Source organism: Mesorhizobium sp. B2-1-3A (assembly GCF_006442655.1).
GTDB lineage: Bacteria > Pseudomonadota > Alphaproteobacteria > Rhizobiales > Rhizobiaceae > Mesorhizobium.
Map to the genome: position 1 here is coordinate 1 of NZ_VFWK01000011.1, position 52,624 is coordinate 52,624.

Sequence of the window (52,624 nt, forward strand, 5' to 3'; positions counted from 1 at the left end):
GTATAATACATGAGGCTGGTTCTCCTTTGAGACCGCCAAACTGGGATTCTATTGCATTGTTCCAGGCACGGTGGGATTAAGAAGCAGTGGCTCTGTCACATCGCCGTTTCGGGTTGGCTTGGCGCAGGTAAAATTGTGTCGAAATCCGCTGCGTGGACGAGATCTGCCAATCAGGGCATCCATCCGGGCGCCTGATGTCGCAATCAGGCCCTTGCGGCGCAGCTCCTGCAGCATTCTGTTCACATGCACGGTGGACAGGCTCAGGGGGTCGCTAAGCGCCGCCTGCGTGATCGGAATTTGCGCCACGTGCACGCAGCCGGAAGATCAGCTCACACATGATGTGAGCCATGTGCTTGAAGGCCTCGCGCCGCCCGACACGAGAAGGTGCAGTCCATCACCGAAAGACGTAGTCCGTGCAGATCTGGAATGTCGCCGGCCACGAATGATGGTCTGCGGCTTACCCTCCCCGGTATACTTGGTGGGCCGATCGGGCCGCTGGCGAGGACAAACGAATGTGAAGGGGCCGGTCGCCCTCACGGACAAGGTCATGATTGGCCTGAGATTCCTTCTCCTGGACCGGGATTCCTCTCTGCCGCAGGGGATTGTAGACACCGTCGATCGGCTGATGCCATTTATCCAGCCCGAAGCGCGCGAGACAGTCAAAAGCCAGATTCCCGGGCTGACCCACGAATACAAGATCGAAGGTCCCGGCAGCGGGGCTGAGCAGGATCGCCCGGCCTGAATCACCGGTCTGAATTAACCGTTCTGGTCTATCGCGTGCGGCGCGGGCTGGCTCCCGTTATCATTGCTCGCCTTATGGCCGCCAAACCACAGCCATGCCGCGATGACCACGACTGCCGCGATCGCTATCCAGGCTATGACACGAGGCATTGTGGCTCCTCCGCGCAAGCAGTCCATTCGCATCGGTGCGGTTACCGGGGCGGATCGAATTCGGCTCGCCGCCTCCTTGTCCTCCTAATCCGGCAAGCGATCCTTTGTTCCGATTGCATTGCTTCCTGTCCTTGTCGGCCCGTAGCCGTCGCGGTCCATGTGCTTTCGCAATCCATGCCGGACCTTCCGTTGACCGGCACGCCTGTCGCTCTAGATCAACTCGTCGAACTCTGCTTCGTTGGCTCCGGGGAGACCGTTCTGTGGCGTACCAAACGGCGGCTTTGATCTTCAGTGGCCGTCATTTCAGGCTGGTTTGTTCGTGCCTGGTGTTGTTTTTGGGCGTCTCGGCGGGATGCTCATCATCTTCCGACCAGATCGAACAGCAATCACGAACGGCGGCGTCATCTGCACAGACCGTGTCGATGGCGCTTGATGCCTGGATGGCAGGGGCGGCGCCCTCCGCATACACGGCCAGTACCTTGCAATCGGTCGGCAAGACGCTGGCTGACGCCGAGGCGCAAATCCGATCGGCCGCGACGGCTGCACCCGCCGAGCAAGCCGACTTGACGGCAGCGGTCAACGATCTATCGGTCGCGGTGGCTCGCGCCGAGACCGGATTGCGGGCGGGCGACCGGCCGGAAGTCCAGAGCGCGCAGCAGAATGTTCGGATGGCGTTGCGTTCGCTGGTCGTCGCCTATGCCAAGTATTTCGCGCCGAAGCCATGAAGAAGCTCATGGAAATATCCCTCGGCGTCGTCACCAGCGTTGGCGGCTTCCTCGAAGTCGGATCGATGGCGACGGCGGCGCAGGCGGGCGCGACCTTCGGCTTCCAGCTTGTCTGGGCGGTGGTCCTCGGCACCATCTGCATCATCTTCCTGGTGGAGATGGCTGGCCGTTTCGCGGCCGTGAGCCATCACACGATCTCCGACGGCATCCGAGAGAGATTCGGCTTCAACGTCTTTCTGTGGCCGTTGCTTGTCACCCTCCTGGTCAATTTCTTGGTGTTGTCCGCCGAGATCGGCGGCGTAGCCATCGCACTGGAACTCGCCACCGGCATACGCTTTCAGTGGTGGGCGCTGCCGGTGGCTTTGCTGGCATGGCTGTTGCTCTGGAAAGCCACGTTCGGCTTCATCGAGAAAGGCGTATCGATCCTGGGTTTGGTGACGCTGTGCTTCGTCGTCGGAGCCGTGATGCTGAGACCCGATTGGACGGCAGTTGCAAGGGCCGCCGTGCCTTCGCTGCCAGCTCACGATGCCGCCAATTACTGGTTCATGGCGGTCAGCATTCTCGGCGCCTCGATCTCGCCCTACCTGTTCATGTTCTACTCCTCGGGGGCTATCGAGGACCAATGGGACAAAAGCTATCTCGGCACCAATCGGGCGATCGCCGGACTTGGCATGACCTTCGGCGGCACCATCTCGATTGGCGTCTTGATCGTGGCCGCTCTCGTGCTGGCGACGCACGGCGTCGACCAGGTGGACGACTATCACCAGTTACCATTGATGCTGATCCCGATATTCGGCTTGTGGGGCTTCGTGCTGTTTGTCGCCTCACTCGCCATTGCCTGCTTCGGCGCTGCACTCGAGGTCGGGCTGCAGCAGGCCTACCTTGTGGCCCAAGGGTTCGGCTGGAATTGGGGCGAGAATCGCAAGCCGCGCGACGACCCGGGTTTCAGCGCCGTCTACACGGTGTCGTTGCTTCTGGCCGCTATTCCTATCACGCTTGGTCTCGATCCGCTGAAGCTCACCATCTTTTCCATGGCGATGACGGCCGCCAGCCTCCCGCTGACGATCGTTCCGTTCCTGTTCCTGCTGAATGACAAGCGCTATGTCGGCGAGCACCGCAACGGCATTTTGTCAAACGCCGCGGTCATCTTCATCGTCGCGCTTGGCTTCGTACTGGCGGTGGTGACCATCCCGCTGCAGATATTCGGAGGCACATGATGAAGCTGCTGCGTGATCTCCTGGACAAGCAGGTGGTCGACCGCGAGCAGGTCAAGATCGGCAAGGTCGACGGGCTGGTGGCGGAGTTGCGGCCGGACAAGCCGCCCAGGATTGTGGCGATCGAGCTCGGCTCCATTGCTTTGGCGCGTCGCCTCGGCTCACGGCCCGGGCGACGGATGGCGCGGCTAGCGGCCAGCATGGGTGGTAAGCAGTATGGCGAGCCCCATCGGATCGCCTGGCACAAAGTGAAAGATATCGGCATCGACATTGAATTCGACATCGATGTGCGTGAGACTTCGATTTTCGCCTGGCAGGACTGGTTACGCGATCATGTCATCGGGCGCATTCCGGGAGCTTGATGATGACCACCGTCAATCTCGAGCATCTGGCGGGACGACGCGTACTCTCGCAGCGGGGCAAGAACATCGGTTACATCGAGGAGATCCGTGCCGAGCGGGATGGTGACGATTTCGTCGTGATCGAGTTCCATGTTGGCATCTACGCGGCTTTCGAGCGTCTTTCGGCCTCGGCCCTGGGCGTGGCGGTGCTGGATCTTTTCCGACTGCGCCGCCGCGACGGTCTATACCGCATCCCCTGGGACAAGCTGGACATCTCCGATCCCGCGCGGCCGCGGCTGGTGTGTCCGATGACCGACCTTCCAGCCATGAAGAGCGCACCGGATCTTCAGGAATAGGTGGTCGCGCCGTGTCGCCGAGAGCATTTTTCAGCGCAGCATGCCTGCCGCCAGAAAAACCGCAGCTGCCAGCAAAACGACAGCTGCAATCACCAATAGCGGCCAGTTGCCGCCGGGCCGCAGTGCCGGTTTGCCTTCGACCGGTCGCATCGCATTGGCAAAGCTGGCGTCGTTTTCGAATTTTGGGCGAGGGCGCGGCGGACCTGTTTCAGCGACCGGATTTTCGGTGCCCGCCGCCTCGGCGTCGGTCTCAAGCGGGGCGATGGCGGGATCAAATCCCGGCGTCTTGTCCTGCGTCGCTCCCGCCTGAAGGTCGCCTCTGGCCTGGGCAGGACTTGAAACCTTGGCCATGTTCTCTCTCTTTCAAGCCACTGTCTGGCAGACTGCACTCGTGAGGGCGGCGAGACCAAAAGCTAGCGTGCGCCGGGGAGGCTGCCCTGGTCAGATTTGCTCGTTGAGCAGGATCTTGGCGTCCTTGGCCGCAACGATGAACGCCTGTCGCGCAACCCTGGTAGGCTTCTCGCCTCGAATGACGGCAAGGCAGGCCTTGATCGCGGCAAGACGCCTTTCGGATGTGGGCTTCGGCCAGTCCCGCAGGAGCACTTCTGCTGCGTCAGACACCGAGACCACAACCCTGTCCCGGTCTATGCGGCCAGGTTGAATGACAATCGGCTTTCTAAAATGTCCCGTACGCACATGCCTCTCCTGCTTGCAAGAATTCCACACCGTGTGGGCGATGGTGAACATACAGGATCAGGAACGAATTCGGATTTTGGGAGTTCTCTTGAGCTAAGTCGGAGGGAGTTTGAGCGTTACCGGAAGCTGGAACTACGAAATACGGGAGACCGACTTGGGCTTGAAAGAGAAAAAGAGTTCAAGAACGCGCAGGGCGGATTTCGACTTCCAGGATTTTTTCGACAATGGTGGAATGGCGCTGCATGTGGTTGGCGCGGACGGAACAATCCTCTACGCCAACAAGGCCGAGCTTGAATTGCTCGGCTACCCGCAGGACCAATATGTCGGTCGCCACATTTCAGATTTTTATCCCGACCGCAATGCGATTGACGACATGCTCGTGCGCCTCGGAAAAGGCGAGAAGCTCAACAAGTACCCTGCACAATTGCGCACCTGTCAGGGCTCTATCAAACATGTGGAAATTACATCGAGCGCACGGTTCCGGGACGGGAAACTGACGAATACACGCTGCTTCACTGCCGATGTCACCGATCTGTATCAGGCCCGGCATGAGATCAGCCGCCGCGAGGATCAGTTCCACCAGATATTCGACAGCCTTCCCGTTGCTATCTACACGACCGACCGGCACGGCAAGATAAGCTATTACAATCGCGCCGCTGCGGAACTCGCCGGCCGGGAACCCGAGATCGGCAAGGATGAGTGGTGCGTAACGTTCCGACTGTTCACGCCAGACGGCAAACCGTTGCCGCATGACGAATGCCCGATGGCGATCGCGCTCAAAGAAAACCGCCCCGTCCGCAATCAGGAGGCTGTGGGGCAGCGCCCCGACGGCTCCTTCTTCCGGTTTCTTCCCTATCCGACACCGATCCGGGATGAAAATGGGCAATTGGTCGGCGCGGTTAATATGCTGTTCGACCTCACGGACCGGCAACGCGCGGACGAGGCGAGACAACATTTGTCCGCTATCGTCGAATCGTCTTTCGATGCGATCGTCGGCGAAGAGGAGCGTATCCTCGAGCGCATTCGTGCCGGAGAGCGGATCGAAAGCTACGAGACGATCAGGCGGCGCAAGGACGGTAGACTTGTCCCCGTGTCGCTCACCATTTCCCCGATACGAGACGCGACCGGGCAAGTCGTTGGTGCGTCGAAGATAGCGCGTGACACTTCAACCGCGAAAGAAAGCGAGCAGCGAATTCGCACGCTCATGCGCGAAGTCAACCATCGCGGGAAAAAACCAGTACGCTATCATAATGATACGCGAAACCAACAAACGGACCAAAAGCCCCGATGATTTCGAACGCCAGGTTCGCGAGAGGGTCATGGCTTTGTCTCGCTGACCTGCCACTGAACTGTCATCCAGCTGCGATTAGAGCCTCGAGCGTTTTTGTTACGCCTTTTGGCGCGGGTTGAGCAACCGGCGGAGGCGCGGAGCCTTCGATCACGCTCGGTCCGAACGCGGTCCAATATCTTGGCATCGCCTTCCATGAACTCGCGACGAACTCGGCCCGATATGGCGTCCTTTCCAGCACCGTGGGAAGGATTTCCGTCACCTGGAAGGTGGCTTTGGAAATGTGATGCTGACCCGGGTAACACCAGAGGCACTCGGCGGAAAGGCCGATCTCCAGCATTTCGAAGACGGGCTGAAATGGACGCTCGAAGCGCCAATGAAGTTCGTCGAAGCGGCGCTTTCGACCGAAGCGGATCCGGCGACATCTCGCTAGGAACGATCGGCTCAAGTGATGCCGGTGCCAATTGCCCGCGGAGCAAACCCGCCATGTGCCGTCACATGCCAAACATCCAAGATCCGCCGCGCCAACGATTTGACGCCCGGAAAAACGGTATCGTGACGCTTAACGCAGATCCTTGCGAAGGAAGATGCGGGCGTGCCCGGGGATTGCGAATTCGACCTTACCGAATTCCTCAAAACCGTGACGGACGTAGAATAGCGGCGCCTGGAAACTACTCGTCTCCACGACCGCCTTTTTACAGCCACGCCTGACGGCTTCTTCCTCGACCACCTTGAGAATCTGCGAGCCAAAGGATCGGCCACGCAACGGCTCAGGCAGGAAGAACATGTCGAGAAACAGGAGGCCGAGCTCGGTTCTGCCCCAAAGCCCGCCCCGGACCTCTCCTGAGTCGTCGCAAAGCTCCGCTCCGATAACAGCTCGGTCGGTCGATCCCGGTTTGCGCGACGTTGTGTCGATAGAGCGCTGCGGCGGCGAGTGCTCTTGCATCTCCACTGTGGGCCAAAGCGATTGTAAATCCCTCGAGTCGAGATGACATGCGTTCTCCTCCTGTGTCGGCATGGATACGAGATTCAAGAACTAAGACAGCATCACGGCCACGCTCCTGCCGCAGCTGGTACCTGTCATATTTACATCGTGCAGATTTCGCGCTGGAAAAGTCCGGCAGTACCGTGCCGCCAGGTTTTCAGGCGTGTCGTCCAGGCATCGGAACAAAGCGCATCTTGGCTTGTTAGGTCGCGTCGCAAATTTGCGCTCCGACAAGGACAAAGCCGATGAAAACACGACACCTTTCAGTATCGCTCGCCGCCGCGTGCATTGTTCTCACAATGCCTGCCTTCGCTGCCGACAACGCCCAGGACTTCGTCGACAAGGCAGCCGTCGGCGGCAAGTTCGAAGTCGACTCGAGCCAGATCGCCCTGAGCAAGACTCAGGATCAAAGCGTCAAGGACTTCGCCCAGATGATGATCCGCGATCATGGCGCGGCCAATTCCAAGCTGGAAACGGTCGCCGGCGAACAAAAGTTGAAAGTGCCGCCGGCGCTTGATGCCCAGCACCAGGGCGATCTGGACAAGCTCAAGTCCGCGCAGGCGCCGATCGATCCGGCCTACGTCGACATGCAACGCAAGGCACACGCCGACGCCGTCAAGCTGTTTGAAAGCTATGCCAGCAGCGGTGACAACGCCGCGCTCAAGACATTCGCCCAGCAAACGGTCGGCACGTTGAAGACGCACCAGCAGATGATCGAAAAGATCGCCGCCGGTCAAGACGCCGTTACGGGAGCGACAACACCGGCGGTGAAGACCGACAATACCCCCAATGCCGCCGCTCTCGTCCCTGGCGCAAACAGCTTCACCGAAGTCCAGGCCAAGAGTCGTATCGAAGACGCGGGCTACTCCAACGTGTCGAAGCTTACCAAAGACGACCAGGGCATCTGGCGCGGCCAGGCAAGCAAGGCAGGCGAAAACCTCGACGTTGGTCTCGACTATCAGGGCAACGTCGTTGCCACCGGCAAATGAGCATGGATCAGGAGAAATCAGATGAAAACGGTAACTGGACTGTTCGACAATTATGACGACGCGGCCGACGCGGTCGGCGAACTGGAAGCGCAGGGAATCCCCCGTTCGAATATCAGCATCGTCGCCAACAACTCGGATGACTGGTATGAGGCCGACCGTTCGGAGGCTGCCGAGGATGCTGGGGCCGGCGCGGGAATTGGAGCCGTGGTCGGCGGTGCCGGCGGATTGCTGACAGGGCTGGGTGTCATGGCCATTCCGGGCATCGGACCTGTGGTCGCGGCGGGGTGGCTCGCCGCCACGGCGGCCGGTATCGTTGCCGGGGCGGTGGCCGGCGGTGCGGTCGGAGGCATTGTCGGCGGCCTGACGGAGTCCGGCGTGCCCGAGAACGATGCGCACGTGTACGCAGAGGGCGTACGCCGTGGCGGTACGTTGGTGACGGCAAAGGTGGACGATGAACTCGTTGCCAATGCCGAGGAGATTCTGGGGCAATCCAGATCCGTCGATCTTGCCGACCGCCGTAGGACCTACGAGGCCGAAGGTTGGACGGGCTTCGATGCCAATGCCGGCGAATACATCCCTGGCGAGACCGATCGCGACAGCGCTCGAACAATCAATCGACCCTGATCGAACGTCGCCCGCGCCGAGGATAGGTTCACGAAATATTACGTGTGGGAACATTCGGCTGTGATTTCCTTAGAATTTCGAGGCGGTTGTCGCCTCGTCGTAAAGGAGAAGAAGAATGCCCAATCAAGGTGGTAGTCACGAGCATCATGTGAAGGCAGGCCAGCAGAGCCACAAGAACACGGGAAATAAAGGTCGCCAGCAACAGCAGGCAGGCGGCACCGGTCAGCGGCAGCAGGGCGACGATTCTGGCACACGCAGCGGTACGCACGAACAGCATGTCAAAGCTGGCGAACAGAGCCACAAGAACCGCTAGCCACATGGACCTTCCAGCAAGCCCACCTCAGACTCTCGGGGTGGGCTTGCTTGTACTTCGCAATGGCACCGGTTCAGCCCAATCGACAAGGCTTGGCGGACTTCGAAATGATTCCAGCGAAGCGGCGGCCACGCAAACTGAATCCCGGTAGCAATAGGCAAGCTGTCTGCGGTTGGGCGCGAAAGTCAGCTGTCTGCGGTTGGGCGCGAAAGTCGCCCCGGCGGTTTGGCGCCGGGGCGACTTCGAGTCAGGCAGCTTGTTCCAGAGCGCGTTCATTGACGCCGCCCTCGCCAAGTCCGGAAAGCGCTTCGTCCGTCGCGATCTCTTCTTTCAACGTATCCCTGAGGAGCTTGACCACGTCACTCTTGCCAAGCTGTTCAGCCCACGCCACCAACGTGCCGTAGCGCGCGATTTCATAATGCTCGACGGCCTGTGCCGCGCCGACCATTGGCATCGGTCTCTCCTCAGCAACCGGAAGCGGCAATAAAAGCACAGCGTCTGCCCGAGGCAAGCCGTCTCAATTCTCTTCCCAGTGGTCCAGCAGTCTCGCATGCCGCAACTTCTCTTCGCCCTTGAGCGTCTTCACGCGCCCGACCAGGCCAGGTTTCAGCCACTCGGCCTTTTCCTTCTTGTGTCCTTTGGGAACCGGACCGCCGACCTTGCCTTGCAAACGATCCCACAAGGTTGCCTCTTGTCGGCCCTGAAGCTCACAAGCGCGCCGCCTTTGTAGTGGGCCTTTTCAGCCATGATCACCTGGGCAGCTTTGCCGGGATCTCGCTGCACGCCAATGATGTCCATCTGCTTCTCTTCGATGCATTTGATCTTGCGCCAGGCCATCGTAGGGCCGCTGCGATAGGCGCTGTCCTTTAGCTTGGACACCACACCTTCAAGACCGGCCTTGTCGACGAGATGATAGACTGCATCGCCAGTCCCTGGCAGCGCCTCGCTGAACTGTATCCGCCCCCCTCCGGGATCATGCCTTGCAGGATCTCGCGTCGATCGGCCAGCGGCATGGCGCGCAAATCGTGACCATTGAGAAGCATCAGGTCGAACGCGACAAGGTAAAGGTCGGGCGAAGGCCGGCGGCGACCAATGATGCCTTGCAGCGCGTGGAAGTCCGACAGCCCGGCCTCGTTGATCATGATTGTTTCACCTTCGAAGATGAAGCTCTCAGCCTCGATCGCGGCGGCTCTTCGGCGAGGTAGCGATATCGAGCGGTCCAGTCGAAGCCGTTCTTGGTCAGCATCCGAATACCGTCTTCATCCTTGATGACCTGGGTACGGTAGCCGTCGAATTTTATTTCGTGACTCCAGTCGTCACCCTCGGGCGGGGTTTCGAAAAGCTCTGGCTCCATCGGCCTGACAAACTTCAAACGCATCCACTGATCCGCACAAATCGCGATTCAATCAGCTTGTGCTAAAATGGTTCCAAAAGCAGAAATGACGGCGAGGTGCAACAAATCAGCAGGGACGGCGTTGCGCTCGATCTGCGCGACTTCAAAGGGAGCCGATGCCAATTTATCAGGTAGAGAAACTATACGGCGACGAAGTTCTTTCTTCCGAAGCTGTGGAGGGAGAGGATGCGAGGAAGGCGGCCGAACAGATCGCTGGCCGACCGGTTTCGCCTAGATCCCTACAGCCATATTGGTACCGCGTCGTCGACGATCGCGAAGCGAAAGTGCACGAGTTTAGTGTCTCCGAATCTCATGAAGTCCGAAACTTTGCAAAATGACGAAGCTCTCTGACCTTGGCCCACCAATCCGCGGCAAGCTGCACGGCGGCCGGGACATTCCGGAAGAGCAGCATTTCTATCCATGCCCCTACTGCGGGCAGAAAGTAGATCAGAGAGACTTGCGCCAGGTCTTGTGGCACGAAGGCCCAGGCCACGAGCTGCTGGACCCGGATGACGGGGCAACAATCCTGATGTTCCCGAGCGTCCGAAAATGAAAAAGCCCGCCAGCCGAAGCCAGCGGGCCTTCCGAGCAGGAATTTGCTGTCTCAGCTTGGGCTTGGGACAATGATGATCACTGAAGGACCGGGGCCTGCAGTAACCCTCGAAAGTCGTTCGCGCTTGATGAGCGTAGGCTTTTCATATGACTTTTTCATGTGGTGTCCTCGCTTTTTTCCCTCGATGCGAAATGTGTTCGAGGCGCCCATCTTTGTCAATCGGGGGGCTCCTGCCACTGACGAGTCGCCACCACTGGAGAGCCCGCCACCGCGTTTAAGGCAGTGACGGGCCTGGCCCGCAGCCCGCGGAGCCCCGCGACAAGCACCTTCCGGGGTAGCCCGTCGCGCTATGCCAATTGGTCGGTGGTGCAATGGCGCAGTCGAATGGTTCAGGCTCTGGGAATGGCAACGGCGGCAACGGCAACGCAGCCAGTGGTGGCGCCAACGGCGGCGCCAGCGGCGGAGCCACGAACAGCGGCAACACCAATGCCGGCACCAACAATGCTACCAGCACTGATCAATCTGGTGCCCTGGATAAGTGCAAGAACGGTGCCGGCGGCACCGCCACGACGACGGAAGGCGCTACCACCAAGCAGGAAGCGCAGAACTGCAAGTGATCGAAATGCAGGTCGACACCCTCGAAGGCCCCGGCCACAGTGCTGGGGTCTTTGTGTGAAAAAGGCCCGCTACCGGGAAGGTGGCAGCGGGCAGGTTCTGGAGTCATGCTGGGATCATCCAGCATCGATCAACGAGCGGCGGCAGGGTTGGTTGCGACCACGGATACCGCCTGGTAACTATATCTCGTCAAACCGACCTTCGCGGGTCGGATGACGCGCGATGGCGGCCTCCTCTTCATCGTCAGGCAAGGCGTCGTCGTTATTCTGATCCGCGTTGTCATCGTCTTCCTCGGCAACTTCGCCATCCACTTGAATACCGGCATTGGTGTCGGCTGTTGCGAGATTCTCGTCGTTTTCGGATTCGATGCCGATGGTCTCGCCCTCACCGTGGACCTGATCACGATCCCAGTCGTTGGTCTTTTCGGGCGTTTGGACGACAGCTTCTCGGGTCTGCCTGTCTGTGTCCTTCCGGGGCTCGGGGCCGGGCATATCGCGCGATGATTTGGGGTGCATGGCGTGGTTCTCCTTTGAAGCCAAACCACTTCAGACATTCAAGGTTCCCTCACCCGCCCCGCAGCACGCGCCAAATGTCCGTCCAGTACGCCGTGATCAGCGATGCCAGCGCCGCCGCCGCCATGCCCGTTACCCCCAAGGCGCCAAGGCCCATCAGCTTCCAGCGCGTCACCTCGGCCGTGACTTCCTTGACGCTGGTCATGTCGGCATTGAGCTTGCTCACCGCGCTTTCGGTGGCGCTGACGCGCTCCACCAGCTCGTCGGTCTTCTGATACATTTTCGCGCGGCTGGCGGCGGCGCGTTGTTCCGACTGCTCGTAGCTCAGGGCAGCGCGGGTCGCTGTCCTTGATGTCGCGACGGATCTCGGTGATGTCGCGTTGCACGTTCTGCGTCGCCTCAATGAGCTCTTCGCCGTTGGAGGCAGCCGCGCTCCTACACACGACAGGGCGGTTTGACGAGACGAAGTTACTGAGGCTACCCGAACTGTGGACGCCCAGTTGCGTGCAACTGCTGCATCTTGATATAGAGGGCCTTGCGCTTGGCCTTGTACAGCGTCTCTAGGCCTTACCCTTTGAATTATAACGTATTTCTGACGTTCCATAAGATAGATTATAGAGATGCGACACTTGAGCAATTTAGAGATGCGACAGTCCCCGACTTTCACAGCTCATGCTCTGGCCAACTCGAAGCTGGAAAGGAAGGCTTGCGGCCTCAGCCTGGCGACAGACCGGGCTCCTTGGAGACCGTCATGCCTTGTCTCGTTACCTTGTCGCAGAACGAACTTCATCGCCTTGAAGCTGTACAGAAGATCCGTGAACGTCGGCTGAGCGTCGTCCAGGCGGCCGAGCTGTTGCGATTGAGCCGCGCACAGGTTCACCGGCTGTTGCAAGCTTACGATCGCGATGGCGCTGCTGGCCTTGCTTCGAAGAAGCGCGGCCAGCCGAGCAATCGTAGGCACACAGAGGATTTTCGTAACGAGGCACTCGACCTGGTACGCGAGCACTATGTCGACTTCGGACCGACATTGGCTGCCGAGAAGCTGCTCGAACGCCATCAGATAGGTATCAGCAAGGAGACGCTGCGGCAGTGGATGACAGAAGCCGGCATCTGGACATCACGGCGTGAGCGCAAACGCCAGCTCCATCAGCCGCGCGGCCGGCGCGACTGCCTCGGCGAGTTGGTGCAGATCGATGGCTCGCACCACTGGTGGTTCGAGAACCGCGGTCCCAAATGCGCCCTGCTCGTCTTTATCGACGATGCGACCGGCCAGCTGCTGCATCTGCGCTTTGCGGCATCGGAGAATACGTTCGACTATTTTCGTGCGGCCAAAGCGTATCTGAGCGACTGGGGCAAGCCGTTGGCCTTCTACAGCGACAAGCACGGCATTTTCCGCACGACACATGGTTCGGAGTTGGATCGGACCAGCGGCATGACGCAGTTCGGCCGCGCGCTCTATGAGCTCAACATCGACATCATCTGTGCCAACACGCCCCAGGCCAAAGGACGTGTCGAGCGCGCCAACCAGACCCTACAGGACCGACTTGTGAAGGAACTGCGCCTTCGCGGCATCAGCACGATCGAGGCGGCCAACGCCTTTGCGCCCGAGTTCATGGCGGATTTCAACACGCGTTTTGGCAAAGAGCCCCGCAATCCGAAGAACATGCATCGCCCCCTCGCCGATCACGAGCAGCTGGATGGCGCGATGTGCCATAAAGAGTTTCGCACCGTGTCGCAGGCTTTGACTCTACGGTACGACAAGGTCCTGTTCATCCTCGATCCGACCGCCTTGGCGAAGCGTCTTCCCGGCAAGAAGGTCGTGGTCTGCGACTATCCAGACGGCCGCCTCGAGGTAACTCATGACGGCATAGCGCTGCCCTACAGAACGTTCGACAAACTTCGCTCAGTGCACAGGACCGCGGTCATCGAGAACAAACGTCTCGATGCAGCGCTGCTGATGGTTGCCGAGATGCAGGAAGGTCGGGAACTCAAGCGTAGCCAGCACGCTCCGCGGCGCACCGGCCAGACAGACCATATGTTCGGTATACCCGACGGTAGCGTGGGCAACGGGTATGTGAAGCGCGGCCGCAAGCCTGGCCGAAGGACGGATTTCATGAACGATCCCGCCGTGATCGCCCGGCGGGAACAGGCGCTGGCGAGGCTGGAAGCTGCTGAGTGATGATCTCGCGTGGGCTCACCAGCAAGCGCGCTGGCAGAGGCTGTCGCCGCCCGACAGAGATTGGAATCTCTGGGCGTCGCTCTCAAAGCTAAAGCCGCGGAGATCTACTGGATCGCCCCCGATCGGGCTGCGCAACCCCGACCAGCGGCGCCCGATCGGGCGCTTTCGTCCGCGCCAAGACGGTGCGCTTTCACGTCGAAGCGACATTTCTACTTTGCTAGGAATCGAACGCCCCTACCCTATGAGTGTCGCATTTCTAACTTGCCAGCGCTGCCTCATCTCTAACTTGCTTTAACATCACAAGTGTAAGTTAATATTTCTTTGAACTTCAGAGTATTTATAGAATCCAAGTCGTTCCGATTGTCATCGACAGAAATACGATCAGCTTCCAACAGTCGATCCTGTTCATTTGTGCGGCATGCAATAGACGCCCTCGGATACCATCAGTACCGCGCCGCCCTTCAACTCGCTCAGCGCGCCGACCCACGCTTGCGAATAAGTGCGGCTGGCATCCACGGCCGTCAGCCAAAGAACGCGATTGTCGGCCAATTCAACTTTAACTTCCTGCTGCAAAGGACTCCCCTGCACGGTTTGTTGATAGTGGCGTTTGATCCTGACATTGCTGGCCGGAAACTCAGCTTCGTTGCTGCCGTAGTTCAGCACAAATCCAGTGTGGTCCTCAGCCCCCGAACAACTGCCATCGCGCTCGCACACGATTTTTGCTGCGGTCTTGCAGTCCCATTTCAGTGAAGCCGGCCACATAGGGTTGTCCACCTTTGATCGCGGCTTGTCGCTCTGACCAGCCACCGCCAACACTGTGCCTGTGTTCATAATCACAGCGGACAGGAGAAGCGCCTTGAACACTTAAAACCTCCCTGAAATTGTCACCGTCGTAGCACCTCGTCCTGCGTGATCGCCTGGCTCATGGGACGTTGAGAGTGAACCAGCTTTTCTGGCGCACGCCGTTCGCGTCATCATACTCGATGAACCAGGGCTTTCCGCGCATCGGTCGAGGGATGGTGTAGTAGGTGGAGCCATTACCAAGGGAATGCCCTCGATCGTTTCCCGCGGTCTGGATTGTTGCCGCAACCACCTTACCGTCGATTTCGATTTGGATCGGACGTGATCCGTCTCCATGATGCCCGCCGAGGGCGTTGTTTTTGAAAACAACGGGCAAGGAGAGCCTGTCGGCCGCGATGCGGCAGATGTTCCGTTCTTGACCTAAGCCCGGCCGGTCGGATTCGGAGCTGCCAACTGCTTGCCAGCCAGATGGACAATCCTCATACTTCTCAAATCTCGCCGCGCTGGAGTTGGCTTGCGGACAGGTCGGCCAATTAAAGCCCGGGGCTTTCATCGCCGCAATCAACTTGTAAATTGGCGGGTGGCACGAGGAGGTGCCTTGCCAGTCGCCGGAAAGACATAGGAGGACCTGACAGCCCCATTCCGACGCTTTCGATTGGGATGGAAGAGCTGCGGCGCCCGCGATGGCGACGGCACCCCCTAGTAGGAATTTGAGTATGGTCATAGCCTTTCCTCGCTACAGATTTGACAGTTTACTATGGATGATCCGCGCGAAAAAGGACAGGTCGAAAAGGCAGGTTTGTGCGACTACATCGATTTATGAAACGAGACGACGGAGGCGTGGTCGACAACCCGTTGCGCGCCAACATTGCACTGACGCTTGAGCGGGAGAGAGCCAGACGCGGCCTATCCCATATGCACATGGCCGAACTGTTTCGGACCGCCGAGGGCGAAAAACTGGCCTATCGAACCTACATTCAGACTGTGCGTCAGAAAAATAATGTCACATTGACGACCCTGCAGGTCATGGCAAACGGCTTGCAATTGTCTGTTGCAGGACTGCTCATTGGCGGTAAGAAAGTTCCGGAATGGGCGCATCGGTTGGACGACAATGCGATCCGCAAGCGGCTGGCGCACATCATCGATTTTGAGCGACAACGACGTACTTTGCACCGCTACGAGATGGCCACACTCATCGGCGTGGCGGAGGCGACATTCACGAAACTGGAGCGCGCGAGCGGCAACGTCAGCGTGGACACGATTGCCGCGATCGCCAAGGCGTTGAAACTTGATCCAGCGACCTTCCTGTTTTCCGAAAAAATCCCGCCAGCTGATCTACCTGTTTCCGATCAGCCGGGGAGGTAGGCTTCCACCGCGAGCCGATCGAGCATAGACCCAGCGAACCTCAATCGCACTGATGGCAATTTCACATGGAGCCCATAAAGCCCAGCTCAGTCAGCCCTTCGCATGCGGGACGCGGTTAGACTGCTCGTCGATAGGTCCAGAGCTGTGCCGGCGGTATGTTGCGGACGACGAAGTCATAGTGGGAAACCACGTAGCGGTCGGGCATCCTTATCACCGGTGACAGAGGTCCATAGGTGACCTGAATCACCGGCCGCGCGGCAGGAATGCGGGCAAGCAGATCCTCAATCAGGGCAACGCGCCGTTCCATAGACCGGTTGGAACGATTGGATAACTGACGGACGGCTTACCGACGCCGATTATTGACCCGCCAGAGCGAAACTGCTCGACAACGCGGGATTCTGCTATTGATGATAATGCACATTTGCATTATCTAATCGTATCGATGAATTGGAGCTGCAAGATGACGACATTGACGGTGACGGCACGGGGACAGGTGACCTTCCGCAAGGACGTTCTGCAGCATCTGGGAATCAGACCGGGCGAGAAGATTGAACTTGATCTGCTCCCCGACGGCCGGGCGGAATTGAAGGCCGCGCGGGCGAAGGGATCATTCAGGGAGCTCTACGGTTTTCTCAAGGGCAAGACGAATGGCCGCGTGTTGAGCATTGAAGAGATCAACGAGGCGATTGCGGAAGCCGGCACTGCAGCTGGATCGAGCAAGGAATGAAAGTCACGGCCGACACCAACGTTCTGCTGCGTGCCTATGTCGCCGACGATGAACGACAAGCGGAAGCAGCCGTCGATCTTCTGGCGAAGGCAGACATCGTGGCCGTCAGCCTTCAGGCCTTGTGCGAGTTCGCATGGGTTTTGGCCCGACAATATCAAACCGCACGCGTAGATATAGTGGCGGCAATCAGGGCCTTGTCAAACACCGCGAATGTCGTCGTCAACCGGCCAGCTGTCGAGGCAGGGCTTGCAGTGCTTGAGGCCGGCGGTGATTTTGCGGACGGCGTGATTGCCTTCGACGGCGACTGGCTGGGCGGGGAGACATTCGTCTCCTTCGACCGTAAGGCAGTTAAACTTCTGTCTGCGCAAGGACATCCTGTTCGACTTCTTTCGTAGCCGTCAGGGTTGTCGCATGACCGAAGTTAACCATTGCGCGCCGATGGTCGCGCGCCGCCATCGGGCTGCGCAAGCCGAACGCCTGGGCCGCCTCCATTTTGCGCAATGAACTCGACGCCTGCCTTCTCAAAGGCCGAGCGGATTGCCGCAACTGTTTTTGCTTTGAGGCGGTCACCTTTTTCGAGACGAGTGATCGTTTGCGTTGCGACCTGCGCCACTTCGGCCAGTTCCCGCACACCCCACCCAAGAGCTACCCGTGCCATCTTGCATTGCATCGCGCTAATTTCATCACTGTGTGATGATTCTTCTTGCCCACTCACATCCCGACCTATACTCTGCCAACCTGCAAAACGGCCGGACGATGTGGTGACTCACATCGCCCAGCCTAACCACAACCCAGGCTATAGGGAGCTCGGATCATGGGTGATTCCGACAATACACGAGTTCGTCCTTCGGTCACGCGCAGGATGTTGTTGACGGGTGCAGGAGCGGCCGCGGCCGCGGTGCAATTTCAGCAAAGCGCGTCGGCGGACGGAGCGCTCGCAGGCAACACTGCCTTCGATCCAGCACTGGCGCTGTGGCAAGAATGGCAGTCCGCATACACACGAACCGTCGCGCTCTGCCGCAAGCAGCAGCATCTTGAGAGCAGACTGGTCGACGCCATCGGCTTCCCGAAAGCGGAATTCGAATTGCCCGACGAGAATGTAACCGTCACCGTCTCCTGGCCGGGTGATATTGAAGACCTGTTTAGGGACATTCCAAGCCTTGCAGACCTGCGCGCTCGGGCGGAGGCGGATTTAGCTGCCCACCAGGCGCGTTGGGATGCGGAGGACCGGCGCATCGGCTATTCTGCCGCCAAGCGGGAGGAACTTGCCGCCGCCGACCGAGAGCAAGAGCTGGTGGAGACCCTGATGGCGGCGCCTGCCACGACACTCGCCGGCGTGGCCGCCAAGCTGGATGCGGTCCTGCGCGAGGGCGAAAGCGCCGAAGACTGTACAGAGTTCCCCTGGCCTCAGCTGCGTACCGCGCTCGGCGATCTGACGCGCATGGGCGAGGCGCTGCAGCCGGGCGCGTTCATGCCAGGCAGCGACCACGCTGAGCCATATCCGCGAAATCGCCGGGAGGACATCTGCATGTCGGTAATGATGTACCAGTGCGGAGATCGGGTGATATGAAAAGCCCATCGATGGCAACGCCGGTTCAGCGTGTCGCCGCGCGCGAAGCAAGAGCCGTCTCCCGCAGAACGCGCAATTCGGCTCTAGAGCATGTCTTGTGATCGATGAATCGATTGTGATGTGACGACAGCGTTCGCGGGTGATTCAACATCCACTTTCATGAGGTGGATGATGGGAAGAGCACTGAGCGAAGATCTTCGGTCCCGAGTTCTGAAGGCCCCGGAGGCCGGCATGTCGGCGCGGCAGGCTGCGGCGCGGTTCGGCGTCGGCATATCGAGCGCGATCCGTTGGATCGCCAGGGCAAAGATCGGCGAGCGGACGCCGCGCCCGCAAGGCCGCCAACGCGCATCCAGCCTTGATGCTCACGAAGCCTTCATCGTTGGGCTGATCGATAAGCGTAAGGACATCGCGCTGAACGAGATGGTGGAGCGGCTGAGGGGCGAGCGGTCGGTGCGGATCAGCCGCAGTGCCTTGAGCGCATGGCTTCGCGGCCACGGGTGGACGTTCAAAAAAGTCCGCACACGCATTGGAGCAGGACCGCCCCGACATCGTGAAGCGCCGTCGCGCTTGGTTCGACGGCCAGCTCGATCTCGATCCGGCGAAGCTCGTCTTCATCGATGAGACCGGGCTGTCGACCAAGATGGCCCGCCTGCGGGGACGTGCGCCGCGCGGTGAGCGCTGCCGGGCCGGGGTGCCGCACGGCCATTGGAAGACCACCACCTTCACTGGCGCGCTACGGCTGACGGGCATGACCGCTCCGTTCGTCTATGACGGCGCCATGAACGGTGCCGTGTTCCTGGCCTATGTCGAGCAGGTTCTGGTTCCGACCCTGTGGGAAGGCGACGTTGTCATCATGGACAACCTGCCTGCCCACAAGGCGGCCGGCGTCCGCGAAGCGATCGAGACGACCGGCGCGAGACTTATGTTCCTGCCGCCCTACAGCCCCGACTTCAATCCGATCGAAAACGCCTTCTCAAAACTCAAGGCTCTCATGCGTGCCAAAGTCGAGAGGACAATCACAGCCTTGTGGAACGCCGTCGGATCGCTTATCGACCTCTTCACCCCAGCCGAATGCCAGAACTACTTCAAGGCCGCCGGATATGATCCGGATTAAACGGGACGTGCTCTAGATCGAGGGGAACTAACACCTAGCCGCCCCACGAGTGTTCATTTGTTCGCCCATACTTGCGAAACGATTGCCAAAAACTGGCTGCGGCGGAGGCCAGCGGAATTCTGACCACTACGGTTGTACCGACGCCGGGAGCGCTGTTGATGGTGAGCTTTCCTCGTAGCGTCGAAACCATCTGCGAACATGCGGTCAGGCCAAGCCCAGTATGGCTCCCGGCTCGCGTTGAAAAGAAAGGGTTCGTTGCTTTTGCAGCGATCGAGGGCGGCATTCCTGAGCCCTTGTCGACCACTTCAAGCACTAGGTAGGTGCGCGGCAGGAATGGGTGTCGCTTGGCTGTCGCGGAGACAAGAACTCTGGCCTCTTTGATGCCAGACGAAGCGGCCAGAGCGTTCTCGATCAGCTCGTTCACCACCAACCCGAATGACGCCGAGGGCACGGGGTGTAGACGCGCTTTGGAACCGATCCTGACCTGCACCAAACCGCTGCGCTCTCCCTTTATATCTTCTAGCAGTCGGCCGAGCGGCACACTGCTTGATTCTTGTGGCGCATAGACGATTTGGAGCGCGCTATTAGTGATCGATTCCAGCTCCGTTGCGGCACTGCGCGCAGCCTCAAGCATTTCGCTGCTCGGCTGCTTGTCCGGCTGGGCATGCTCAAGAAACAGCCGCAGGGCTGTAACACGCGATCGGGTCGTATGCGCAAAGAGCGACGTGAACGAGCGCATATGCTGGTCGCGGCGGTTGGCTGAGGAATAGCGCTGATGGATAACAATACAGAAGGTGGCACCGAGGCCGAGCGCGATGGCGAAGATGAACCAGTTGCGCGTGGCGGCAATGTCGATGCTGGCGGTTTGCTGCAAGGTGGCGCTGTGATCAACGGTGGAGTTGGAAATCTCGTAAATTGACTGTTCCAGCTTGGCCATGTCGGCAATGGCTTGAGTGTAGTCTTTGCGCCCCGACACAAGGGGGGCGATTGTCTGTTCGAGGGTCTGACGAATCCCACCCAGGATTGCGGCGTCATGAGCGGGAAAAAAGCGGTTCAGATAGGGCAGGTTTTCCAGCTGCCCGGCGTTGACGCTCACCAGCGCCATTTGCCGATCGATGTCGGCATCAAGTTCGCCGGTCCGGTCGGCAAGGCGAAGATAGCCATACACCCGTATAAGACGCTCCCGAATCTGTGCCGCGCGCCATTGGATCTCGAACATCTGGTTGAGGATCGCATCCGTCTCCTGACGGTAACGGTTCGATTGGATGAATGTCCACGCACTCAGCCCAAGCGCTGCAGCCATACCGAGATATGGCAGAACAGTGAGCAATCGGCCGTGGAAGAACTTCATTGCGTGGGCGCAGGATGACCGGGGAAAACACCCGGATCGAGTTTCTTGCGGGCGCGTATGAAGCGGGCAACTGGTCGAAGGGCCAAACAATGAAGATGGGGCCTTTCTCTACCCATGCTGATAGAGCTGAAATCCTGGTCCGGGCGGGAAAGCGAGCCGGCCTTGTCCTTCTCGTTGCAACGACGCTCGACCGCCAGACTCGGATTATAGGACCGGATTTCGTCCATTCGAATATCGGAAACGAGGTTGTCAGAGGCGACAACTTTCACTTCCTCCGCGGCGATCATTCCGGCCTTGGTAAGCACGTTTGCAAGCAGCGGCACTCGATATTCAATTTTCTCGATGTCGCTCGTCCAGGGGGTACGCCGGCAATTAGGCAACCGTCTTGATCCGCGCGTCGTCGCAAAGCACAGGCCCGCTTATCCGATAGATCTGGCGAGTCGTAGCAAGAGCGGCGGGAGAGATGTCCACCATGATCCCGACAATCCACGTGCCGTCGCTTTCCTTCGAGGGACCAAGCCGCTTCGGCTGCCACCCGATCGAAGCAAAACGCTCGAGCCAGTAATCTTCGCAGACGATAGTCAAATGGCTGATATGACGTTGAAGGCAAAGCTCCAAGACGCCGCAATAAATGATACCTGCGGCCTGACAGGACCGGCCTGGTTCGCGCAAGTGACGCGCGACGAAAAAGCGAGTCCATTCAAAAATATCTTGGCCGCGTTGTATGCGACCGCTGACAAGTTGCGGGAAAACCTCGCTCATCAAATGTGGTTTGAGACTTGGAACCAGCCTGGAGCCGCCGACGACCTGACCAGCGGCTGTGATGCCGAGAAGATGTGTCGCATCCGGCGTATCGAATGCGTCCATCTCCCGGCCGTCGGGGCGCTTCAGCGTTCGCCAGCCTCGCTCGCCAACATAGATATGATGGCGCAACTTGAAGTATTGATCGAGCTGCTCTCGATAGGCCACGCTGTTTGCGGCATCGACGACGTGAACTTTGAACATCGCGGGATTCCTGGTGAGTGAGCACAAGGAGCCACGCGCCTCCCGCAGCCGCCATACTCAGATCTGACGATGGTTCAAAGCTGGATTTCATGCCTGCGAACCGCCTCAACGATTGCCTGCACTATGTTGGCCGTATCAAGCTTCTGCCTGACGTTGCGTAGGTGCGTATAGACCGTGCTCTCCGAAATACAGAGGATCCTAGAAACCTCCCAAGCTGTCTTCCCCGCCGCGACCCATTGCAGAATTTCACATTCGCGCTTGGAGAGCGCCTGCTTCGGTGCTTTGCGTAAACCGCCGACCAGCCGATGCGCAGCCGAATAGGCGTGACGGGCAAGTGCATGCACGGTGCAGCGTGCCGACGGCCGCAGGTCAAGCTCGCTGCCTGCAAGCGTTACAGCAGCACTTTCGCCAAACGGGCATTGGATCGGTATGCAGATTCCTTCTCGCAGCCCAAACTCCGCAGCTTCGTCCATCACGCGCCGTGCGTCTGTATCGGTTCGAGTTCGGGAAATATCGCTCCAGAGAAATGGGGCCACTGCGGTCCGGCACAGGGCAGCGCAAGGATCATGACGATAATGCCTTGCGGCCATATAGTGGTCGTACCAATCGGCAGGCCAACCGTTGACAAGGATATGTTCGTCCAGCGCCCCGGTACTTGGGTTTGGCAAATCAGTGATGAGACAAGCTACGTAGCCAAATGGCTGGACCCGCGCGCGTAACTGCCGAACGATTTCGTTGATGCTGGTAGCGCCGTCCATACGCGCCGTGGCTTCAAAGATCTCAACGACATCGTGCTGCAGCACGGACTGAACTGTCTTCGCCATCTCGAGATCGTCCGGACATGTTGAGTTGGCAAAGAAATACGTGACTTCAGCTCAATCGCAACCCATGTCACCGATTTTGATTACTATAGTAGGTGGCATTAAAGAGCGCTGTCTGACTGCCTCAGCCAATGAGGCTGAGGTCAGTTTTCGCACGCAATCTCAGGTTGCTGCGACAAGCGACGTGCTTGTCCCAGGAGCAACTGGCCGATCTTGCCGGGCTCGACCGCAACTATGTTGGCAAGCTGGAGCGGGAAGAGAACTCGCCAACCGTGGACACCATGGAGGTCCTGGCGTTAGCGCTTCAAGTTGACGTCGAAGTTCTGATACGCCGCAGCATCCCGCGCCACACTGGCGCGTCGCCGGACGGACAATAACAAGTCAGGAACCTGATTTACGTTTCTCTGTCACCTGAGTAGACGCCGGCTTGTTGCGTACTGCAGTCGCTTTCGCGGGTTGACGGATGAGGTCTTCGACGCTTGCGCCCAGCGCGCTGGCGATTTTTGCCAGCGAGAGGATCGTGGCGTTACGGCGCCCGGCTTCAAGGCCGCTCAGATACGAGCGTGTGAACCCCGAGCGGAACGATAGTTCCTCCTGGGACAGCGTTTGTTCACGCCGAATTCTCTGCACGTTGAGGCCAACAACCATACGTAGGTCCATCGCCGGATGGTCGCCGCGACGCACACTATAAGACGACACACTATAGTGCACATTCGTCGTTGACAGCCGGAGCCATTGCTGCTTTCTATGTCGCAGATCGGAACAGCATTCCTAAAATAGGAACACCGTTTGTGACAGGGAATCTTTCGTTGGAGCGCGGTCTTGCCGTGCTGGACCTGCTCAAGGATATAGACGAGCCGATTGGCGTACGGGACATTGCGCGTCGCCTCGATCAGAGCGCAGCGGCAGTGCAGCGGATTCTGAATACCCTCGCCGAGTATGGCTATGTCGAGCAGATTGCCGAGTCGCGCCGCTACCGGCTTGGCCATTCTGTTCTGGCGCTGGCGCGATACATTTGGCGTAAGGATCGCCTCGTTGGTTTGGCCGAGGCAGAACTCCAGGCTTTGGCCGCCGAAGGGTGCTTCAACGCTTTTCTAGCCGTCCGGCGGGATGATCGGGGTCTCTATCTCCTGACCGTGCAGAGCAAAAGCCCTGTCGTCATTCGGTCGTCGCCAGGTGAGAGCTTCCCCTTGCACTCCACAGCGCTTGGAAAGGCACTGTTGATGGAGTTGAGCGCCGAGGCCATCATCGAAATTTTGGGGCAAGCCCCGCTCGAGCGCCTGACCCCAAGAACCGTCACCGAGATCAGCAAGCTCGTGGTCCAGATCCATGGCTCCGAAAGCGTCGGCTACACCACGTCTATCGACGAAAATTTCGCCGGGCTGATTGCGGTCGGTGCACCAGTTCGTGACGCCTCGGGCGCGATTGTTGCCGGGATAAGCGTAGCCTATCCCCGCTCCGTCGGGCCCCTGGTCGAGATTGCCGAGGTGGGCGAGACGGTCATGGCGGCCGCGACCCGAATTTCCGCCAGCCTTGGCTATCGCGACGCGCGCAGCCAACACAAGGATCCCAGCCATGCTGCTTAACGAACCAAGGCTACGGCAACGGATGACTGACGCCGCGTTGGACGCAGTCGTAGCGACGGCGCCAGAAAACGTGACTTACATGAGCGGGTTCTGGGCCCTGCCCCAGTGGATTCGCCGTGGCCCCCAAGCCTATGTCGTGTGGCCAGCCTCGGACCGGGGTACGCCCGAGATCATTACCAGCACAAGCACGCTTGATCTCGTAGCCGACCAAGACGTCGGCGCCGCCAAGGTTCGCCGTTTTGGAGAGTTCCATGCGGAACTCGGCCCTGATGCGGTTAGCGACGCAGTGGGCCAAGAACACCTTCAACTTCGCAGGCTGCCGCCGCACGGAGATGCCGTCGCCGCCCTCGTGGCAGCTTTGGAGGACTCACAGCTTGGAAATGGTCGTGTCGGGATTGACGAGACCGGGCTTGCAACCGGGCACATGGAGGCATTGGCGGCGCGTTTGCCGAACGTCAGAATCACGCCGGCCGCGGCGCTGTTGCGCGAGGTTCGAGCCGTGAAGACGGACGACGAGATCGACCGGCTGAGACATGTCGCTCGAATTGCCGAACGCTCGATCAAGGCGGCGCTGGGCGTGGCTAGGGAAGGTGTGTCTGAACTTGATCTGGCGCGCGCGTTTCATGTTCAGACGATCGAAGATGGCGCGTTCCCAGTACTGGGATGCATCGGCTTTGGTGAGCGCAGCGCGCTGATGAACGTTCAGCCGTCCGATCGAAAGTTGCGCGCTGGTGAGGTCATACGCTTTGATGTAGGTGGGCGATTTCGGCACTACCGCGCCGACGTTGCTCGCATCGCGACATTGGGCGAGGCTCCCCCGGACGCCCGGCGCCTTCATCACGCCTTGCTGTGCGGAGTCCAGCGCGCCTGCGAGATCATCCGACCGGGGATCGCGGCTTCGCACGTCTTTGGCGAGGTCATGCGCGTCGTTCAGCGCGAAGGAATTCCGCACTACAGGCGCGACCACGTTGGCCATGGCATAGGCCTCGATGGTTATGATGCGCCGACGCTATCGCCAAGCAGTCGCGAAGTTATTGAAGAGGGAATGGTGCTCTGCGTGGAGACACCCTACTACGAAATCGGCCGATGGGGACTGCAGGTCGAGGATATGCTTGTCGTTCGAGCTGCCGGCGTCGAGCGTTTGATGGAAACAGACGGCGAAATCATCGTGGTGCCGCTATGAGCCATGCCACCGGATTTTCCTGCGTTCGATGCGGCAATGCCTTTCCTCTCGATCTAGAGATTGACTCCCGAGGCTGCCCGAACTGTCTCGTCGTCGCGCCTGCCAACCTCCAGGTGACCTACCATGGTCAGAGGCTCGCCCCTGACGATCAGACGCAGCAAGGCCAACCGCCTTCATTGTGGCGTTACGCGGACATGCTTCCTTGCGCGTCCAGCGATGCGATATCCCTTGGCGAAGGTCTGACGCCGCTTTTGCCAGCGACGACGATCGGAAGTGCGCTCGGCGTTCCCAACCTTCTGATTAAGGACGAAGGTCGAAATCCGACATGGTCTCACAAGGATCGGTTCTCGACCGTCGCCGTATCGATGGCGCGTCTAGCCGGAGCGCGGGTTGTTGCCACCGCCTCCTCAGGAAACGCGGGCGCCTCACTTGCTGCTTACGCCGCACGCGCAGGTTTACGATGCGTCGTCGTCACATTCGCGGGCACCGCCGGCGCGATGCTGGCGCAGATCAAGAAATATGGCGCCAAGGTTGTTCCATTGACAGACAAATCCCAACGCTGGCCCTTGCTGGCGGCAGGTGTTGAGCGACTTGGATGGTTTGCCACCTCGCCGTTCCAGGCGCCTGTCGTTGGCAGTCATCCCGCGGGAATAGAGGGCTATAAGACACTTGCCTACGAAATATTCGAGCAAATGCACGGCTCGGTGCCAGAGTGGTGCGTATTGCCCGTGTGCTACGGCGACGCCCTCGCAGGATTGTTCCAAGGGTTCACCGACCTTCTCGAGCAAGGGAAGATCGATCGCATTCCTCGCCTTGCGGCCGCCGAGATTCATGGCTCCCTGTCTGAAGCGCTCGCGAGCAAGACAGACTTGATTGCGGAAGCGCCGGCCGAGTTCGAAACGCTGGCGGTGTCGATGGGGACCACGCGAAGTACCTTCCAGGCTTTGCGAGCCCTTCGACTTTCGAGCGGCACGGCTGTACGCGTGAGCAACCTCGGGCTGATTGCCCTGCAGCAACAACTGGCAGCCAGCGAGGGCATCTTTGCCGAACTTGCCTCGGTTACGCCTCTCGCCGCGATCGGAACTCTAACGCGGCAGGGCGTCATAGGTGCTTCGGATCGCGTGGTCGCCATTGTCACGGCAAGCGGCCTGAAGGATCTCGATCGGTCAACAGCGTCGGAAGATCGGCAGCCCGTGTTTGAAACCGCAGGACAAGCCTGGGAGCATTTGCTTCAAGACGAGGACACTGGTCGATCGCGATACGAAACCGCCTGAGTACATCATCGCCGAACGACCTTGCAGCAGCCATGGGTGTGCCGGATCATCATCCATTTGGTGCACCTGGCGTGTCAAACGCAGGGTCAGCCGCAAGGTCGCGGCCAACCTTTGCATGAACACAGTCAATACAAACAGGGAGAGGTTCCGTGTTGTCGAGGTTTGTCATCCCCTACATAGCCGCAATAACGATCCTTGTAGCATCAACGGCTGTGGCAAAGGAAACCATTACGGTCGGGATTACCCCAACCGGCGTGCCGTTCACTTTCGTCGATGCCGCAACGCAAAAGCCTACCGGCGCCATGGTCGATCTTGCCATGGCCATCGCGGTCGATATCGGAGCGGATGTAGAATTTCAGATCAACGCCTTTCCGGCACTGATCCCCGCCCTCACGACCGGCAAGATCAACCTTATCTCCGCCAGCATGTTCGTTACCGCCAAACGTCAGGAAATTATCGATTTCAGCACTCCGGTCTACACTTACGGGGAAGCGATGTTCGTCGCCGCTGGGGACAGCACCAACTATACGATCGAGCAGCTCAAGGGCGAGAATGTCGGCGCGCAGATCGGCTCGACCTATGCCGACGCACTGCAGGCGTCAGGCGTGTTCGGCCAGGTCAAGCTTTATGACTCAATTGCCGACATGATGCGAGACGTCGTTTTGGGGCGCATCAAGGCCGGCTTTGGCGACAGGCCCATCGTCGCATACCAGATTTCGAAAAATCCCAAGCTTGGTGTTCGCCTTGTTGGTGGTTATCGACCATTGCACGAGGGCGAGGTTGCCCTGGCGGTGGCCAAGAACAATTCGCGGCTGCTGAACCAGGTGAACGCTTCGATAGCCAAGTTCGAGAAGAACGGCGAACTGGCGAAAATCCTATCCAGATATGGACTGTGAGGCGGTGCATCGGTCCAGCGATACGATGGCTAGCTGGTCGATTTGGACGGAGCTTATCCGGCAGGTGAGGTTCGGTATTCGGAAAGGCAGACCCCATGAGCACATTCGTTAAAAACGCAACGGAATATCTGCCAGTTCTGCTCCATGGCGTTTGGCTGACAGTGCTGACCACGACGCTTGCATTATGCCTGGCAACAGCTCTGGGGCTGGTGTGGGCGATCATGAGGACGTCAGGAATCAGCTCCCTCTCCGTCCCGGCGCGCTTTGTCGTTGAGTTCCTGCGCGGCATCCCACTGTTGGTCGTGTTGTTTTATATCTACTTCGTCGCACCCGACATAGGCATCAACCTGACCGCGCTCCAGGCTGGCGTGCTCGGTCTGGGCCTGGCGCATTCCTGCTATCTTGGCGAAACGTTCCGGGCCGGAATTGAAGCGGTCGACAAGGGACAGATTGAAGCTGCCAAATCGATCGGCATGCGGCGCCCGTTGATGATGCGCCGTGTCGTGCTGCCGCAGGCACTGCGGATCGTGCTGCCACCCTACGCCAACAACATGGTGATGCTTCTGAAGGATTCTTCGCTCGTCTCGGTGATCTCGGTGCAGGAGTTGACGATGCAAGGAAAGATGCTGGCATCGTCGACCTTCGACAATATGACAGTTTTTACCCTCGTGGCCGCCCTCTATCTTTGCCTGACGATCCCCTTGAACTTCCTGATGCGGCGCGTCGAGATTCATTTGGAGCAGGCAGGATGATTACGTTTGACAACGTGCATAAATCGTTCGGCTGTCACGAAGTTCTCAAGGGTATCGACGCGGAAATCGCCAGGGGGCAGGTCGTATGCCTGATAGGTCCTTCGGGATCGGGCAAGTCGACGCTTCTGCGTTGTGTCAACGGGCTCGAAAGCTACCAGCGCGGCCGCATCAGCATCGATGGCGCCGTTGTCGACGCCGCCTCGCCGCACCTTCATGCAATCCGCACCCGTGTGTCGATAGTCTTTCAGAGGTTTAACCTCTTTCCTCATCGAACGGCCCTGGAGAACGTCATGGAGGGGCCCGTTCATGTCTTGAAGGAAGACAGGCACGAGGTCCGTGAGCGGGCAATGGCGCTTCTCAATCGCGTGGGCCTCGCCGAGAAGACCAATTCATATCCCTCATCTTTGTCGGGCGGCCAACAGCAGCGGGTGGCCATCGCGCGTGCCCTGGCAATGCGGCCGCAAGCCATTCTCTTCGACGAGCCTACTTCGGCGCTCGATCCTGAGATGGTGGGCGAGGTGCTGCAGGTGATGCGTGTCCTGGCTGACGACGACATGACCATGCTTGTGGTCACGCACGAAATCCAGTTTGCCCGCGAAGTGTCCGACACAGTGCTCTTCCTCGATGGTGGTCGCATCGTCGAGCAGGGTCCGGCAAGGGAACTCCTTCGCGAGCCGAAGCATGACCGCACCCGCGATTTTCTGCGGCGTGTAACGCACCCCATGTGAAAATCCAACACAGTTGGTCCGTGATGGCAATGAATGTCCGAGCCCCCCAGAGCCACCATCGGCTAATTACTGGTCTCTCAGCACCGCTTGCAGCGTTCGCCGGTTCCACGAAAATCGCGTCCACGCGGTTTCCGCCGCAGGTCTGATTTGATCGATGTGGGTCGGCTCGAGTGGCAGCGCCAAAGGCCAATCCTCAAGCGTGGCTAGCCAATCCTCATTGTAGACCGTGTCGGCATGACGATGCCCGTCATCAGGCATGATGGCAATGGTGGCGGCTTTGGGATTCTTCCGTGCGAACCAGTCGGCGACCAGAGCGGCGGCTCCGCTCGTTGGCCCCATGAAGATGCCTTGCGTTCGAAACAGCTCATGAGACTTTGCATAGGCAGGCAGGGCGCCGACCCAGTGGACCTCATCGATCATGTCGTGCCTCACATTCTCCGGCAGGACGCTGTTGCCCAGGCCGCGCAGCATGCGCCGCCCGACAGGGTGGCCGAAAAGGATGCTCCTGTGCGTGTCGACCGCGACGATCCGGAGCTCGGGAAAGAGTTCGCGTAGAAAGCCACCTGTGCCGCACAGGGATCCCCCTGTGCCGACACAGCCGACCAGGCAATCGATCCGGCCGAATGAACGCACGATCAGGTCCGCAAGGCGCGCATAGGCAAGCCGGTTCTCGGGACTGTCGTACTGTCGCGGCCAATAGATATCGGCCTGTTGCGAGAGCATCTGGTGAAGATGTTCGAGGCGGCCAGGCTGATTGCCGTCTCCCTTGGGATCGGCGATTGCCACGACCTCCGCGCCCAGCTGCTGCAGACGCCGCGTGAGCTTGACGTCGATCAGCCTTGAGGCCGTGACTAGCGTGAGATCATAGCCGCGGGCGGCGGCCAGCATCGCAATGGCCAGGCCGAAGGTCCCGGATGTCGTTTCGACGATATGGCCGCCTGGCGCGCGGCGGCCGGTGGCTTCCGCGCGATCCACCATGAACCTCGCCGGCATCAGCTTCATCAGCGAGAAACACGCCGCGTTCAGATTGGGCGCCAGCCTGGCGAACCGCGGAGTTTCGAAGGCGCGCAGGTAATCCCCATTTTGTATCATTGGAGGAGCGCGCCTTCCGCGTTGAGCGAAAACATCTGGACATCGGCAAAGCCTGCATCGATCGCCGTCTTCGCGATTTCGCGGGTACGGGAGGCCGCCCTTGGTGCGTTCGCGTCCAGGAGGATGCCGATCAAAGTGCCGCTGTGGGCGACCTGAACGCCGCAGGCGCCGAACCATTGAGACAAGGCAAGCACCGTGTCGAAATGGGCCTTCGGCAAATGTCTCTGGCTTATGCATGCGCTCACCGTCGCGACCCGACCAAGCAATATCGGGTCCTGCAACCGGACAGAACGACAGGCCAAACCGCGAAGGGTCCGAAACGTCTCGATTTCCTCGCTGTCATAGCGGGCTCGCCGCATCGCCAGGGTATCCACGGGCTGATCGTTGGCGCCACGGAATCCCACCACGAAAAGAGGCGGGAATTCGCCGCCGAAATATTCGATTGGACGGCCTTCCCGATGGGCAAAGAGGATCGCCTGATCCTGGTAGGCTATGGCATCGCTGGCGCCTTCAGCCGCAACCGCCAACCGGCCAACCGTTGACTGACAGAGTATGGTTCCTGCTGAAGCGGCGACAGCGCGGATCGTGGCTGTCACGTCGGCGGTGGAAGAGCCGTATCCGTGTCCGATCAGGATCGCGCTCTCGATCGTGAGATCGCCACCCTGTCCGCCCAGTCCCAAGTGTCCAAGCGTCAGTTCTGCCGCCCGAGCTGCTTTCGTCCGGCTCTCTGGACGGGTTCGAATACCACTTCCCTCTCGTGGCCAGAAAGTGACCGTCGATTCTTGTGATGGCAGCGGAAGTGTCACGAGACCCCTGTGGAGACGCCCCTCGCCGTCATCAAAGACGCCTTGCAAAAGCTCGCCGTGATGCGCGCTGGCCCGAGCTGTGGCCACGGAAAGTGGTTGATGCTCGCGGCCTTCTGTCTCTGGGATACCGTTCCTGATGACTGGGTTGGCTTTACCGTTGTCGAGCCTTGACATCGCGACATCTCCTTCGCTGGAGGCATCGTCAAACAATGCTTGGAATAAGCTACGTTCGTCTGTCGCCAATTCTAGGTATTTTGCTTGGAACAAGAGCGGACGCCAGGCGGTGAGACATCGGCGATGTGGCCAAGGCGCAGCAGGTCAGAAAGCGCGGCGCGAAGTTGCGGCCACGGGAAGTTGGCACAATCTTCGCCAGGCGCTGAATGGCTCCCGGACAGTCGGCGCGCACGGCCTCCACCGTTGAGCGAGACGATTTCGATGAGCTAGGTCTCCAGCCTTTGCTGCTTTCGGCACAAGATGGTCGTCTTCTGGTTGGCCGCCGCGTGCCATTACCGGCGAAACCTCTTGTGGTTCTACAGGAACCTTGATCCCATGGACGATCATGGGCTCCATTTGGCTCACAGCCCCCGAGGGAGCCGATGGCCTTGCCGCATGAGCTTGGCGCGAGCCTGCTTGTAGTATTTCTCGGCCGAGCCGGGCGCAATGGCGAGGCGATCGGCCATTAGAGAAAAGATCGCCGTGCGTTTTACGCCGGGTGCGCGGCGCGCCATCATGTCGACGGCTTCCTGCTCGCGCGGTGTAAGGGCTGAAAATCGGTAATCGGGCTTGGTCATGACAGCCCGCGACAGGCGCAAGGAAAACCCCTTGCTGGAAATATCGTCCAGCACGTTACTGAACACCCCCGGCGCGAGGCCGGTCTTTCCGACATAGGCGGCGGCGCCGATTCGCCGGAACCCATCTGCCTCGCAAGGGTTGTCGGAACCGGTGACGACAACATGGATTGCACCGGGTGAAGCTTCGATGATCCTATCGACCACAGCGATGCGATCGTCTTGTGAGGTGGGGTCAAAACCAGGCAAGCCAGGATCGATGACGACAAGATCGAAATGATCGTTTTGGAGCTCGACGGTCGCGATGTTTAGCGTTTCCGCGCCCAGAACAACGCATTTTTCGAAGCTTGCTTGCACTTCGTTCATCAGTGCCAGACGCATAAGCGTCTGGTCTTCGAGCACCAGGGCACGAAACATCAGAAGCCAATCCTTCCACGCCGCCCCTCGCCCTTTATTTCAGAATTGGTCGCTTCAAACTAGGGATGGGACCATCCCTAGTTTTCGTCGCATCCACAGGTATTTGCATCTTACTGATATACGCCAGGGAGCAGGACGATGTCTATTCGATTGGTCTGTAGCACCGGAGTGATGGAAGCGGCTGAAGGCGTCGCGAAACTGATTGCGGAACATCGTCAGCGCGTCGCCGCGCTTCAACGTATCGGCAAGCTATGGATGAGGGCCGAAGGGCCGGACGCGATTATGCTGGGTCAGAGACTGGACGCGATTATGGCGGAAGAGGCCGCGGTGCGAAGGCGTGCTGCCATTGCTCCAGTAGCCACTATCGAGGAAATGAAAATGAAGGCTGCTTACTTTCAACGGCTGACGGCTCATGGCTGGTGCGAGATTGACGTCGACGATTTGCGTGCGTTGCTCGGTTCTTTCACGAAACTGCAGTCCTAGGAGAAGAGTGCTGAAATCCATGAGGCCACGGTATTCCAGGCCACGTAGATTCCCGCCGGCACCAAGATGATCGCGATGAATGCGATAGCATCGCCGATTGCGCCGTCGGTGCTTCCTTCCACGGGATAGTAATATTTGTGCGCCTCATCGTCGTGCTTCATTCTTGCCTCTCCGATCGCTTATTTAGCAGCAGCTGAACAGGGTGCTGAAACGTCGTGCCCCACAGACCTGTGTGTTTCATCTTAGCGTTGATTTCCGCGACGAGGTAATTCTCATTGACGGCTTTGCCCTTTGCTGTCGTTGCGGCAAACGCGTATCCGGTTGCTATGAGCGCGGTGCCGACGTCGATTGTTTCGCCATTGAGCTGCGCACCGCACACGACAAAAACCGCCTTGTCGAGGGCGTAGCCGATTGGCTGGCATGTAACCGCCGCGCTATCGAACAGTGCTGCCAGATGCGCCAGCGAGATGTTCCCGCAATCGAGTTTGTTCCCATTTGGCTGTTCAGCCGACGTGCCGCGAAGACATGACTGCACGCCATAGAGGCGGAAAAGATGGTCGCCGTCACGCCAGGTATCTCCAGTCAGCAGTTGAGCCGATTTCGATACCGCGAAGGGCGTTTGCGCAGCAGATTCGGATGCATCCTGGGCCTGTGCCGATGCGCACAAACCAAAAGCGGCCAGCACTGCAAAGCGCGCCTGTTTCATTCCTGGAACTGTCCACCGAGGTCGGCGGAGTGCTCCAGATCGGGGCGCAGCGACTTGCCGTCCTTGTTGCGTCCGATTGCGGCCATGCCGAAGAAAACCATTTCGTCATCGTCGTAGGCGACGTTGTACGGGTCGTTTGTATTGCCCGCACCCACGAGAGAAAAACACGACACGGCGTCGGGTTCCTCCTTCCTGCTCTGCAGCACAAGCGTTTTGCAAAGCACGACAGAAGCACGATGGTTGTAGATTCCTTCTTCATAGTCCTGCGCGGCCTTCGTGCAGTCCCACTCCTGCGTCTTGTAGGTAATCTTTGGATTTGGGCAGGCCGCGAGGCCGCGCAGTCGATAGGCCACGCCGTTGATGACGCGCTCGGTCGCCGACGACGCCTTAACCGGCGAACTGAGGGTCGCCGCGTCGCGCTGAAAGAGCGCGCCTTTCGCATCGTAGCGCTCAAAGACGAACACCTTCTCGCCCGGCTTCGCAAACTGGAGCAGGTAGTGTTCCGACGGCTGCGCGAAGGCGCTTGGGGCGTCGGTGCCGGCAGCATAAGCCGCGGTGCCCTGGAGCAGCAAAGCCGTGCAAAGGGCAATCTGTTTCATCGAAATCCGTCCCTGCGGTGCATATGGTGTTGACACTTTACTAGGGCTGCGTGTAGCCATAGTAAAGTGTTAAATTTTGGCGACAGTATGACCACTCGAACAGCTCTTCTGCTCACCCTGTGTGCCGCTACAATGCCCTTGGAAGCGCACGGCCGGGATCTGGCATCAGACCGCGTCGCGGTCGCCTTTGCAACGCCGGCGCAAGCCCTTACCTCAGTCGGGGCGCAGAGGCCTGGGGCGTGCAAGACCGGAAACCGTACTGAAGTCGCCGAACTTGTGCGTTCAGTCGCGCTGGACGAAGGCTTCGACGCCGATCTGGCCGAGGCGATCGCATGGGCTGAAAGCGATCTCGGCGCCAATCAGGGTCCGTCCAAGGCCGGAGCCCTTGGGATCATGCAGTTGATGCCGGGGACGGCGGCCGATCTCGGCGTGAGCGACCGTTGCGATACGCAGGCGAATGTTCGGGCTGGCTTGCGCTATCTGAAGTCACTCTATGACGAGTTCCAGGATCCGCTGCTGATGCTGGCGGCATATAACGCCGGGCCCAACAGCGTCTACAAGGCGCAGGGCATTCCGGTGAATCCGGAGACCGCGGAATACATCGTGAAAATCCTCAACCGCTGGAAGTTCGGCGGTGTCGCGAAGAAGCCCGTCCTGACCAAATCCGAAATGCTCGCGGCCGGTCCGCCAGCAAGCGGAGACGCTTGGCAGGAGGGTCATGTCATGGATTTCGGCAACTGAAAGGAGCCAAGGGTGGAATACAGGAAAGCAGGCAAATTTGCTCTGAAACTGGCCTTGGCCTCGGCGGTCGGAATAGCTCTGGCGCCAGCCACCGCATACGCCCAATCGGCGGCGCCAGTCGAAAATGTGCTGCAGTGGTTCGTCGGCGTTCTGCAGGGCAACATAGCGCGCTCATTTGCCATCATCGCGGTCTGTTTTCTCGGCTTCCTCGCCATGACCGGCCGGCTGGCGTGGATGATGGCTTTTTCCATCATCATTGGCATCGCTCTGATCTTCGGCGCTGCCCAGCTGGTGGATGCGGTTCGCGCCACGGCGGGAGGCGGCTGAGCCATGAACGACGAGGAAGTCTATGTCGAGCCGGTCAGCCTTCCACTGACACGCCCCGCGATGAAATGGGGCGTGCGCTATGAAGTTTTTGCGCTGAACGGCATCCTGGCGGTGATCGGCTTTATCGCCACGAGCAGCTTCATGCTCGGTCTTGGCGTGTTCGGGGTGGTGCATTTGGTCAGTGCATATCTGTGCCAGCGCGATCCCTACATCTTTCATATTTTCGAGCGGCGCGTCTCCAAACGCGGAGCGGTGGCGAACCTCACTTTCTGGGGGGCGAGGAGCTATTCGCCATGAGCCTCGATGCAGACCTGAAATTTGGCCGTGAGCGCCGCCGCGAAAAGCCGGCTGCGATGCACATCCCCTACCTTCGCCATGTCGATGACAATCTGATCGTGACGAAGAGCGGCTTTCTGGTCGGCGCCATCCAGCTCAGCGGCCTGCCGTTCCAGACGATGGACCAGGCCGAGTTGAACAGTCGCATGTTCAACCGCAACACCACAATCCGCAACTTGTCGACCTCTCGATTTGCCGTCTGCACAACGATCATCCGCCGCCATGTGACGCCGGAGATCGAAGGCGACTTTGACAATCCTTTCGTGGCCGAGCTCGACGCCCGCTACATGGACGAGCTTGGGTCAAAGAACCTTTTCGTCAACGAGGCGTATCTGACGGTCATACGCCGCCCGATGGTCGGCCGGGTCGGCTGGGTAGACAAGGCGCTTAATGCATTCCGTATCAGCACCGCTGGCGAAGAAACCCGCGAAGAGGCAATAGCCGAACTGCATGACATCCTCGACGGCATGGTCAAGGATTTCAGCGCATATGGCGGACGTCTTCTCGGTGTCGTGAAGCGCCGCGACAGCTTCTTTTCCGAGCCCGCCGAATTTCTGGCGAAAATCCTCGCCGGTGGCGTCGACGTGGAAATGCCTTTGCCGCGCATGTCCCTTGGCGATGTGCTGGCGACGCGGCAGCTGTTTTTCGGCAAGTCGGCGCTGGAACTTCGCGGTCCGGACCAAGCCAAGCTCGGCGCCATGGTGTCAATCAAGGAATATCCGCCGTTCACCGCGCCGGGCTCTTTGGACGGTCTGTTGCGACTGCCGCATGAGTTTGTCCTGACGCAGAGCTTCGCGATCGAAGACCGTGTCACGGCGATGCGCAGGATCAACACCATCGCCAACCAGGTCGAGGGTTCCGACGAGGCGGGCACGACGGTCGAGGTCTCCGTCCACGACGGCGCCGACAAGCTGGCCGGCGGCGAAGTCGTTTTCGGACAACATCACATGAGCGTCATGGCATTGGCGCCGGACATGACTGGGCTCAACCGTGCGCTATCCGACATCACGGCCGAACTTTCGCGCATGTCGATCGTGCCGGTCCGCGAGACACTGAACACGGAACTGGCCTTCTGGGCGCAGTTGCCGGGAAATTTCAGCTACATCGCGCGACGTGCGTTGATCTCGTCGCTGAATTTCGCCGGCCTTTTTTCAGGACACAATTTCCCGTCCGGCCAACGTGAGCGGCTGCATTGGAAACGACCCATCGCCTTGCTCGAGACGACCAGCCAGACGGCCTACTATTTCAATTTTCACGTTCACGATGTCGGGCACTTCACGGTGTTCGGCCCGACCGGCTCGGGCAAGACCGTGGTGCTGTCGTTTCTGATGGCGCAGGCCATGCGCATCATGCCACGGCCGCGATGTATCTATTTCGACTATATGCGCGGCGCCGAGATCTTCGTTCGGGCGCTCGGCGGTCGCTACGAGGTGATGGAACCTTCTCAGCCGACCGGGTTCGCGCCATTGCAGCTTGATGACACGGCAGAAAACCGTTCGTTCCTGGAAGATCTGCTCATCTACATTCTGACGCCGGAAAGCGGCGCGCTGGATGTGGCGGAGATGCGTGTCATCAACGCCGCCGTCGACATGATCTACAAGATCCCGCGCCAACAGCGGACCTTCGACCTGCTGCCGGAAGTGCTGCGCGGCTCGCTCATGCCTGGCATGAATGATCTGGCGGCACGCATACAACCCTGGCTCGACCCGAAGGACAAGGGCTGGCTTTTCAACAATCCCATCGATCTCATCGATTTCTCGAAGGCCGTTGTCGGCTTCGACATGACCAAGATTCTGGGTGACCGAAAGCTGCGCTCGGCGGCGTTGCTCTACATCTTCCACCGTCTTGAGGAGGTCATCGACGGCTCGCCAATCATGCTCTTCCTCGATGAAGGTTGGAAGCTTCTGGACGACGAGGTTTTCGCCGCTTTCATCAACGAGACGCTGAAGACCATTCGTCGCCGCAACGGCGTGGTCGGCTTTGGCACGCAGACAGCAGAAGACGTCGTCAACTCCTCCATCTCGTCGTCACTGATCGAGCAAACGAAGACCAACATTTTCTTCCCCAACCCCAAGGCGAGCAAAGAATCCTACGTGGAGCGCTTCTCGCTGACAGCGAAGGAATTCGAGTTCGTGCGCCGAACCGCGAAGGAAACACGCACCTTCCTCGTCAAGCACGACAGCGACTCGATCGTCGCCAAGCTCGATTTGTCGGCAATGCCCGATCTCATCAAGGTCTTGTCCTCGAACGAAGCCAACAGCAAGGAATGCGCACGGCTCCGGGAGATCTTCGGCGACGAGCCGGAGATGTGGTTGCCTTACTTCTGCGGATGGGAGGACGAGCATGACGAAGCGGCTTAGCAGCTTTTGTCTGGCCGTGGCTCTCGCGACAGCGGAAAGCATGAGCGTGGCTGTCGCTCAGATCGCGGTCATCGACGGGCCTAACCTCGACAAGCGGCAAGAGGACGAGCAGCACAGCACTAAGTCGGACGAGGCCAAGAGGGACGAAACCGACAAGAAGAAAAGCGTCGTCTGCACCTATTCGAACAAATACCGCTCACAGATGTTTCGGCGGTCGCCTGCCGAAGCGTTGCAGCGCGACGCGGGCAACGTGAAGATGATCCGGTATTACGCGCAAAAATGCGGCGTGCCCGAAGGGCTGGCGCTGTCCGTTGCCTATCAGGAATCGCGCTTCGACACATGCGCCGGGAGCCACACCGGCGTCAAAGGCGTCATGCAGCTGACCAAGGGCACCGGCAAGTCCATGGGACTTGACCGCGACGTGAACGAGCAGAATGTCGAAGGCGGCGTCAAATATCTCGGCATGGGTGTCAAGCAATGCGGGGCGACGAATTACAGCTGTCTCGCCTCCTTCTACAACGGATCGAATGCTGTCGAGCAGAGAGGGTGGGCCGGCGGTGTCGGCCGCTGGAACAGCTACTTCAACGACTATGTATCGAGCGGCAAGGCCCCGGCGGCCGCACCGCCACCGTTCTCGATCGTCGCGGCCGACGGCGCGGGCGGCACGGCGCAGGACGCGGCCATGGGCACGGTGAGGAAGGCGGCTGGCGGGCTCGATGCAAGCTCATCGCAGATGGGCGCCAACAATGCTGCAATCAACGCGCTGTCGGGCAACGTTGGCCAGATGACCGAATACAAGGACGCCTGGGAGCTGAACTCATCGGCTCGTGGGATCAACGCTGATGTCACCAACCAGTACCTCGGCCAGGCGGGGGATTTTACGGCGTTGCTGGCCCAACTTCTGTCGTTGCAGAACGTTCAGGCATCGCAGTCCGCAAAGCTGGTGCAACCGCCAAAGAGCGGCTCTCCAAATCCGTTCTCCTGTAATCCCACCGAACTGGAGCGGTTGAGGATCGATCGCGGCCGGTGGCTACCATGCGCACTTGAAAACGCGGGGGCAAGCTCGGCCGACAGCAGCTCGACGATCATCACCAGTGATCCTGCCGGCGCTGCCAGCGTGATCAATTCTCTACAGCAATAGGAGGCTGACATGAAAAAATTCGCGATTGCTGCCAGTCTGGCGCTTTGGGCAAGCACGGCCCACGCACAGATTGCCGTCATTGATGGCGCCAATCTCGATGTCGCCCGCAAGAATGCGGACAACACCAACTCCATCATGGATTCGAACAAGGATATCCTGAAAAAGAGCGAGGAGATCCTGCAGGCTCTCAGCGGCAGTCGTGACGGTTCGCTCGGCATCGGACAGATGGGCCTTGGCGGCAACATGTCGATTGCGCAGGCTCCGTCGTTCGGATCGATCCTGAATGGCGGCGCGCTTTCGTTTGGTGGCCTGTCGCCCGAAATCCAGAAAATCGCCGGCGCCGTCATCAACGGGCTCCAGCTGGTAAAGCAGCTCCAGCAGATCGCCGGCAAGGAGACAAGCGCCGTCAACACAGCCTATGGCGGCAGCGTCAACGTGGCCTCGCTGCTAAGCGCGCTGACGTCGCAGGCCTCGCAGGGCGTCACCCAGCGCCAACAGTCCCTCCAGTCCGCGAGTGGGCAGATCGGGCAGTCGCAGGACGTCAAGGGATCGGTGGACCAGAACACACGAATGCAGCTGGAAAACGCGCGCGCCGTCAACGAATTGATCGGCGTCCAGAACGGCGCGGTCGCGGCCCTGAATGAGAAGCTGAAGGGGGATCTTCTTCGCCAAAGCCAGGTGCAGAAGATGATGACACCGCGCAACGTCAATCCGTTCGCGGAATTTGGCAAGAGCGGAGGCTAGCGCTTGTCGAGGCGAGTGCTGCGCATATGCGCCGTGATTGGGCTCGGCACCGTGCTGTTTGGATGCGCAAATCGCGAACTGAAAGCGCCGTGCGGGCCTTTGGCGTATGCCCACACCGACGAATGCGGTCCGCTGAAGCCAGTCAATTCAACGCCGTTCACCAGCATCATTGACGAGGATCCATGAACGGTCTCGCCGCAAGCATTCTAGGTGGCATTGACAACATCGGTGAGGACTTCGTTCGCACCGTCTATATGCAGTTGGGCAATGCGATGGGCAACGTCTTCACCCTCATGCTGACCCTCTATATCGCGTGGTGGGGCTACTCGATTCTGAGCGGGCGAGAGTCGATCTCGCCGCTCGAGGCGGCTTATCGCCTCGGCCGCGCCGTCATTATCTATCTGCTGCTGACTGGATGGGGCACATTCTCCGCGACGATCTACCAGCTTGTTCAAAGCATTCCAGATGAGGTCGGCAAGGTCATTGTCGGCGCCGTGTCGCGAGCCACCGGCAATCAGCTCAACGACCAAGCGGCAATTCCAGCGCTTATCGACAACCTCTATCAAGGGGCGCAGGACGTCGCCAATCAGGTTTATAGCGGATCCTTCTACGACATTTTTGGCGCGCTCTTGTCGCTGCTCGTCCTGCTGTCTGCCATCATCTTCGCAGCGCTTGCCATTGCCGCGATCATCGCCGCCAAGGTGATGTTGTTCATCACGCTGGCCTTGGCGCCGATTTGGATCATTCTTTGGCTTTACCGATGGTCCTCGCGCATGAGCGAAGGCTTTCTTTCGCTGACCACCTTCCTGATGATCCAGCAAATCCTGATCTACGGCTTTCTCGGTTTCTACTTCTCGCTCGTCAATGCGGCGCTGAACACCGCCACGTCCGGCGGAGCGACCATGGACAGCAAAATGTCGCTGGTGCTGCCCTTGGTGCTGGTGACGATCATCGGCATCTACGTTCTCATGCAGATACCCTCGATTGCTTCGATCCTGAATGGCGGCGGGTATCTCAGTACCACGGGCGCTCGGCACTCATATGGGACGTTCGGCAGGAATGCCGTGCGCTATTCCGGCGCGCGATGGGCCGCAGGCCGCGCCGCTCGGGGCGCCCGGCAGCTCGCGACAAACAGTTTTCGATCTTCGCGAGCAGCGAGGGCGGATGCCGCAACCCGGTCCGCCATCCAGCAAGGTGCGCGCGATAACTCCAGGCCTCTGGCCTAGGACACAAGAACGATCACCGATCGCGGCGTGGATCAGAGTGCGTCGCTCAAACGAGGCAATAGTAAGTGTCAACTCCATCGGAAACAGCTGCTAACGGCGGCAGCGAGCTCGTCGACAGACGCTATTACAGGGCGGGCGCGACCTGGGAAGACGACACGCACAGGTCAATGCGGCGATCGCGTACATTGGCCTGGATCGTCAGCGGCGTTTCCGGACTGGTGGCGGTGCTTTCGCTGCTGGCGCTCGTGCTGATCCTGCCGCTCCGGCAGTTCGAACCGTATGTTGTCGAGGTCGACAAATCGACGGGCTACCTTGAGATCATGCGCGCGCTCAAGCCTGGTGATTTATCTCAGAACGAGGCCGTCACCGCGGCAAATCTCGTCCGCTACATCAGGGCCCGAGAAACATACGATTCCCGTGAACTGAAACAGAATTACGACCTGGCGCAGCTCTACTCCACCGACGCGGCGTCCAAGGATTTGACATGGCTGTACACGCCAGCCAATCCGCAATCGCTGGACAAGACCTATGGCCGCAATGTCACCGTCGCTGTCGAGATCAAGTCGGTTTCCCTGCTCAATCGCAACACGGCCTCGGTGCGCTTTGCCACGACGACGCGGCGGGACAATTCATCCACCGCCGACAATTGGGTGGCGGTGATAAAGTTCCGCTACACCTCAACACCGCTCAAGAACGAATGGCGTTTCGACAACCCGTTGGGATTTCAGGTTACGGATTACCGCCGCGACCAAGAATCGGCGCCAGCGGCGGGGAGCCTGCAATGAGACGGCGCGCGGGCCTCGTCCTGTCGGCCGCCCTTCTGCTCGGCACGATCCACGGCGCGGCCGCACGCGACGGCCGCATCCGATATGTCACCTTCAACAATGACGACGTGACGTCGGTGCGCGCCGCTCTTGGGATTTCCACGATGGTCGAACTCAGTCCGACCGAAGTCATAGAAACCGTGTCGGCTGGCGACACGAAAGGCTGGTCAATCATCCCCAAGCGCGGATCTCGATTCCTCTTCGTCAAGCCGCTGGAGCGCGATGCATGGACCAACGTCAACGTGGTCACCAACCGGCGCGTCTATTCCCTGCTGCTGCAGGCAACTGACAATAGCCGTGACCGGGCATCCTTCCAGGTTCGGTTCAAATACCCGGACGAGGATATCAATGCGCGCCTGCTCTCACAGGCCAAGGAGAGCGCCACCGATCCGGATTTGAAGGAGCTGAATTATGCCGATCTCAATTACGACTACGCCTACAAGGGCGACGACAGCCTGAAGCCGCGCACCGTATTCGACGACGGCACCAAGGTGTTTCTGGAGTTCAAGGGCGACATTCCGGCGATCTTCATTGTCGACGACAAGCGCCATGAGTCGCTGGTCAACGTTCGCACGCAGGGCAAATACACCGTCATCGACAAGATCGCACGGCAATTCACCTTGCGGGCCGATGGCAAGACGCTCTGCCTCTACAACCGAGCGCGACCCAACGCCATCGATCCCGTCGAGCAAGTCTACGGTCCAACGAAACTGACAGGCGGTTCCACCCTGTTCGGATCCAGCGGAGGACGGTGATGACGCAGATCGACTATAACCAACTGGATGGCAGCCCAACGGTCGCGCGCCGTGGTGCGGGCGTGGGTACCAGGATCGCCCTGGTCAGCCTCGGCGTAGTGCTGGTAGGCGCGCTGATATGGCTCAACTGGCCCCGGGAGCCTGTATCGCGCGATCTTCGCAGCGATGGCGAGGAAAACTTCAATCCGCCAGAGTTCCGCCCGCCGGCGTTGAACAACCCGCCCCAACCTGCCGACGGCACGATCGACCAGATCGTGGTGCCGCCACCGGCTGACGACCAAAAGGACACGCAACAAGCCGATAATGTCGATCAGACCGTTCAGGAGGGAACGGATCTCGATGCGCAGCGGCGCGCACTGGAGCAGCAAATGGCGGCCGAGGAAGCTCGCCGCAAGGCCGAGGCGGAAGAAGCCCGCCGCAAGGCCGCGGCTGATGACGAGGCTCGCCGCAAGGCTGAGGCCGCCGAGCATGAAAAGGCCGTGTGGGAACGCCTACGATCCAACCAGATGGTGACAAATGGTGAAACCGGCTCGACGGATACCGCCGCCCAGGCGGCACAGGCCGAAATCGCGCCCGACGGTCAGATCGTCCCGGTCCCCGGAGCCGACAGTGATCCCAACAAGGCATTCCTGGCACAGTCCGAGGCAAGCTCTTCCGGCATCGTCAAAGCAAAAATCTTCCGACGCACCGATGCGTTGATCCCAGAGGGAACTATCCTTCGCGGCTATTTGGAAACCGCTGTTAACACCGACCTTCCCGGCGCGGTGCGCGCTGTCGTGCGTGAGGACGTGTTTTCGCTCGACGGCAGGCGGATCCTCATTCCGAAGGGCTCGCGCCTCACCGGAGAATACCGCTCGGGGCTTGCGCGCGGACAAAAGCGTGTTTTCATCGTCTGGAACAGGATCATTCGCTCGGACGGCATTTCCGTCGATATCAAGTCGCCCGGTGCAGATGCGCTCGGCCGCGGTGGCATGGGCGGCCGTGTCGATACACATTGGGTTGAACGGTACGGCAACGCCATCATGCTTTCGGTCGTTGGCGGCGTCTCTGAATATCTGTCTTCGCTTGGCGACAGCAGCCAGGACGGACAACAGCGTCAGGTGTCGACGACCGATCCCGTGACCGGTGAGACCACGACCGTAACTTACGGTGGCAATGGCTCGCAGCGCGACGCCCGCGGCATCGCGTTCGACAAATCATCGACCGCCCTGCAGCAACTCGCGCAAGAGGCTTTTCGCGACACGCAGAACATTGGCCCGACAGTCTACGTCGACCAGGGTACATCGATTGTCGTGCTGGTACGGCGAGATCTCGATTTCTCGGATTTGTACGCCGATCCCGTCCAAGAAGAAGTTGCGCGCCTGAAGGCAGGTGGGCGGCCGAAGACAGCGATCGACCCGACGCCCCTCTACGCGACGCCAAAGGATCATTTTTATCGCGGCTATGGGAGTCCGGTGAAATGAACGCCCTGCATCCCCTCCCCGACCCTTGGGCACGAGCCCCGGTCCTGCGCGCGCATCTGGAGCCAATATGGTCCTATTTGAACGAAGACTCGGTTTCCGAGATTGCGATCAACAGGCCAGGTGAATTGTTCATCGAACGCCTCGGCGCTAAGGAAATGGAGCACGTCGTCAAGCGCGAAGTCACGCCCGGCTGGATTAGGCATATCTCGACGGGCGTCGCCTTGCGACAAATCAGGTCATCAACGAAGAAAAACCGGTCCTGTCGGCAGCACTACCCTCAGGCGAGCGCATCCAATGTATCTTGCCGCCGGCGGCTCCCGAAGGCGGGGCGATCTCAATCCGCAAGCAGGTCATCATGGATATGAGCCTTGCTGCCTATAACGATCTCGGCGCGTTCGAAAATACGGCGATGGGCAGCGGCCTGGCGCTTTCAACCGAAGAAAAGCGACTTGTCGAAATGCTGCAGGACACCTCGCCGATGGAGTTCCTCCAGTATGCGGTGCGCAACCGCGTCTCGATAGTCGTTTCAGGCGGCACGTCGACCGGCAAGACGACGTTCTTGAATGCACTCCTGAAGGAGATCCCGGCTCATGAACGGATCATCACGATCGAAGACACCCGCGAACTGAGGCTGCCGGCTCCCAACAACGTCACCCTGATAGCCTCGAAGGGCGACCAGGGCCTTGCCAAAGTCTCCGCGCAACAGCTTCTCGAAGCCTCGCTTCGCATGCGACCCGACCGTCTGTTGTTGGGCGAGTTACGCGGCGCTGAAACCTTCGCGTTTCTGCAGGCGATCAACACCGGCCATCCGGGCTCGCTCACGACCGTTCATGCCAATTCCGCCCGGTCCGCCTACGAGCGGCTGGCGCTCATGGTCATGCAGGGCAGTACGGGGCTCTCACGGAGTGAAATCCTCGATTACTTGCGCGAGGTCATTCCGGTGGTCGTCCAGATGGTCCGCAGTGAAGGCGGACGGCGCGGTATCAGCGAGATCAAGTTCACCAAGGCGGAGACGATCTAACGAGGCCATCCATGCAGAAAATCGCAACAGCAATTTTCATGGTGCTCATGGCGATGGCCCTAGGCGTCCTGCTCTTCACGGTCGCCTATGCCGCGACAGATTGGTACCGGACGGGCTCCCACGTCCTGTTCGACCAGCTGAACGCCAATCCCTTGCCGGTTGTTCGTCTGGCCTGGGCTGACGTAACTGCAAGAAATTTTGACCGGGTGAAATACGCCATTGCGGCGGGATTTGTTGGGTTTCTCTTGCCACTTGTCAGCTTGTTTCTCATGCGCCCGAGAAAGCGCAATGACTCTCGCTTCATGACGATGAACGACGTATCGAAAACTGGCCTGACGAAAGTTGGCGGCGTCTTCGTCGGTCGAGCCGGCGGCAGGCTTGCCGACATTTTGTCACCCGGCCGCGATCATCGCTCCGGCAAGATCCGTTTGACGCAGCGCAAGCTGATCGGCGGTAAGAAATTGTGGATTGATGGCGATGATGTCGGCGGCTTCGTCATAGGGCCGCCGCGCTCCGGTAAGGGCACGTCACTCATCATCCCGGACGCCTTGACCTGGCCGCATTCGCTCGTGGTTCTCGACCTGCGGGGCGAGACCTATGCGGCCACCGCCGGTTATCGTTCGACCATGAGCCGCGTGGTGCGTTTCGCGCCGGCTGATCCAGACGGCAATACCGCATGCTACAATCCGATGGACTTCATCTCGCTGGACTCAGCTCAGCGCGACATCGACCTCCGCAACATCGCTGCGGCGCTTTTTCCGCGCCCCCCTTCGAACGCGGATCCCTACTGGGTCAACGACGCCCGCCTCCTTTTTACCGGCATCGCGTCCTTCGTCATGGAATCGCCTGCCATCCCGAACGAGAAGAAGACCTTCACCACAATCCTCGAGATCATGAACGGCGTCGAGCAGCCGCTCCTGGAGTTTATCGGCTCGCTGCGCGAGGATCGCCGCCGCGAATGCTCACATTTCACCCTGCAAACCCTGTTGCCGTATTTCGAAATGTCCGAGCGGCAGTTTTCCGGAATTTACGCCGGCGTCCGAACCGGCATGGCCCCCTTTCTTAACGAGCGCCTGATGCGAGCTACCTCGCGCAGCACGTTCGATATTCGCAAACTCAAGCGCGACCGGATCTCTCTTTATCTCGACGTACGGCGCGAGCAGATCACCTCGCTTGGACCGTTGTTCAACGTCCTGATCACGCAGATGATGAACTTCATGTCGGAAACCATGCTGCGTCCGGACGAGCATCCGGTGCTTGTGCTGCTCGACGAGTTCCAGAACCTCGGCAAGCTCGAGAACGTGACCGAAATGGCGAGCGTGCTCGGTGGCAACGGCGTTTCCATGTGGTTTTTCGTGCAGTCGCTGAAGGCTGTAGACGAGATCTATCGCCAGGAAGGACGCAAGACGCTCATCAACGCCGCTCGCGTGCAGATCTTTTTCGGCGCGCAGGACGCCGACGATCTGCGCTACGTTTCCGAGCAGCTCGGCGAAACGTCGGACGCGCAAAAGGACGTGACGCGCACCAAGGCAACGTTGTTCGACACTTATTACACCCGCTCGGAGCACCGCAAGGTAGTGCGGCGGCCCCTAATGCGGCAAGATGAAATCCGGACGCTGGACAAAAACAAGGTCATCATTTTGCCGCGCGGTGAACTGCCAATCCTCGGCACTCGCAATTTCTATTTCGCCGACGGCCAGCTCGCCAAACGCGCGTTCATGCCCCTGCCCGCCTCTACGGACGCTTCGCGCACGAAAAGCCCTGCATTGGACGCTTCCGCGGCGGTTCCATCTCCTGCGCTCCCGGCGATTGTGCCGAAAGCGCCGAAGTACCGCTCAGGCCTCTTGCAGACCCGCCTGCGGCGCGGCGCAACCTTTGCCGCAAAAGCAGGCTGGATAGCTCCGCCACCGGGCCGCCGCGCACTCGTAAAAGATCGGCTGAAAGCAACAGATGCTGCAGCCATACCAGTCTATGCCGCCATAGATTTTGCCGCTTTGGCGGCCAAAGCGGTGACAACACGCATAGCGCCCGACAAAGAAGCAGCTGTTGCGGCGATCCTGAACAAGGTGCGGTCTCTCCGGGCTCACGCATCCGATATCGAGGCTTTCGATAGGAATTTGAGCGTCGTCGAAGATACTTTGCCTGATCTAGTCGATGGGTAGGCTAGCATTCCAATGCGGCGGAGAGCTCATTGTCTACCGCGACCTTGTCGCACACGTCATGGCAGCGGAGGACATTGCGGCGCGTTTCGGGCAGTGCCGAGGTCAGCGCAAATCCCGCATCGACCGCGCTTCGCGCAATGAGATCGCCAAGTTCCCAGTCCGTGAGTTCGCAAAGGGGAAACATTCTCCTCACGGTGTGGCTAACCTCGGATATCGAAATAATCGGGCTGCCGATGTTGTCGATCAGATGATGGACAATCGCCTGGCGAACGTCCGATAACGTAGGCGTCTGCGCGAGCGCGGGCATTCTCCGGCCCTATGAATGGAGGCGTGGTTGTGCGGCAACGGCTGTTTTTAAGTCGAACGCGACGGGCACACCGTGAATAATGGATGCTGCGGCCAGTAACGCCTCCAGGTCGCGATCTGTAGCTTTGCATGCCGGCATGAGCGTTCGGATGGCGCGGATCGCCTGTGAGATGGAGAGGAACTGGGCTTTGCCTCTAGAGCGCACATAGGCTTCGGCGGCTCTTTCAACCGTGACGGTGTGAAAAGTGTTGATCATGTGAGTTCCTCCCCCCAAACCAACACGATTTAGTGCACGAATTCGGCAGCTTTCAAGGCTATGTCCGATTCCGAACAATCAGGCGGCGGCTATGCCGAAATAGCGTTGTTCCTCCTGGCCGTAAGCGCCATGAGTTAGCTTTATCATTCCGGCGCGATCGACGAGCGTGAACCAGCCCCCTATACTCCAGCATTTGCAGGGCGATGGTAACGCCGGGACGCCGAGCGCCAAGCATGGTCGCCAGAAATTCATGCGTCAGATGGATCTTACTTCCTTCAGCACGATCGTGGACCATCAGCAACCAGCGGGCCAGCCGTTCCTCGATTTTCGAATGGCCGTTGACCAATGCGGTCCGGGACGACTGGACAAGGAACGCGTGGGCATAGCCGATAGTGGTGCTCAGCCCTTCGAAACCATTCGTAAACCATGCAGCCACGGTAAATATTTTGTTACGAACCGATCAGGTTGCGGAAGGTTGTGGGCGGGTCTGCAACAAAGAGGACCAGCCCAGCCCATGCACCGTCTATCTATCGCGACCGCCCTGTTGATCTCCTTCGCGACGGCCTACGCGCTATGTGTCTGGGCAACTTCTGCCCATCCAGTCGACCTGTTCCAGGCTCAAGCTTCGACGCTGGAGATGCGTGGTGGCGAATAGGTCAGACGCCAAGGTCCGTCCGGCTAACAAGGCGCAACTTTTTCATGAGTCGGGGCGGCGATCTTGCCCCTCATCGCCCCGGCTGGAACGAAAAAACCCGCCTTAGGGGCGGCGGGTTGGGAGGCGATCTCATAGCGACCCCGTCATTTCGGCTTATCTTGCTTCAGCGGGAACGTGGCATCGCCACTCTTTTTGCCCGACAAAACGCGAGGATCAGCGCTGCTGACGCCGTCATTGCTAGCGTCGGCTTCTGACTTGGCATACTGGCCGCTAGCGTCGGGTTCAGGATCGCGGTTTCGATTTGGGATGTCTTTGGGCATAGCGTGGGCTCCTCTCGAAGTCAAAACACGCCATAGGCCAACTTGTTCCCCAGCAACAAAAAACCCGCCTGACTGGGCGGGTTTGCGGCGCATCTCTGCACCTGACCGGAACACTAAGGTGTTTCGCGTCGAAAGTCAATTAAGGGCTAAATCTCTCGACGGCCATATTGGGCGGCCCGGCGGGTCATGATCGGGACGTACTCCCGGGCGATGTCGTGCGGCGCAAAAATTGCTTCGCCTGCCTTTATCCAAGGCTGCTTTCCCGGATGCGTATCCATGTTGTCCACCGAGAAGATGATGGCATCTTCCAGACTCAACCATGGTTCAGGATTAAATTCGGGCGCTTAAAACGCGTCCGAACTCGACGGGTGATCGTTGTTTTTCAGCCAAATCAACACGGCGGCAGTCTGGTAAAGCGCTTCCGGCATGGAGACGTCCCCGAATTTCATCGCCTTCCTGTTACGAAGTTGAAGTGTTCCGCACAAGACCGCAGATCGTGGTGCAGAACTGGCGCCATCTCCCTTTCCTTCGCGCCGTGCTTCATCGCGATTTGCGCCGTGGTCAGTCCGGCCACGCAATAGTCGATCAGTCGGTCGGCTGGCGCGCGGCCCATTTCCTTGGCGAAGCCCTTCAGCTTGTCCATCGCCACGACGCGCCCGTCCGATATCCCCGTGGCATAGCCCGAGCCCGTGCCGCGAAGAAAATTTGCTGAACTGGGGACGGCGATCCCGGCGCGCTCCCATAACACGGCCAGATGACTTCCGGCGTGGAAAGCGCGTCTTGCTTCTTCCGACCATAGCGCCATTCAAATGTTCCTGGCCGTGACCGGATCGCCTGCAACTCACTTCGCTTGCCGGATATGCGTAGCTTGACCGCTGTGACCTTGGCACCGTCCTTCCCGCCGTCTGCCCGCGTAAGCTTGGCAACAGCACGGTCTTGCTCTCTGCGACCAGCGCGGCGCTGCTCAGGGGTGACGCTTCGGCTTGCCGGCTTCTTGGGTCTCACTTGAAAGGGCACCTCATCAAAGAGCTTGCCTGGCCTTTGCTTTGTGGTCTTCTTCCTTCGATCCATTATGATTTCACCCTGAGCTTTGTCAGGCAGCGGAACACTGCAACGTCAAAGTCGTTGAGAAGTATGGGCCAGGATTTCAAGATTCCGATCAAACGCGACCACGGAATTCGCGTGGTGCGCACGCATGCCGAGATGGCAGACGTTCTGACAGATGGCAAATGGCCCTCGGACGGCCCCAAGTTTCTTGCAGCACTGGCCGCGCTGGTTGAGGCGCGTATCGGACGGTGCAGCGACACCGAGGTTCGGATCGCCTTCATTGCTGCGGCCTTGGAAGCTGACCTGCTTCCTGAAGGTTTCATGCAGAACTGAGGAGGTGATTTGGTCAAAGGCAACCTCTTGCGCTGTAGTCCAATTGTTCCCGGATCAGATCAAGCGGGGTCGGGGACCGATCGACGACCGTTCCCCGGCCGACCAGCGAAAGCTCATCTGCCCGCTTATTGCCAATGATTCCGGCGTGCCCCTTGCACCACTCCAGCTGGACCGGATGCAGGGTAAGGGCACCGTCAAGCGCCTTCCACAAGTCTAAATTTACGATGACCCTGTTTTTTGGGCCACCGCGACGCCAGCCATTTCGCCGCCAACCGTGGCGCCATTTGTTGCAAGCGTCGACGGTGTAGGAACTGTCAGAGAACAGCCGAACCGGCTCGCGGATGTCGTTGTCTATAACCCACACCAGCCCTTGCAGGGCAGCGGTCAATTCCATTCGCTGGTTCGTCGCCTCTCGGTCGCCGCCGCTTTCGGAATAGACCTCCACACCGTCCCGATAGACCACACATGCCCACCCGCCGATCCCCGGATTCGGCTCGCAACAACCATCGGCATAGATGACCAGACCCGGCGGCACTGCGGTAGCGAAAGCGGGGCGCGCCATACCCGGGTTTTCCTGTCGACCCTTCGCTCCTCGCAAACGGTTTGGCCGCGATTTTTCCCCATTTTCGCGAACGGCGCAGGCAGACGTTCTAAACTGCTTGTGCGCCCGGCCTATCAGCGCAGGAGCCCGTCCTTCTCAAAATCTTCCCAGCCGCGCAAACTGGAGTGCGAGTTCTCATCGGGGCCATAGCCAGCGGAAGCTGCAGTTCCGCGACCGCTTCTTTGAGCGCGTTTCATCGCGGCCTTCCCCGCCGCTCGCCGCCTATTATCCGCAGCTGTCGCTGCGTCCTGTTCGCGCCAGACCGTAACCAGGTCGCGGTCAAGCACATCCTCCACGTGCTGCGGGTCGAACACGTGAAACGTGATGTTCCTTGCCCGCCCGCGGAGTTTCACCGTTTTCGTCCCGGCGCTCTGCAAGCGACCATCTTTCAGCCAGCGGTGCCGTTCGGCCGTCGAGATTGTCAGAATGTCCTCGATCTCACGGGGAATGACGGGCAGCTCTTCGATCTTCTGCAGTGCTTTGGATACGATCCCCATTGCCACCTGCACATCATTCTCGGCGCCCTCAGACCGGCGCAGGGTGAGCACACGGGACTCGATATGGAGCAGTTTCCTGAACTCCATTGGAAGGCGGGCGCGTATTTCGAGAAAAATACCCCTTGCTCTGACGGACGATCCAATCGTTGCAGCCGGGGTTAAAGGCCACTCTCCAATCAGCTTCGCTATTGGATTGATTTTTCGGCGCGTGGACATGCCCTTTATATAGATCACCGATTGTCGGGAGCGATGAGCCTATCGCAGAGCCAACACTGAGTTCTAATCCGCCTGCGGTCTCAACCAGTATGGCCCTAAAGGCGCTCGGCTAACAGGAAGCGGCAGAGCGTTGCCGCGGCGGCTGCGGGGCCGGAAACGGACCGACGGCTTCTTTATGATGCGAAGGAAAGCCGACCTCTGCAACTGGTAAGCGCGGCGCGGGATCGTGATCACCGCAGAAGTGTGCAGGGGGCGTCGAGGCAGTTTGCTCCGCCACATGATCGGAGCGTGCCGAGGTGCTCTCACGTCCAGCGCTTGCCGCGGCGAGGACGATGGGCGACGACGAACGCCGTGTCCATGCGATGGAGCTGCATGACGCACCTGCAGTCTCTTGCTCAGGAGACGGGGATTACCGAGGAACAAGCACGCGATCTTATCCGGTTGATCGGCACCGACCGGAATTCGCTTCTGCGTGAGGCGCGACAATTGCTCCGCAGCGGCTTCGCTAGGCAAGCGTCAGGGCCTCGATCGTCGTGTCGGCACTGGACTTGCCGGAACCGTCTAACGCTGGCGGAGTAATCGCTCGCAATCAACAAAGAAGGTTCCCGATATGGCAACGTCCAATGCATCGAACAAAGGTCTCAATGACCTGTTCCACGACACGCTCAAAGACATCTATTTCGCCGAGAAGAAGATCCTGGCCACCCTGCCCAAGATGACCAAGGCCGCTCAGAGCCCGGACCTGAAGGCAGCCTTCGAAAAGCACCGCGAAGAGACCAAGGAGCATGTGGCCCGCCTCGACAAGGTTTTCGAGGCGATTGGCAAGAAGCCGGCTGGCAAGCCATGTGCGGCCATCATCGGCATCACCGAGGAAGGCGCCGAGATCATGAGCGAGTACAAGGGCGCGGCTGCGTTGGACGCCGGTCTGCTGGCGGCCGCGCAAGCGGTCGAGCACTATGAGATTTCCCGCTACGGCACCATGCGGACCTGGGCCTCTGAACTCGGCCTGACCGACGCGGTCAACCTGCTTGACCTAACGCTCGGCGAAGAGAAAGAGACCGACGCGGCCTTGGGAACTCGCCGAGGCGGCTGTCAACGTTGCCGCTGAAGCCGCATAGGAAGACTTTCCACCGGTCGGCGCCCTGGTAACCGCCAGGGCGCCCATGCAGAGGACCTCATGGAACGATCGTTCACGATCATGGCCGGGGCCGTTGCCCGCGCCACGGGCCGACCCTGGGCATTCGCCCTGTGCGTTGCATCCGTTATCGTGTGGGCCGCCTTGGGGCCAAGGTTTCAATACTCGGAGACGTGGCAGCTCATTATCAACACCAGCACCACGATCATCACCTTCCTCATGGTGTTCCTGATCCAAAGCACTCAGAACCGGGATGGAGCGGCCAGTCAGGCCAAACTTGACGAGTTGATCCGGGCCGGTCACGGAAAGAATGACTTCATTGGCATCGAGCACCTCACCGAAAAGGAAGTCGAGGAAATGCGCGCTCTGTGTCTCCGCGCAGCCAATAGGAAAAAGAAAGCCGAGTCCCAAATAAAAAGG

69 protein-coding genes and 4 pseudogenes (1 of these 73 cut by a window edge) are annotated in these 52,624 nt (G+C 59.4%); 39 read left to right on the plus strand and 34 right to left on the minus strand.

Annotated elements, in window-relative coordinates; translation table 11 throughout:
• Positions 1-48: 48 nt before the first annotated feature.
• A complete protein-coding gene (locus FJ977_RS36490) occupies positions 49-312 on the minus strand; it encodes a helix-turn-helix domain-containing protein (protein ID WP_348643249.1) in 264 nt (87 codons plus the stop codon).
• Between the two features lie 235 nt (positions 313-547).
• Between FJ977_RS36490 and FJ977_RS36495 the strand changes: the two genes are divergently transcribed.
• The 5 genes from FJ977_RS36495 to FJ977_RS33370 all read left to right on the plus strand — a co-directional run bounded on the left by FJ977_RS36495 (position 548) and on the right by FJ977_RS33370 (position 3,527).
• Positions 548-742: a hypothetical protein gene (locus FJ977_RS36495; RefSeq protein ID WP_246683393.1), complete on the plus strand. Its 195-nt coding sequence runs from the start codon at positions 548-550 to the stop codon at positions 740-742.
• 571 nt (positions 743-1,313) lie between these two features.
• Complete coding sequence (locus FJ977_RS33355; RefSeq protein ID WP_246683394.1) at positions 1,314-1,616, plus strand: hypothetical protein; 303 nt, start codon at positions 1,314-1,316, stop codon at positions 1,614-1,616.
• Positions 1,613-2,833, plus strand: coding sequence for a divalent metal cation transporter (locus tag FJ977_RS33360; protein ID WP_140776729.1), 1,221 nt, complete (start codon positions 1,613-1,615; stop codon positions 2,831-2,833). Before FJ977_RS33355 ends, FJ977_RS33360 begins: the two co-directional genes overlap by 4 nt.
• Positions 2,833-3,192, plus strand: coding sequence for a hypothetical protein (locus FJ977_RS33365; RefSeq protein ID WP_140776731.1), 360 nt, complete (start codon positions 2,833-2,835; stop codon positions 3,190-3,192). The genes FJ977_RS33360 and FJ977_RS33365 overlap by 1 nt, the downstream gene beginning before the upstream one ends.
• Positions 3,193-3,194: 2 nt before the next feature.
• Positions 3,195-3,527 (plus strand): hypothetical protein, encoded by a 333-nt coding sequence (locus FJ977_RS33370; protein WP_140776733.1) that lies wholly within the window; start codon positions 3,195-3,197, stop codon positions 3,525-3,527.
• A gap of 30 nt (positions 3,528-3,557) precedes the next feature.
• Here FJ977_RS33370 and FJ977_RS33375 read toward each other — a convergent pair whose 3' ends face one another.
• Entirely contained in the window at positions 3,558-3,878 is a 321-nt protein-coding gene (locus tag FJ977_RS33375; protein WP_140776735.1) for a hypothetical protein, read from the minus strand.
• Positions 3,879-3,968: 90 nt separating this feature from the next.
• On the minus strand, positions 3,969-4,274 hold the full coding sequence (locus FJ977_RS36730; RefSeq protein ID WP_281406845.1) for a DUF982 domain-containing protein: 306 nt from the start codon (positions 4,272-4,274) through the stop codon (positions 3,969-3,971).
• Between the two features lie 103 nt (positions 4,275-4,377).
• Between FJ977_RS36730 and FJ977_RS33385 the strand changes: the two genes are divergently transcribed.
• Entirely contained in the window at positions 4,378-5,514 is a 1,137-nt protein-coding gene (locus tag FJ977_RS33385) for a PAS domain S-box protein (protein ID WP_246683397.1), read from the plus strand.
• Between the two features lie 283 nt (positions 5,515-5,797).
• Complete coding sequence (locus FJ977_RS36500) at positions 5,798-5,944, plus strand: hypothetical protein (RefSeq protein WP_246683398.1); 147 nt, start codon at positions 5,798-5,800, stop codon at positions 5,942-5,944.
• Between the two features lie 129 nt (positions 5,945-6,073).
• Here the strand turns inward: FJ977_RS36500 and FJ977_RS33390 are convergent, their stop codons facing one another.
• Positions 6,074-6,529 carry a GNAT family N-acetyltransferase gene (locus FJ977_RS33390; protein WP_246683399.1) on the minus strand — a complete coding sequence of 152 codons (456 nt, stop codon included), beginning with the start codon at positions 6,527-6,529 and terminating at the stop codon, positions 6,074-6,076.
• A gap of 212 nt (positions 6,530-6,741) precedes the next feature.
• Here FJ977_RS33390 and FJ977_RS33395 point away from each other — a divergent pair, with 212 nt between their 5' ends.
• Together FJ977_RS33395 and FJ977_RS33400 are read left to right on the plus strand one after the other, a co-directional pair.
• The gene (locus FJ977_RS33395) at positions 6,742-7,485 is read left to right on the plus strand and encodes a DUF4142 domain-containing protein (RefSeq protein WP_140776737.1); all 744 of its coding nucleotides are present in this window, start codon (positions 6,742-6,744) and stop codon (positions 7,483-7,485) included.
• A gap of 21 nt (positions 7,486-7,506) precedes the next feature.
• Positions 7,507-8,109 (plus strand): general stress protein, encoded by a 603-nt coding sequence (locus FJ977_RS33400; RefSeq protein WP_140776739.1) that lies wholly within the window; start codon positions 7,507-7,509, stop codon positions 8,107-8,109.
• Between the two features lie 28 nt (positions 8,110-8,137).
• Here FJ977_RS33400 and FJ977_RS36030 read toward each other — a convergent pair whose 3' ends face one another.
• The 5 genes and pseudogenes from FJ977_RS36030 to FJ977_RS36825 all read right to left on the minus strand — a co-directional run bounded on the left by FJ977_RS36030 (position 8,138) and on the right by FJ977_RS36825 (position 9,800).
• On the minus strand, positions 8,138-8,428 hold the full coding sequence (locus tag FJ977_RS36030) for a hypothetical protein (protein WP_181180149.1): 291 nt from the start codon (positions 8,426-8,428) through the stop codon (positions 8,138-8,140).
• A gap of 241 nt (positions 8,429-8,669) precedes the next feature.
• Positions 8,670-8,867: pseudogene (locus FJ977_RS33410) on the minus strand (DUF892 family protein); the annotation flags it as partial.
• A gap of 72 nt (positions 8,868-8,939) precedes the next feature.
• Positions 8,940-9,104, minus strand: coding sequence for a hypothetical protein (locus FJ977_RS36815; protein WP_348643250.1), 165 nt, complete (start codon positions 9,102-9,104; stop codon positions 8,940-8,942).
• A 184-nt stretch (positions 9,105-9,288) separates the two neighbouring features.
• Complete coding sequence (locus tag FJ977_RS36820; RefSeq protein WP_348643251.1) at positions 9,289-9,564, minus strand: hypothetical protein; 276 nt, start codon at positions 9,562-9,564, stop codon at positions 9,289-9,291.
• Positions 9,561-9,800: a hypothetical protein gene (locus tag FJ977_RS36825; protein ID WP_348643252.1), complete on the minus strand. Its 240-nt coding sequence runs from the start codon at positions 9,798-9,800 to the stop codon at positions 9,561-9,563. The genes FJ977_RS36820 and FJ977_RS36825 overlap by 4 nt, the downstream gene beginning before the upstream one ends.
• Positions 9,801-10,739: 939 nt before the next feature.
• On the opposite strand from FJ977_RS36825, the gene FJ977_RS33430 reads away from it, so the two are divergent.
• Positions 10,740-10,985: a hypothetical protein gene (locus FJ977_RS33430; protein ID WP_140776748.1), complete on the plus strand. Its 246-nt coding sequence runs from the start codon at positions 10,740-10,742 to the stop codon at positions 10,983-10,985.
• A gap of 177 nt (positions 10,986-11,162) precedes the next feature.
• Here FJ977_RS33430 and FJ977_RS33435 read toward each other — a convergent pair whose 3' ends face one another.
• Together FJ977_RS33435 and FJ977_RS36505 are read right to left on the minus strand one after the other, a co-directional pair.
• The gene (locus tag FJ977_RS33435) at positions 11,163-11,498 is read right to left on the minus strand and encodes a hypothetical protein (RefSeq protein ID WP_140776750.1); all 336 of its coding nucleotides are present in this window, start codon (positions 11,496-11,498) and stop codon (positions 11,163-11,165) included.
• A 49-nt stretch (positions 11,499-11,547) separates the two neighbouring features.
• Positions 11,548-11,775, minus strand: coding sequence for a DUF1515 family protein (locus FJ977_RS36505; RefSeq protein WP_246683400.1), 228 nt, complete (start codon positions 11,773-11,775; stop codon positions 11,548-11,550).
• Positions 11,776-12,246: 471 nt separating this feature from the next.
• Here FJ977_RS36505 and FJ977_RS33445 point away from each other — a divergent pair, with 471 nt between their 5' ends.
• Positions 12,247-13,674, plus strand: a complete 1,428-nt coding sequence (locus FJ977_RS33445) for an ISNCY family transposase (protein WP_140776752.1) — start codon at positions 12,247-12,249, stop codon at positions 13,672-13,674.
• 405 nt (positions 13,675-14,079) lie between these two features.
• Here the strand turns inward: FJ977_RS33445 and FJ977_RS33450 are convergent, their stop codons facing one another.
• The gene (locus tag FJ977_RS33450) at positions 14,080-14,538 is read right to left on the minus strand and encodes a hypothetical protein (RefSeq protein WP_140776754.1); all 459 of its coding nucleotides are present in this window, start codon (positions 14,536-14,538) and stop codon (positions 14,080-14,082) included.
• Positions 14,539-14,596: 58 nt separating this feature from the next.
• Complete coding sequence (locus FJ977_RS33455) at positions 14,597-15,199, minus strand: hypothetical protein (protein ID WP_140776756.1); 603 nt, start codon at positions 15,197-15,199, stop codon at positions 14,597-14,599.
• A 116-nt stretch (positions 15,200-15,315) separates the two neighbouring features.
• Here FJ977_RS33455 and FJ977_RS33460 point away from each other — a divergent pair, with 116 nt between their 5' ends.
• Positions 15,316-15,840, plus strand: a complete 525-nt coding sequence (locus FJ977_RS33460) for a helix-turn-helix transcriptional regulator (RefSeq protein WP_246683401.1) — start codon at positions 15,316-15,318, stop codon at positions 15,838-15,840.
• Positions 15,841-15,955: 115 nt separating this feature from the next.
• On the opposite strand, the pseudogene FJ977_RS36510 reads toward FJ977_RS33460, so the two are convergent.
• Positions 15,956-16,147: pseudogene (locus tag FJ977_RS36510) on the minus strand (SAM-dependent methyltransferase); the annotation flags it as partial.
• Positions 16,148-16,300: 153 nt separating this feature from the next.
• On the opposite strand from FJ977_RS36510, the gene FJ977_RS33470 reads away from it, so the two are divergent.
• Positions 16,301-16,567: an AbrB/MazE/SpoVT family DNA-binding domain-containing protein gene (locus FJ977_RS33470; RefSeq protein WP_059186960.1), complete on the plus strand. Its 267-nt coding sequence runs from the start codon at positions 16,301-16,303 to the stop codon at positions 16,565-16,567.
• A complete protein-coding gene (locus FJ977_RS33475) occupies positions 16,564-16,962 on the plus strand; it encodes a type II toxin-antitoxin system VapC family toxin (protein WP_137935542.1) in 399 nt (132 codons plus the stop codon). Before FJ977_RS33470 ends, FJ977_RS33475 begins: the two co-directional genes overlap by 4 nt.
• 26 nt (positions 16,963-16,988) lie before the next feature.
• Here the strand turns inward: FJ977_RS33475 and FJ977_RS33480 are convergent, their stop codons facing one another.
• Positions 16,989-17,246: a helix-turn-helix transcriptional regulator gene (locus FJ977_RS33480; protein WP_137935545.1), complete on the minus strand. Its 258-nt coding sequence runs from the start codon at positions 17,244-17,246 to the stop codon at positions 16,989-16,991.
• Positions 17,247-17,381: 135 nt separating this feature from the next.
• Here FJ977_RS33480 and FJ977_RS33485 point away from each other — a divergent pair, with 135 nt between their 5' ends.
• Together FJ977_RS33485 and FJ977_RS33490 are read left to right on the plus strand one after the other, a co-directional pair.
• A complete protein-coding gene (locus tag FJ977_RS33485) occupies positions 17,382-18,137 on the plus strand; it encodes a hypothetical protein (protein ID WP_140776760.1) in 756 nt (251 codons plus the stop codon).
• 171 nt (positions 18,138-18,308) lie between these two features.
• A protein-coding gene (locus tag FJ977_RS33490) for an IS630 family transposase (protein WP_181180150.1) occupies positions 18,309-19,251 on the plus strand; the annotation gives its coding sequence in 2 pieces (ribosomal slippage) (positions 18,309-18,646 and positions 18,645-19,251; 945 coding nt in all).
• 34 nt (positions 19,252-19,285) lie between these two features.
• On the opposite strand, the gene FJ977_RS33495 is transcribed toward FJ977_RS33490, so the two are convergent.
• The 4 genes from FJ977_RS33495 to FJ977_RS33510 all read right to left on the minus strand — a co-directional run bounded on the left by FJ977_RS33495 (position 19,286) and on the right by FJ977_RS33510 (position 22,431).
• Positions 19,286-20,602, minus strand: coding sequence for a HAMP domain-containing sensor histidine kinase (locus FJ977_RS33495; RefSeq protein ID WP_140776762.1), 1,317 nt, complete (start codon positions 20,600-20,602; stop codon positions 19,286-19,288).
• Entirely contained in the window at positions 20,599-20,925 is a 327-nt protein-coding gene (locus FJ977_RS33500; protein ID WP_140776764.1) for a hypothetical protein, read from the minus strand. The genes FJ977_RS33495 and FJ977_RS33500 overlap by 4 nt, the downstream gene beginning before the upstream one ends.
• Positions 20,926-20,974: 49 nt before the next feature.
• Complete coding sequence (locus FJ977_RS33505) at positions 20,975-21,607, minus strand: acyl-homoserine-lactone synthase (RefSeq protein WP_140776766.1); 633 nt, start codon at positions 21,605-21,607, stop codon at positions 20,975-20,977.
• A gap of 74 nt (positions 21,608-21,681) precedes the next feature.
• Positions 21,682-22,431 (minus strand): autoinducer binding domain-containing protein, encoded by a 750-nt coding sequence (locus FJ977_RS33510; protein WP_140776768.1) that lies wholly within the window; start codon positions 22,429-22,431, stop codon positions 21,682-21,684.
• Between the two features lie 128 nt (positions 22,432-22,559).
• On the opposite strand from FJ977_RS33510, the gene FJ977_RS33515 reads away from it, so the two are divergent.
• Positions 22,560-22,805, plus strand: coding sequence for a helix-turn-helix transcriptional regulator (locus FJ977_RS33515; RefSeq protein WP_140776770.1), 246 nt, complete (start codon positions 22,560-22,562; stop codon positions 22,803-22,805).
• Between the two features lie 4 nt (positions 22,806-22,809).
• On the opposite strand, the gene FJ977_RS33520 is transcribed toward FJ977_RS33515, so the two are convergent.
• On the minus strand, positions 22,810-23,076 hold the full coding sequence (locus tag FJ977_RS33520) for a helix-turn-helix transcriptional regulator (RefSeq protein ID WP_348643254.1): 267 nt from the start codon (positions 23,074-23,076) through the stop codon (positions 22,810-22,812).
• Between the two features lie 161 nt (positions 23,077-23,237).
• On the opposite strand from FJ977_RS33520, the gene FJ977_RS33525 reads away from it, so the two are divergent.
• The 6 genes from FJ977_RS33525 to FJ977_RS33550 all read left to right on the plus strand — a co-directional run bounded on the left by FJ977_RS33525 (position 23,238) and on the right by FJ977_RS33550 (position 28,847).
• On the plus strand, positions 23,238-24,014 hold the full coding sequence (locus FJ977_RS33525) for an IclR family transcriptional regulator (protein WP_246683402.1): 777 nt from the start codon (positions 23,238-23,240) through the stop codon (positions 24,012-24,014).
• Positions 24,004-25,197, plus strand: a complete 1,194-nt coding sequence (locus tag FJ977_RS33530; protein WP_140776776.1) for a Xaa-Pro peptidase family protein — start codon at positions 24,004-24,006, stop codon at positions 25,195-25,197. Before FJ977_RS33525 ends, FJ977_RS33530 begins: the two co-directional genes overlap by 11 nt.
• Positions 25,194-26,471: a threonine synthase gene (locus FJ977_RS33535; RefSeq protein ID WP_140776778.1), complete on the plus strand. Its 1,278-nt coding sequence runs from the start codon at positions 25,194-25,196 to the stop codon at positions 26,469-26,471. Before FJ977_RS33530 ends, FJ977_RS33535 begins: the two co-directional genes overlap by 4 nt.
• 212 nt (positions 26,472-26,683) lie before the next feature.
• Entirely contained in the window at positions 26,684-27,367 is a 684-nt protein-coding gene (locus tag FJ977_RS33540) for an ABC transporter substrate-binding protein (protein WP_210243886.1), read from the plus strand.
• Positions 27,368-27,462: 95 nt separating this feature from the next.
• A complete protein-coding gene (locus FJ977_RS33545) occupies positions 27,463-28,119 on the plus strand; it encodes an amino acid ABC transporter permease (protein WP_140776780.1) in 657 nt (218 codons plus the stop codon).
• Positions 28,116-28,847 carry an amino acid ABC transporter ATP-binding protein gene (locus FJ977_RS33550; protein ID WP_140776782.1) on the plus strand — a complete coding sequence of 244 codons (732 nt, stop codon included), beginning with the start codon at positions 28,116-28,118 and terminating at the stop codon, positions 28,845-28,847. Before FJ977_RS33545 ends, FJ977_RS33550 begins: the two co-directional genes overlap by 4 nt.
• A 66-nt stretch (positions 28,848-28,913) precedes the next feature.
• Here the strand turns inward: FJ977_RS33550 and FJ977_RS33555 are convergent, their stop codons facing one another.
• The 3 genes from FJ977_RS33555 to FJ977_RS33565 form a co-directional block, all read right to left on the minus strand.
• On the minus strand, positions 28,914-29,939 hold the full coding sequence (locus tag FJ977_RS33555; RefSeq protein WP_140776784.1) for a PLP-dependent cysteine synthase family protein: 1,026 nt from the start codon (positions 29,937-29,939) through the stop codon (positions 28,914-28,916).
• Complete coding sequence (locus tag FJ977_RS33560; protein WP_140776786.1) at positions 29,936-30,919, minus strand: kinase; 984 nt, start codon at positions 30,917-30,919, stop codon at positions 29,936-29,938. Before FJ977_RS33560 ends, FJ977_RS33555 begins: the two co-directional genes overlap by 4 nt.
• A gap of 401 nt (positions 30,920-31,320) precedes the next feature.
• On the minus strand, positions 31,321-31,950 hold the full coding sequence (locus FJ977_RS33565) for a response regulator transcription factor (RefSeq protein ID WP_140776788.1): 630 nt from the start codon (positions 31,948-31,950) through the stop codon (positions 31,321-31,323).
• A 138-nt stretch (positions 31,951-32,088) separates the two neighbouring features.
• Here FJ977_RS33565 and FJ977_RS33570 point away from each other — a divergent pair, with 138 nt between their 5' ends.
• Positions 32,089-32,433 carry a hypothetical protein gene (locus FJ977_RS33570; RefSeq protein WP_140776790.1) on the plus strand — a complete coding sequence of 115 codons (345 nt, stop codon included), beginning with the start codon at positions 32,089-32,091 and terminating at the stop codon, positions 32,431-32,433.
• On the opposite strand, the gene FJ977_RS36035 is transcribed toward FJ977_RS33570, so the two are convergent.
• Genes FJ977_RS36035 through FJ977_RS33580 form a run of 3 tightly spaced genes read right to left on the minus strand, consistent with a single transcriptional unit; the run spans position 32,430 to position 33,738 of the window.
• Positions 32,430-32,594 carry a hypothetical protein gene (locus tag FJ977_RS36035; RefSeq protein ID WP_181180151.1) on the minus strand — a complete coding sequence of 55 codons (165 nt, stop codon included), beginning with the start codon at positions 32,592-32,594 and terminating at the stop codon, positions 32,430-32,432. The genes FJ977_RS33570 and FJ977_RS36035 overlap by 4 nt on opposite strands.
• On the minus strand, positions 32,591-33,139 hold the full coding sequence (locus tag FJ977_RS33575; protein WP_140776792.1) for a thermonuclease family protein: 549 nt from the start codon (positions 33,137-33,139) through the stop codon (positions 32,591-32,593). The genes FJ977_RS36035 and FJ977_RS33575 overlap by 4 nt, the downstream gene beginning before the upstream one ends.
• The gene (locus FJ977_RS33580; RefSeq protein ID WP_140776794.1) at positions 33,136-33,738 is read right to left on the minus strand and encodes a hypothetical protein; all 603 of its coding nucleotides are present in this window, start codon (positions 33,736-33,738) and stop codon (positions 33,136-33,138) included. The genes FJ977_RS33575 and FJ977_RS33580 overlap by 4 nt, the downstream gene beginning before the upstream one ends.
• 66 nt (positions 33,739-33,804) lie before the next feature.
• Between FJ977_RS33580 and FJ977_RS33585 the strand changes: the two genes are divergently transcribed.
• The 12 genes from FJ977_RS33585 (at position 33,805) to FJ977_RS33640 (ending at position 46,838) form a co-directional block, all read left to right on the plus strand.
• Positions 33,805-34,479 (plus strand): lytic transglycosylase domain-containing protein, encoded by a 675-nt coding sequence (locus FJ977_RS33585; protein WP_140776796.1) that lies wholly within the window; start codon positions 33,805-33,807, stop codon positions 34,477-34,479.
• A gap of 12 nt (positions 34,480-34,491) precedes the next feature.
• Positions 34,492-34,806: a TrbC/VirB2 family protein gene (locus FJ977_RS33590; protein WP_140776798.1), complete on the plus strand. Its 315-nt coding sequence runs from the start codon at positions 34,492-34,494 to the stop codon at positions 34,804-34,806.
• A 3-nt stretch (positions 34,807-34,809) separates the two neighbouring features.
• Entirely contained in the window at positions 34,810-35,103 is a 294-nt protein-coding gene (locus tag FJ977_RS33595; protein WP_140776800.1) for a VirB3 family type IV secretion system protein, read from the plus strand.
• Positions 35,100-37,502, plus strand: a complete 2,403-nt coding sequence (locus FJ977_RS33600) for a VirB4 family type IV secretion system protein (RefSeq protein WP_140776802.1) — start codon at positions 35,100-35,102, stop codon at positions 37,500-37,502. Before FJ977_RS33595 ends, FJ977_RS33600 begins: the two co-directional genes overlap by 4 nt.
• Entirely contained in the window at positions 37,486-38,643 is a 1,158-nt protein-coding gene (locus FJ977_RS33605; protein ID WP_140776804.1) for a lytic transglycosylase domain-containing protein, read from the plus strand. Before FJ977_RS33600 ends, FJ977_RS33605 begins: the two co-directional genes overlap by 17 nt.
• 9 nt (positions 38,644-38,652) lie before the next feature.
• Positions 38,653-39,387, plus strand: coding sequence for a type IV secretion system protein (locus FJ977_RS33610; protein ID WP_095776133.1), 735 nt, complete (start codon positions 38,653-38,655; stop codon positions 39,385-39,387).
• A 182-nt stretch (positions 39,388-39,569) separates the two neighbouring features.
• A complete protein-coding gene (locus tag FJ977_RS33615) occupies positions 39,570-40,613 on the plus strand; it encodes a type IV secretion system protein (protein WP_140776806.1) in 1,044 nt (347 codons plus the stop codon).
• Positions 40,614-40,678: 65 nt separating this feature from the next.
• A complete protein-coding gene (locus FJ977_RS33620) occupies positions 40,679-41,398 on the plus strand; it encodes a type IV secretion system protein (protein ID WP_140776808.1) in 720 nt (239 codons plus the stop codon).
• Positions 41,395-42,192: a TrbG/VirB9 family P-type conjugative transfer protein gene (locus tag FJ977_RS33625; protein ID WP_181180152.1), complete on the plus strand. Its 798-nt coding sequence runs from the start codon at positions 41,395-41,397 to the stop codon at positions 42,190-42,192. Before FJ977_RS33620 ends, FJ977_RS33625 begins: the two co-directional genes overlap by 4 nt.
• Positions 42,192-43,655 carry a type IV secretion system protein VirB10 gene (virB10, locus tag FJ977_RS33630; protein ID WP_140776812.1) on the plus strand — a complete coding sequence of 488 codons (1,464 nt, stop codon included), beginning with the start codon at positions 42,192-42,194 and terminating at the stop codon, positions 43,653-43,655. Before FJ977_RS33625 ends, virB10 begins: the two co-directional genes overlap by 1 nt.
• A 259-nt stretch (positions 43,656-43,914) precedes the next feature.
• Entirely contained in the window at positions 43,915-44,676 is a 762-nt protein-coding gene (virB11, locus tag FJ977_RS33635) for a P-type DNA transfer ATPase VirB11 (protein WP_246683411.1), read from the plus strand.
• An 11-nt stretch (positions 44,677-44,687) separates the two neighbouring features.
• Entirely contained in the window at positions 44,688-46,838 is a 2,151-nt protein-coding gene (locus FJ977_RS33640; protein ID WP_140776814.1) for a type IV secretory system conjugative DNA transfer family protein, read from the plus strand.
• Position 46,839: 1 nt separating this feature from the next.
• On the opposite strand, the gene FJ977_RS33645 is transcribed toward FJ977_RS33640, so the two are convergent.
• The 6 genes and pseudogenes from FJ977_RS33645 to FJ977_RS33660 form a co-directional block, all read right to left on the minus strand.
• Positions 46,840-47,145 (minus strand): hypothetical protein, encoded by a 306-nt coding sequence (locus tag FJ977_RS33645; RefSeq protein ID WP_246683403.1) that lies wholly within the window; start codon positions 47,143-47,145, stop codon positions 46,840-46,842.
• A gap of 9 nt (positions 47,146-47,154) precedes the next feature.
• The gene (locus FJ977_RS33650) at positions 47,155-47,400 is read right to left on the minus strand and encodes a hypothetical protein (protein WP_140776816.1); all 246 of its coding nucleotides are present in this window, start codon (positions 47,398-47,400) and stop codon (positions 47,155-47,157) included.
• Between the two features lie 78 nt (positions 47,401-47,478).
• Positions 47,479-47,785, minus strand: a pseudogene (locus tag FJ977_RS33655) (helix-turn-helix domain-containing protein); the annotation flags it as partial.
• A 413-nt stretch (positions 47,786-48,198) separates the two neighbouring features.
• Entirely contained in the window at positions 48,199-48,375 is a 177-nt protein-coding gene (locus FJ977_RS36040; RefSeq protein ID WP_181180153.1) for a hypothetical protein, read from the minus strand.
• 146 nt (positions 48,376-48,521) lie between these two features.
• Positions 48,522-48,692, minus strand: coding sequence for a hypothetical protein (locus tag FJ977_RS36045; RefSeq protein WP_181180154.1), 171 nt, complete (start codon positions 48,690-48,692; stop codon positions 48,522-48,524).
• 128 nt (positions 48,693-48,820) lie between these two features.
• Positions 48,821-49,180: a hypothetical protein gene (locus FJ977_RS33660; RefSeq protein ID WP_140776818.1), complete on the minus strand. Its 360-nt coding sequence runs from the start codon at positions 49,178-49,180 to the stop codon at positions 48,821-48,823.
• Positions 49,181-49,380: 200 nt separating this feature from the next.
• Between FJ977_RS33660 and FJ977_RS33665 the strand changes: the two genes are divergently transcribed.
• Entirely contained in the window at positions 49,381-49,755 is a 375-nt protein-coding gene (locus FJ977_RS33665; RefSeq protein WP_140776820.1) for a DUF982 domain-containing protein, read from the plus strand.
• A 13-nt stretch (positions 49,756-49,768) separates the two neighbouring features.
• Here FJ977_RS33665 and FJ977_RS33670 read toward each other — a convergent pair whose 3' ends face one another.
• Positions 49,769-50,317 (minus strand): ribonuclease H, encoded by a 549-nt coding sequence (locus FJ977_RS33670; RefSeq protein ID WP_140776822.1) that lies wholly within the window; start codon positions 50,315-50,317, stop codon positions 49,769-49,771.
• Between the two features lie 113 nt (positions 50,318-50,430).
• Entirely contained in the window at positions 50,431-51,069 is a 639-nt protein-coding gene (locus tag FJ977_RS33675; protein WP_140776941.1) for a hypothetical protein, read from the minus strand.
• Between the two features lie 610 nt (positions 51,070-51,679).
• On the opposite strand from FJ977_RS33675, the pseudogene FJ977_RS33685 reads away from it, so the two are divergent.
• Both FJ977_RS33685 and FJ977_RS33690 read left to right on the plus strand, forming a co-directional pair.
• Positions 51,680-52,187 (plus strand): annotated as a pseudogene (locus tag FJ977_RS33685) (DUF892 family protein).
• Between the two features lie 59 nt (positions 52,188-52,246).
• Positions 52,247-52,624, plus strand: the 5' portion of a protein-coding gene (locus tag FJ977_RS33690; protein ID WP_140776826.1) for a low affinity iron permease family protein. Its footprint extends 42 nt past the window's final position; 378 of the gene's 420 nt are visible here — the first part of the coding sequence; its start codon is at positions 52,247-52,249; the stop codon falls past the right edge of the window.

Coding starts and splice junctions, on each gene's coding strand:
- FJ977_RS33570 (WP_140776790.1), top strand. CDS start 32,089: ATGTCTATTCGATTGGTCTGTAGCACCGGAGTGATGGAAGCGGCTGAA.
- FJ977_RS33600 (WP_140776802.1), top strand. CDS start 35,100: ATGAGCCTCGATGCAGACCTGAAATTTGGCCGTGAGCGCCGCCGCGAA.
- FJ977_RS36820 (WP_348643251.1), bottom strand. CDS start 9,564: ATGATCAACGAGGCCGGGCTGTCGGACTTCCACGCGCTGCAAGGCATC.
- FJ977_RS33670 (WP_140776822.1), bottom strand. CDS start 50,317: ATGGCGCGCCCCGCTTTCGCTACCGCAGTGCCGCCGGGTCTGGTCATC.
- FJ977_RS36040 (WP_181180153.1), bottom strand. CDS start 48,375: ATGCCCAAAGACATCCCAAATCGAAACCGCGATCCTGAACCCGACGCT.
- FJ977_RS33485 (WP_140776760.1), top strand. CDS start 17,382: ATGGGTGATTCCGACAATACACGAGTTCGTCCTTCGGTCACGCGCAGG.
- FJ977_RS33625 (WP_181180152.1), top strand. CDS start 41,395: ATGAGACGGCGCGCGGGCCTCGTCCTGTCGGCCGCCCTTCTGCTCGGC.
- FJ977_RS33400 (WP_140776739.1), top strand. CDS start 7,507: ATGAAAACGGTAACTGGACTGTTCGACAATTATGACGACGCGGCCGAC.
- FJ977_RS33370 (WP_140776733.1), top strand. CDS start 3,195: ATGACCACCGTCAATCTCGAGCATCTGGCGGGACGACGCGTACTCTCG.
- FJ977_RS33475 (WP_137935542.1), top strand. CDS start 16,564: ATGAAAGTCACGGCCGACACCAACGTTCTGCTGCGTGCCTATGTCGCC.
- FJ977_RS33445 (WP_140776752.1), top strand. CDS start 12,247: ATGCCTTGTCTCGTTACCTTGTCGCAGAACGAACTTCATCGCCTTGAA.
- FJ977_RS33640 (WP_140776814.1), top strand. CDS start 44,688: ATGCAGAAAATCGCAACAGCAATTTTCATGGTGCTCATGGCGATGGCC.
- FJ977_RS33495 (WP_140776762.1), bottom strand. CDS start 20,602: ATGAAGTTCTTCCACGGCCGATTGCTCACTGTTCTGCCATATCTCGGT.
- FJ977_RS33660 (WP_140776818.1), bottom strand. CDS start 49,180: ATGGCGCTATGGTCGGAAGAAGCAAGACGCGCTTTCCACGCCGGAAGT.
- FJ977_RS36035 (WP_181180151.1), bottom strand. CDS start 32,594: ATGAAGCACGACGATGAGGCGCACAAATATTACTATCCCGTGGAAGGA.
- FJ977_RS33390 (WP_246683399.1), bottom strand. CDS start 6,529: ATGCCGACACAGGAGGAGAACGCATGTCATCTCGACTCGAGGGATTTA.
- FJ977_RS33515 (WP_140776770.1), top strand. CDS start 22,560: ATGAGGCTGAGGTCAGTTTTCGCACGCAATCTCAGGTTGCTGCGACAA.
- FJ977_RS36505 (WP_246683400.1), bottom strand. CDS start 11,775: ATGTATCAGAAGACCGACGAGCTGGTGGAGCGCGTCAGCGCCACCGAA.
- FJ977_RS33520 (WP_348643254.1), bottom strand. CDS start 23,076: ATGGTTGTTGGCCTCAACGTGCAGAGAATTCGGCGTGAACAAACGCTG.
- FJ977_RS33505 (WP_140776766.1), bottom strand. CDS start 21,607: ATGTTCAAAGTTCACGTCGTCGATGCCGCAAACAGCGTGGCCTATCGA.
- FJ977_RS33555 (WP_140776784.1), bottom strand. CDS start 29,939: ATGATACAAAATGGGGATTACCTGCGCGCCTTCGAAACTCCGCGGTTC.
- virB10 (WP_140776812.1), top strand. CDS start 42,192: ATGACGCAGATCGACTATAACCAACTGGATGGCAGCCCAACGGTCGCG.
- FJ977_RS36825 (WP_348643252.1), bottom strand. CDS start 9,800: ATGCGTTTGAAGTTTGTCAGGCCGATGGAGCCAGAGCTTTTCGAAACC.
- FJ977_RS33530 (WP_140776776.1), top strand. CDS start 24,004: ATGCTGCTTAACGAACCAAGGCTACGGCAACGGATGACTGACGCCGCG.
- FJ977_RS33430 (WP_140776748.1), top strand. CDS start 10,740: ATGGCGCAGTCGAATGGTTCAGGCTCTGGGAATGGCAACGGCGGCAAC.
- FJ977_RS33360 (WP_140776729.1), top strand. CDS start 1,613: ATGAAGAAGCTCATGGAAATATCCCTCGGCGTCGTCACCAGCGTTGGC.
- FJ977_RS33545 (WP_140776780.1), top strand. CDS start 27,463: ATGAGCACATTCGTTAAAAACGCAACGGAATATCTGCCAGTTCTGCTC.
- FJ977_RS36730 (WP_281406845.1), bottom strand. CDS start 4,274: ATGTTCACCATCGCCCACACGGTGTGGAATTCTTGCAAGCAGGAGAGG.
- FJ977_RS33645 (WP_246683403.1), bottom strand. CDS start 47,145: ATGCCCGCGCTCGCGCAGACGCCTACGTTATCGGACGTTCGCCAGGCG.
- FJ977_RS33355 (WP_246683394.1), top strand. CDS start 1,314: ATGGCGCTTGATGCCTGGATGGCAGGGGCGGCGCCCTCCGCATACACG.
- FJ977_RS33575 (WP_140776792.1), bottom strand. CDS start 33,139: ATGAAACAGGCGCGCTTTGCAGTGCTGGCCGCTTTTGGTTTGTGCGCA.
- FJ977_RS33675 (WP_140776941.1), bottom strand. CDS start 51,069: ATGTCCACGCGCCGAAAAATCAATCCAATAGCGAAGCTGATTGGAGAG.
- FJ977_RS33615 (WP_140776806.1), top strand. CDS start 39,570: ATGAACGGTCTCGCCGCAAGCATTCTAGGTGGCATTGACAACATCGGT.
- FJ977_RS33395 (WP_140776737.1), top strand. CDS start 6,742: ATGAAAACACGACACCTTTCAGTATCGCTCGCCGCCGCGTGCATTGTT.
- FJ977_RS33470 (WP_059186960.1), top strand. CDS start 16,301: ATGACGACATTGACGGTGACGGCACGGGGACAGGTGACCTTCCGCAAG.
- FJ977_RS36500 (WP_246683398.1), top strand. CDS start 5,798: ATGCTGACCCGGGTAACACCAGAGGCACTCGGCGGAAAGGCCGATCTC.
- FJ977_RS33610 (WP_095776133.1), top strand. CDS start 38,653: ATGAAAAAATTCGCGATTGCTGCCAGTCTGGCGCTTTGGGCAAGCACG.
- FJ977_RS33550 (WP_140776782.1), top strand. CDS start 28,116: ATGATTACGTTTGACAACGTGCATAAATCGTTCGGCTGTCACGAAGTT.
- FJ977_RS33535 (WP_140776778.1), top strand. CDS start 25,194: ATGAGCCATGCCACCGGATTTTCCTGCGTTCGATGCGGCAATGCCTTT.
- FJ977_RS33560 (WP_140776786.1), bottom strand. CDS start 30,919: ATGTCAAGGCTCGACAACGGTAAAGCCAACCCAGTCATCAGGAACGGT.
- FJ977_RS33455 (WP_140776756.1), bottom strand. CDS start 15,199: ATGACCATACTCAAATTCCTACTAGGGGGTGCCGTCGCCATCGCGGGC.
- FJ977_RS33605 (WP_140776804.1), top strand. CDS start 37,486: ATGACGAAGCGGCTTAGCAGCTTTTGTCTGGCCGTGGCTCTCGCGACA.
- FJ977_RS33595 (WP_140776800.1), top strand. CDS start 34,810: ATGAACGACGAGGAAGTCTATGTCGAGCCGGTCAGCCTTCCACTGACA.
- FJ977_RS33650 (WP_140776816.1), bottom strand. CDS start 47,400: ATGATCAACACTTTTCACACCGTCACGGTTGAAAGAGCCGCCGAAGCC.
- FJ977_RS36495 (WP_246683393.1), top strand. CDS start 548: ATGATTGGCCTGAGATTCCTTCTCCTGGACCGGGATTCCTCTCTGCCG.
- FJ977_RS33510 (WP_140776768.1), bottom strand. CDS start 22,431: ATGGCGAAGACAGTTCAGTCCGTGCTGCAGCACGATGTCGTTGAGATC.
- FJ977_RS36030 (WP_181180149.1), bottom strand. CDS start 8,428: ATGTGGCTAGCGGTTCTTGTGGCTCTGTTCGCCAGCTTTGACATGCTG.
- FJ977_RS33375 (WP_140776735.1), bottom strand. CDS start 3,878: ATGGCCAAGGTTTCAAGTCCTGCCCAGGCCAGAGGCGACCTTCAGGCG.
- FJ977_RS33365 (WP_140776731.1), top strand. CDS start 2,833: ATGAAGCTGCTGCGTGATCTCCTGGACAAGCAGGTGGTCGACCGCGAG.
- FJ977_RS33580 (WP_140776794.1), bottom strand. CDS start 33,738: ATGAAACAGATTGCCCTTTGCACGGCTTTGCTGCTCCAGGGCACCGCG.
- FJ977_RS33435 (WP_140776750.1), bottom strand. CDS start 11,498: ATGCACCCCAAATCATCGCGCGATATGCCCGGCCCCGAGCCCCGGAAG.
- FJ977_RS33565 (WP_140776788.1), bottom strand. CDS start 31,950: ATGTTTCGTGCCCTGGTGCTCGAAGACCAGACGCTTATGCGTCTGGCA.